The following is a 54,841-nucleotide window of genomic DNA, read 5'->3' as shown; positions in this document are numbered from 1 at the left end:
CGGTATCGGCGAAGGAAAGCTGATTCATGTCATTCGGTCTTGAGGTAATGGTCAGATCGGCATTGTCTCATATTGGGGACTTAATCGCAGTTTCCCTAAGGTGTTGGCTTGTCACGTGGTAAAAGCTGATGCTCTATCTGGCGCCATTAAAACCATGATTGATGATGACATGGGCAAACACCCAGTGCCGACGATTGGTGGCTGTACATTAATGGCAACATACATGGGCGACAAGATTATGCTTGAAGACGAAAACGGTCGTGTTGCTAACGTGACTATTGCTGACGTTAAACAATCCAACGGTGTGATTCATGTAATTGATACTGTGCTTTTGCCTAAGCAATAAGCGAGTACTAAAGCGCAGATCTAGCCCAAAAACCTGTATTTAACTAATAAGGTCGGCTGGCTAAACGATGAAACCAGTATCTTTACCCCTTTAGATACTGGTTTCATCGTTTCTTAAGGTCAGAACTTCATAACCCGTGTCTGTGACTAAGATGGTGTGCTCCCATTGAGCGGAGAGTTTTTTATCAGCCGTCACAACCGTCCAGCCGTCTTTTTTTGTCTTGGTCTTGGCTTTCCCTTGGTTGATCATGGGTTCGATGGTGAAAGTCATGCCTTCTTTCAGTGTCATTCCTGTTCCGGTTTTGCCGTAATGCAGAACTTGTGGTTCTTCATGCATTTCTCGACCAATGCCATGACCACAGTATTCTTTTACAACAGAGTAACCTTTGCTTTCTGCTAGGGTTTGGATCGCTGCGCCAATATCCCCTAAGGTAGCACCAGGTTTTACTTTTTTGATCCCAGCCCACATTGCCTCGTAGGTAGTTTTTACTAAGCGTTTGGCAATAGGGTTTGCGTCGCTCATGACATACATTTTGCTGGAATCGGCGATAAAGCCGTTTTTCTCAAGTGTGATATCTAGATTGACGATATCTTTTGCTTTGAGTTTATGGCTGTCGTTAGGAACGCCATGACAAACTACCTCGTTTATTGAAGAGTTCAAGGAGAAGCCGTAATCGTATTGCCCTAGGCTTGCGGGTCTTGCGTTCAGTTCATTACGAATAAAGTCTTCTACTTTATCGTTGATTTCTAAAGTCGATACACCTTCTTTGACGAAGTCATCGAGCATATGAAATACGCTGGCCAGTAACTTGCCAGACTCACGCATGAATTCGATTTCTGTTGGCGTTTTAATATGAACTTGCATGCTACTTCACCGCTTTGAGTGGTGTTTCAGCATTTGCACTGGCCAGTTCGTTGGCAATCAACTCGGAAAAGGTGAGGCTGGGGTTGAGTTCGGCTAAGCGCCCCATTTTCATCCAGAATTCGGCTTGTGCATTGATAGAGCGCGACATGACATGGCAACTTTTGCGAATGTCGTCGTGAAGTTCGTCGGAGATTTTAATAATACCCATGAGATTTGATCCATATATAAAATGTATATGGATCATATATTCACGGTTTGGTTTTTTCAAGCGCTATTTATTGATTAGCTTTTAGTAAGGCTGGCTTGTCAGAAATCTGAATGAGACGGCATAGGGTTAGTTTAAAAGCTCATTTGAATAGCCGTACGATGACATTCTTCTAACTCCGGTTTCTGTAACCAGAACTTGCTCTTCTAACTTAACACCTTCTTCACCGTATTCACGGCCAATGTAGGATTCAACACATAGTGTCATGCCGGGTTGAATAATGCCGTCATAACCCACTTCATCCCAGTCCATATTGTGGGAAATGATAGGCCATTCCCCCGTCATCCCGCAGCCATGCACTACGGCCAGATAACGGTTTTTTTGGTATTCTTTTGGGATTTTCCACGCTTTTTGTGAGTACTCTTTAAAACTCATTCCTGGTTTCATTAGCGCAATATTGGTTTCTAGTTCTTCACTAGATAGCTGATATAGCGCCTTTTGAGTCGGTGTGGCTTCTTTGCCTGGAATGACGAAGGTGCGCGAAAAGTCAGTGTAGTAGCCAAAAATACCAACTGTATCGGTATCAAAAGCCACCAGTTCACCTGCATTCATGATTTTATCTGAGCACTCTTGGAACCATGGATTAGTGCGGTCACCAGAGGCAAATAATCGAGTTTCTGCATACTCGCCACCTGTCGCGAGTACTTCTTTGTTAAATACGGCCCATGCTTCGTTTTCTGTAATGCCTGGCTTAAGGTAACCCTCGAGAACAGACATGGCTCTCTCTGTTAAAGTCACCGAACGAGCGATAAGTGTAAGCTCATCCAAGCTTTTAATAGACTTAGCTACTTCAATAGGGCGAGAAGCATCTATTACGTCAAATCCCGCTTTAATCGTATCAGCTAATAATTCTGTTGGTGCTGATTCAATACCAATACGTCCGAAGTTTTGTGTAGATCGGCTCAGAATATCTTTCAGAGAAGTAATAAAGCTTTGTACATGGCGATGAGAATGATCTCCGCTGTGTAGTGGCATGATAGGACTGGCTGGATGCACCTCATCCAGTGTCACGACACCTTCTGTTAAATGGGCGCATGAGCGATACTCAAACAAAGCCACTGGGCCTTCTGCGGGCACAATTAAGTAACGAGCAGGGTTGCGTTGAGAATACACCTGCATGTTACGAACACCACAAGCGTAGCGAATATTAATTGGTTCAAATAGCACCACGGCATCAAGTTTGAAGTTAATTATTTGTTCTCTTAGTCGATTTAGTCGGTACATAGCGACACGGTCTTCTAAGTCTTTATCGATTACTTGATTGAAAAAATCGAAAGTTGAGTAGCTCATTTTTGAGATATGCCTTTTGAATTGTAATGGTTTTAAAGTATTAAAAGTTTTGCACTTGACTGAATTTAGCCAGCTAAACCGTCTTCCCTTGTTTCTTGCTCTGCCTTGATGTGAGCCTCAGTTACCCGCCCATAAACGTCTTTCGTACGTTTGATTTTGCCGATCATGCCTGGTTTCTCGGCATAGCCAAACAGGGCGCATAATCTAGTGCCTTTGCATGATGCAACACGGTGCATAGAGAAGCGGCCTTTAAACATTTGTAGGTCGCCTGTGTTCAGTGTTAGTGATTTCACTTTAGTAAGATCACCATCGAGAATGTTTTGCACTTCTGGGTAGTTTTCGTTACCTGGCTGACGAAGCCCAGGAGAATACTGAAATTCGCCGCCTTCTTCTGGGCGACGAGTCATCAAGCTGACAATGAATTCATTCGTATCATAATGCCAAGGCAATGATGTATTTTCTGGCATTGCATTAATCACTAGGCCCGCGATGGGATCTGCATATTCATAAATCTTGTCTTTACCCAAACATTCAGCAATAAACTCTTGGAAAATAGTATTCTGATAAAGTTGTTTAATGATCATTTCTTCTGGTAGAAGATCTTTTGCAACAAAACCATTGCTAAACTGTTGGTATCGGTTAACCGGATGGCTTTCGCCTAATTCTGGATTGCCTTCAGTGGCATAAGGCGTCACTTTATTTTCGTGATAGTGGGCTAAATGGGAGACATCTTCACTCTGCTTTCTAATTAACTCGATTTTATCTTCACGAATGAAGTTGGGTAAGTGAGCACAGCCATCACTTTCAAGCTGTTGCTGGCAAGCAAGTACCGCTTGTTTATAGGCCGCCGACTCTTTGTCATTTAGCGGGTAGTCAGACATATTTATCATCTGGACAAGGCTGTCTAATTCATGTTGCGTATTTTGATCTTGATTGTTTGTAGGGTTCATAATAAAAAATCCTTTAATTTCATATAGGTGTCATTTTATTAAGGAAAGAACTTGTTCGTACCTTCCTTCATGTCTTCGCTTTATTTTTCCCAGTCTTAGAAAAACACAAACGTAATAAGAAAATTTGCGCACATATCGCAATAATCATTCCCAAGAAACCACCGATGGTTGATACCAATTTCAGACCATCCAAACCGCTATTGATTGTCATAATGCAGGCCAATAGAGCAATGATTCCGCCCCATACTAATTTAATAAATAGTGGTGATTTTGGTTCCTCACCCTGTTCATTAGAGGACTCAACACATGTTCCAGCTATGGCATCAATAGCCGAATCTGATGCAGTTACATAAGACACGAAGGACATAATTAGGAAAAATGCAATGAAGAAAATAGAACCAGGGAGATCTTGCATTAGCTCCCAAATTATTGCACCTGGACCTTTTTGGTTTAGCGTATCAGATAAGACATTATTGGCTGTTAGCTCAAGGTAAATAGAGTAGCCTCCAAAAATAGAACACCAGAACAGTACAAAAATGGAAGGCATTGCCACATTGAAAATTAGGAACTCTTTGACAGTGTAGCCGCGTGAGATTTTACCAAGAAAAATTGCGACTATTGGTGCCCATGCATACCAAGCTGCCCAGAAAAAGACAGTCCAATCTTTTGGCCAAGAATCTTCTACAACAACACCTGTATCTAGGCTCCAGCTCACAAAGTTTGAAAGGTACATGGAAAGGCTGTCGAGCCCTGCATGAGCGATGAAGCTAGTAGGGCCAAAAACTAAAACGAGCAGTGAGAAAACGATAAATGCTTTCGCATTCCAGCTGGATAAGAAGGCAATTCCTTTGTGTAGGCCGGATGCAGCAGACAAAGCGGAAGCCACCATCACTAAGGCGGCAATCAGAGCGAGTGCTGTGGTGCCTATGTTAGTGTCAAAAAGCGCGTTGATCCCACCTTCAAGCATTAAAATACTAGACCCTAAAGATGTGATCATCCCTGCGACTAACGCAATGAGAGCAAAGGCGTCAATCAACTGTTTTGTTGTTGTTTTTAATTCAACATTACTGCCAACAAACATGGCTGAAGAAATGCTGAAGTCGCGTTTAAAATTATAATAAGCAAGTGCGAATGCTAATGCAGGGATGCTATAGAGAGCGTATGTGGTTAGCGACCAATGCATAAATACGGCGGCCAAACCAAAGACGGCAGACTCTCTTGAAAGTGGTTCTACCCCTAAAAATTTAGGGGGGTAAGTCATATCGATAATAGGTTCGGATGAGGCAAAAAAGAGTAACCCTATAGCAACAGAACTACATAACGTAATCGAAGCCCATTGCCACTTTGTCAAAAGTGGTTTTGCTTCTTTTCCTCCGATTCTCATATCGCCTATTGGAGAGAAGAAAACCACGAAGCAAGTTATGACCAATGAAAAAGCGGAAAGAAGGTACATCCAGCCAAAGTTATCTAACAACCAATGATGTATTACTGAGGTTATTGCTAGGAAGTTTTCATTGTCAAAAAGCGCTAAGTAACTTAGAACTCCTAAAATAGTAAGTGAGGGGTAAAATGTATAAGGCCTAATTCGTAAGTTTCTGTTCATCTCAATCGTCTCTGCTATTTAGTGTGTCCTATTAGCCTAAATAATATTTAGAGGAAAAAAAATAAAGTTGTGATTGAATAAGTCATCATTTTTTTATATTTAAATTGGCTGAGTTTTTTGTAATGGTATAAAATGTATTAATTTTCAATTACTTATGTTTAATTTTGTTTTCGAGGTAAAGTTTTTTTCATGATTTTTTTTGCTTTTTTATGTCGTGATTAGATTGTATATATTTTAAAATAAGGTTTTTATGGAGAGAATAAGTGTGTCATAACAGTCTTGATGCTAAAGAAAACATCATGAAAAAGTATGGTGCACTGTTTTATTTTCATCATTTTATTGAGATTTTTTATGCTAGATATAAAACACTATGAGCTGATATGTGCGATTGATGAGCACAGTTCGTTAAAAGATGCAGCCTCGGCGCTTGGGTTGACGCAACCGGCAGCTACTTATCGTTTACAGGAAATAGAAAAGCGATTAACAGTAAATATTTATGATAAAAGAGGGAGAAAACTCGTACTTTTGCCATCAGGCGAGAGACTGTTGAAAGCCGCTAAGTTGTTGTTACCTTTTGTCCGTAAAGTAGAAACAGAAGCGGTAATGTTGGGACGGTCAGATAGCTATATTAGGTGGGGTGTTAGTGCCTACGACACCTTTGACACCATTCTACAATACCTTCCTGAGACCTCTTTTGATAAGTTGGATATCAACAGATACAGCACATCCAATCTTGTGAATGCGCTTTTCGAAAGAGAAGTGGATTTTATTATCGATACGACTCCAGTCAATACGAAAGACTTTCATTGCGAAAAAATCTTTGATGATGAGCTGTTGCTTACGATTAATCATAAGCATCCTCTAAATACTACTAAACATTTCAGTATCGAAAAAATTGCAGAATACCCATACCTTACCTACAGTCGAGCCCATCAGCCGGATATGGAGTTTGACATAATCTTCAGACCAAATAATTGCAGTCCTAAGACTATCAGGGAAGCAGACTCTGTTTCATTAATATTAAAAATTCTATCTATGAATCAACAATATGTAACGTTTTTATCCGCTTGGGCAGCTAAAAACTCAGCTTTCGAAAATATCACAACCTTAAAAAATGCAGCTTATTCAGCCCCTTGTACTTGGTACATTATTTATCATCAGTCAGTAGAGAACCGACCTGAAATAAGAGAGGTTATCAGCGCATTACAAACGATTGCTGAGATTAGATAGCCAAGCCTTCGAGACAACAAAATCGCCCCCCTTTTTATAAGATAAGAGGGAGCAATTTTTGGTAATTGAGTTTTTTATCTAATTTTAAAACAAGTCTCGGATTAGCTTAATACCAGCTTCTTGACCACCTTTGTTGTATGCATCCAATAATGCTGAACCAAGAATAGCGATGTCAGCTTTGCCAATCAGTTGCTCTATCTGAGCGCGTTCACGCAGGCCAAAACCGACGCCCATTGGTGCGCTGGCGTGTTGTTTTATTTGCGCCAAATACTCATCAAGTGAGGTCTGCTTGGCTTTTCCTTCATGGACAGAATGGCCTGTAACACCAGAGCGCGCCACGCAATATAAGAAACCGCTGGCTTGACTGGCTAACATGGCTAAGCGATCTGGTGGCGTCACTGGTGTCACCAACCAAACTGGATCGATACCGCTGGTTTTACAAGCCGCTTGATAGGTCGCTGCTTGTTCAATCGGCAAGTCTGGAAGGATCAAGCCTAGAATATTTTCTTCAGCCGCACGCTTGGCGAGTTTGTCTAAACCAAAGCGATACATTGGGTTTAGATAGCTCATTAACACGATGCGGCTGTCAGGGAAGTTTTTCGCGAGCTTGCCTAGTTGAGATAAGCAGGTTTCTACATTTAAATCTTGCTCTAATGCTTTATGACAAGCCGCAACGATACTTGGGCCATCGGCGACAGGGTCGGAAAAAGGAAATTGCACCTCGATAAAATCGACGCCTTCCTGCATTAACCTTTCCATCCAGCTCAAGCTTTCTTCTACACTTGGGTAGCCATAAACTACATGGGTCATGGACAAAATCGGCTTTTGCTGGCGTTTTTCTGCAATAAAGGTGGCTAACTGGCTCATGCGTTTTGCTCCTCATTGTCGGCGTGATTAGTTGGATAAGCCGCAAGGTAATCGGTTAAAAACTGTGGGAAGGTTTCGTCCTGCACGGCTTTCGCTACGTTAAAGATGTCTTTGTCGCCACGACCAGAAAGGTTGATGACGATCTTTGAATCTTTCGGCAAGTTTGGCGCGTCTTTAAAGGCACCCGCTAAAGCATGGGAAGATTCTAGCGCAGGGATTATGCCTTCTTTTTTCAGTAATAAGGTGCAAGCGGCAATCACGTCATCGTCCATGGCATAGGTCATGTTAATGCGACCCGTTTCGGCCAAATGGGCAATGATAGGCGAAACGCCAACATAGTCTAAGCCAGCTGCAATAGAGTGGGTTTCTTGTAGTTGTCCTGCATCATCTTGCAGGAACATAGTTGCAAAGCCTTGGGCGATACCTGGCTGTCCAAGATTATGAGATAAGCGAATAGAGTGTTCGCCAAGCTCTAAACCTTTGCCGCCAGCTTCAACGCCGACCATTTCCACTTCTTTGTCATCAAGGAAAGGTAGGAATAAACCGCAAGCGTTCGAACCACCACCAACACAAGCGTATAAGCGATCTGGAAATTGACCGAATTGTGCAACGCTTTGTTCTCGTACTTCATTGCCAATAACAGATTGAAAGTAGGCCACCATTTCAGGAAAAGGCGCGCAACCACAAGAGGTGCCGATTAGGTAGTGGCTTTCTTCGTGGCTAGAAGACCAGTCACGAAGGGCCTCGTCTAAGGCATCACGTAAAGTTTGTGCGCCAGTGGTAACAGGCACAACGGTTGCGCCAAGCTGTTTCATCCAGAATACGTTCGGGTATTGGCGTTCAATGTCTTTCGCGCCCATGTAAATGGTACATTCCAGTCCTAAACGCGCTGCAACAAGCGCCGTAGCAATACCATGCTGACCCGCACCTGTTTCGGCAATAACGCGCTTTTTGCCCATACGTTTGACCAATAACCCTTGGCCAATTACGTTGTTCATCTTGTGTGCGCCACTGTGATTTAAGTCTTCGCGCTTCAGATAAATTTGTGCGCCACCAAAGTGTTCGGTCAAGTTCGCACAAAACGTAAGAGGAGTAGGGCGGCCAGAAAACTGCTGCCATTGTTGGTTTAGCTCAGCGAGAAACTCAGGATCGTTTTTGGCTTCTTCGAACGCATGTAAAATTTGCTGTTGGCTCGAATAAAGAATTTCAGGAATATAGCTACCGCCGTATTGCCCGTAGAAACCGTTCTCGCTTTGCATGACTTGCTCCTAAAATTGCTATTTTTTCTCTATTAAATTAACTATACCGTTTAGTTAATTTAATGCAGCATTGATTAGTCGTCAAGTGTATTTTTTTGGCTAAGTTGTGCTTTTACATTTTTGATGGAATTTCTGCGCTTTATTGATTGTTCTGAGTGATTGGTAAGTAACGGGTTAATGTTCAATTTACTGCTACAATTTGAGTAAGCTAATTTCTTTGTAGTAGGACTTTTATGATTAAACCTGACATCCCAAAAAATGAAGCTGAACGATTGCATGCATTAAGAGCGTTGCGAATTCTTGATACCTCTCACGAAGAACGATTTGATCGCATCACTCGGATGGCTAAGCGAATGTTTAGTGTATCTATCTCGTTGATTAGTCTGATAGATGAAAGCCGTCAATGGTTTAAATCACGACAAGGGCTTGAGGCGAGTGAAACACAGCGAGATGTTTCGTTTTGTGGCCATGCTATTCATCAGGATGGTTTGTTTATCATTACCGATGCGTCAATTGACGAACGATTTTTTGATAACCCGCTTGTTACCGATGCGCCGAATATTCGTTTTTATGCAGGCTACCCTTTGAAACTTCGTCAAGGAATTAATATCGGTACTTTGTGTATCATAGATAGCAAGCCAAGGGTATTTGATGAAGAAGATCAGTTATTACTGAAAGACTTAGGCACGATCATTGAGCAGGAAATTCAATCGATTCAGCTTGCGACCTTGGACGAACTGACACTGATATCTAATCGACGTGGCTTTATGACTATGGTCAACCAGATGCTTAAAGCGTGTCAGCGCGATAAAAAAACAATGTTTTTTGTCGTCTTTGATCTTAATAAATTTAAAGCGATAAATGATGATTATGGTCATCATGAAGGTGATTTTGTTTTGGCTAAGTTTGCTCAGATAATGCTTGAGTCATTTAGTGAATATGATGTGATTGGGCGCTTAGGTGGGGATGAATTTGTTGCTATGTTGAGTGACCGTACGGCCGAAGAGATTGCTGTGTTTTTAGAGCGCTTTGCGGTGTGTGTAGATGAAGTGAATGACAGTTTGAAAAAGCCTTATAGGATTCAATACAGTGCAGGTGTTACCCATTTCCCGCATGACACTGACAAATCGATTGAAGAGATGATTCAATGTGCCGATGCTGCTATGTATCAGCAGAAGAAAAAAAGGTAGCGTCCCTTTCATAATCTTAATTTGCTATTATCTACCAATGTCGCTTTTTCAAATATAGAAAGCAACGTTACATCAATGGGTTAGAATTCCATTAGATAAAATAACACTTGTTAAGAGGCAGTAATGGCAAGAGGAAGACCCAGTAAGAAAGCCCACATAGTAGAGGCAGCGGGTGGTTTATTTACGAAGCAAGGTTATCAAAGTACCAGTATTGATCAGGTGGTAGTAACAGCTGGTGTGTCTAAGCCGACTGTTTACAGTAATTTTCCAACTAAGCTGGTGCTGTGGGAAATGGTGTTAATCTCATTAACAGAGCAAGCGCAAGATGAGATGCAAAAAACGTTGATGCATCTGCAATCGAAAAAAGGGCTATCGCTAATTGCTGGCTGGATCTTGCTTTGGGAAGCCTGGGTTAATAAAGCGGAACGCCTTGCTGTGTACCGTATTTTGCTTGGTGAACAACATAAGATGCTTCCATCGACATTTGTTTTGTTTGCTGACTTTGAAGCTGTTTTAGAATCTATTTTGTCAGCGTGGATTGCTGAGTTTTCAGTATCGCCAATGAATTTTTTTACGTTGAAAGCGGTTAGTAAAGAGGCTCTTTTAACGCCGGCACTGATGAAACAAGCAGTGATGACTAAGACAGATCTAGAAAGTCAGCTTGATGCTCTGTTAGTTGATTCAAGCAGTACAAAAAAAGCCAAATAGAAAAACTATTTGGCTTTTTATTCGAACTCAACTAGGTCGAGTTTTGTTGTTAAGCAACAACGCTTTCTTCTTCCGTTACTTCTTCAACACGGCCTTTTTCAGCCCAATACATGATGCATATTGCTAGTGATCCCATGATCACAAAGCCGCCTGAAATGGGCATTAGAGTATTGTTGTACATTTGACCTATGATGGTGCCAATTCCCATCGACATGATTGCCGATACCGAGCCAATAACCGCAGAGGCAATGCCTGCTACGTGACCCATTGGTTCCATTGCAAGGGAGTTGACGTTACCGAACAACAAGCCAAAGCAGAAGAACAAAACCGACGCATATACCAAGAACATCCATAAGCTGATCGTTACAAAAGCATGTAGGGCAAAGAATGCAATCGAGGCGATAACAACGACGCAAATAGCACGAAAGGCAATGTATTTGGCTCCGTGTTTTTCCACGATGCGTGAATTAATTAGTGAAGAAAAGCCAAGTACCAAAGCCAACAAACCAAAGTAAAGTGCGAATAAATTCCCCGTCTTAAATTGCACCTGAAAAATTTGTTGTGAAGAATTCAAGTAGCCAATGAAACTACCGAAAAATAATCCCATGCAAATTGTATAGCTCGCGGTTATGCGGTTTGTGACAACTTCTTTAAACCCTTCTACGAAGCCTTTCTTGGAAAACGGAATTCGATTGGGCTTTGGCAGGGTTTCTTTTAAACGAAAGCCAATCCAAACCATTAAAACAGCAGCATAAGCCAAATAGAGTTCAAAAATACCACGCCAGTCTGAAACAAACATGATGGCTTGACCAAGTGTTGGTGCAATGGCGGGAACCAAAACAAAAATCATCATCACCAACGACATGATGCGAGCCATTTGAGCGCCGTGATACAAATCACGTACTAACGAGATGGCTGAGATATAAGGTCCAGCAACGCCCAAGCCTTGGATAAAGCGACCTAACATGAGCATTTCTAGGCTGTCCGCCTTATAGCAAACCACAGTGCCGACTAAGTAGATCGTAAAGCCACAAAATAAAATAGGACGACGACCTAGAGAATCGGACAAAGGCCCACAGATTAACTGCCCCATTGCTAAACCTAAAAATAACATGCTGATCAGTAGTTGTGGCTGATTCGCGGTAACGGCACCGAGTTCCTTACCTATTATCCCAAGCGCTGGCAGCAAAGCATCAATTGATATTGCTGTTATCGACATTAATAGAGCAACTAAAAGTGTGAACTCCTTCGATCCCATACCGGAAGAAGAAGTATCGTTGTGAGCATTTTCCATATGTTATCCAAAGAAAAAAGGTTGTTTGAAGGGGAGAGCGATGTCGTCCCCTAATAATAGCTGAGTATTATACTCAGGCTTTATAACATCCAGTTTGTCAATATGTGTATAAAATAAGGATTTAGTCTAGGGTGCTTTAGTCTTTGTGCTGTTGTTGTTTTCCCCATAAGATAAGAAAGGAGTTATGTTTTGTTGTATGGGGAACGGGTTATGCATAACAGCGAAAAAGAAAAAATAGAGCTTGAACATCAAGCAGCTAAGCTGTTTATGCGCTGTTATGAGCGTAACACAGGGAAGCATATTCGCCATATATGGCACAATGATCCGATTCGACCTGATGTATCTTGCATGTTGGAAGGCGAGCGATTGGATTTAGAAATTGCGCACTTATATGGCTCTGAAGAAGAGGCAATGGAATTCCTTGGGCGAGATCTTACGCCAATAACCCGCGATGTGTTGCGTGCATTAAAACAAGAGCCAGCGGATGGGCGGCTACTGAGGTCGCTCAATAAGATTTTAGAGAATAAATCGGGTAAGCAATACGATTCGGAACGAGTCTGGTTGGTGATCCGTAATACCCACCCTGCATGGAGCCAAACCGACATCAAGGCGCTGGAGCATATGATTACTATTCCTGTGCCTCATGCGTTCGAGAAGGTTTGGATTCTCGGTGACATAGAGGGAAAAAGTGGTATTGTCCGCCTTTATCCATAAGCTTCGGTAGTCTTTAGGTGCTAGCGAGGTTGCTTATTCTGCGTTTATCTTTTTTCTTTTGATCTTTTGTTTGCTAATTCATCAAGACGTGTCTTTTCTGAATTGTATTTTTTTAGAGCAATCAGTCCAAAAATTAACGCAGCGCAAAAGAAAATAATAGCAAAGGCGCCAAGCGCGACAGTGGCAAGTGAATTCATAAAATTTGTGCTCAATAAAACATTTGTAATGATTATATAAAAAAATGACCACTTTTACAGGAATGTAAAGTGGTCATTTTTTGTTCCGCTTAGGTGAGTGTTGGATTGCTCTAGCGCTGGTGAACGCATTTTCCTGCGGAGTAGGTTGCTTGAATGGCTCGGTCGTCACCAATGGTCATGAAGACGAATAAACTTTCTTCGATGCCTTTGGATAGCGCTAAGCGCGATTTTAGTAACGGCGTGCCTTTTTTGTCTAGAATGACGAAATCCGCTTCGCTACCAACCGCTAAGTTGCCAATTTTATCTTCTAGTCTAAGTGCTCTAGCGCCGCCTAAAGTAGATAAATACAGAGATTTAATCGGGCTAAGGTTCTCGTTTTGCAACTGAATAACCTTGTAGGCTTCGTTCATGGTTTGCAGCATAGAGAAACTTGTACCGCCGCCTACGTCAGTGCCAAGGCCAACGTTGACCTTATGTTCTTCCGCTTTATTGAGTTTGAATAAACCGCTACCGATAAATAGGTTGGACGTTGGGCAAAAGGCAATTGCAGAGCCTGTTTCGTGCAATCTATTATATTCACTGTCGCAAAGGTGGATACCATGAGCAAATACCGAGCGCTCGCTTAGCAGTTTATGTTGGTCATAAACGTCTAAGTAGTTTGTGCTGTTTGGAAACAGTTCTTGAACCCAAGTGCACTCGTCTTTGTTTTCAGATAAGTGAGTATGTAAGTAAACATCATTGTATTCGCTTAATAACTTGCCAGCTAATTGCAACTGTTCGTCTGAACTGGTTGGTGCAAAGCGCGGCGTTATAGCGTAATGCAAACGGCCTTTGTTGTGCCAAGTGTCGATAAGCTCTTTGCTTTCACGGTAGCTGCTCTGTGGCGTATCTGTTAGATAATCTGGTGCGTTGCGATCCATCATGACCTTACCACAAATCATTCGTAAGTTATGGACTTCACTGGCTTCGAAGAAAGCGTCGACAGACACTTTATGGACCGTTCCAAACACTAAAGCGGTGGTTGTGCCGTTGCGTAAAAGCTCCTTCAGAAAGCGGTCTGCAACATCGCGAGCATGAGCTTTGTCGCTGAATTTGCCTTCTTCTGGGAAGGTGTAGGTATTTAGCCAGGTTAATAGTTGTTCACCGTAAGAGCCGATCATATCGGTTTGTGGGTAATGAATGTGTGTATCAATAAAGCCCGGTGTGATGATGGCATCTGGATGGTGTTCAATGGCAGTGTTGTCTGGGAGTGTAGCAAGTAAATCTGCCGCATGTCCTAAAGCATGGATTTTATCGTCTTGAATGACTAATAAGCCATCTTCAAAGTATTCGTAAGCAGCATCGACACCCACGTCTTTTGGGTCAGCAATGCAGTGAATGATGGCGGAGCGCCACGCTTTCAAATGGCTCATATATCTCTCTTAAGTGTTTTCAAAAGGATTTAAATTATAAAGTTTGACCGAATGGTTATACTTTAGCAGGTCTTTTTTGTACTTTCATTAAACCTTAGATGTTGATTTTAGAAACCAGCCCATTGTTAACCGACTTAGTACTACTAAAATAACGCCGAGTGCATTGGCATAGAAGTCCATCCATTCAGCATAACGATTCACATACGGCTGAATCAGCTCAATGGTACCGCCAGATAATATGATAAACACAGAGAATAAAATAAAACGCTTATTGGGTCCAAAAGCACATAGCAACGCCCAGCCACCAAAGCCAAGGATATGGTGGAGTTTGTCTGTACCGGGGGCGGAGGGAAGTTGATCGACAGGTGTTAGGGTGGCAAAGCAAATAACCAGTGCCCCCAAAACAAAACCGGCAGCTTGTGCTGCCGGTGAGGTGAGCCTTTTAATCATCGTAAGATGCGTGCTCGAATGTTTTTGCCTTTGATTTTTTTGTTCTCGAATTCTTTTACTACGTTTTTTGCGACTTCATTGTCGACCGATACGTAAGCATGAAAATCAAAAATATCGATTTTACCGACTTGTGATTTATCCAATCCAAGACCTGCGGTTAGAGCGCCAAGGATGTCACCTGGACGAAGCTTATTTTTACGACCAGCATCAAAAGATATCGTAGTCTTTTGTGGAATCAAGCGGTAATGAAGATCGATCTCTCCAAGCTCAATGAAATTCGCTGTGGTGTTGAAGCGGGTTTCAATATCACGCACTTTGTAATCGTCTTTTGAAGTGACAAGGTTGACTGCATTGCCAGCGGCTCCTGCACGGCCTGTTCGACCAATGCGGTGAGTGTGAACATCGGTATCACGAGTAGTGTCATAATTAACCACGAGGTCAATTTCTTTGACATCAATACCACGAGCCGCCACATCAGTCGCCACTAATACACAGCTACTTTGGTTGCTGAAACGAACCAGCACTTGATCGCGCTGTCTTTGTTCAAGGTCGCCATGAATGGCTTGAGCGGCTACTTTGTGGTCGGCTAACCAATCCGCAACCACTTGGCATTCCGCTTTGGTGTTACAGAAGACAATGGCTTGGCGGGGCTCAAAATGTTGCAGCGCTGCTAATAAGGTTTCGCATTTGTCTTTATTTTCGCTACGAACAAAAAACTGTTCTATATTTGGTTTAAGGTCTTCTTGAACTTCGACCTTTATGCTGACAGGGTTGTTTTGAAATTCAGCACTAATCGCTTCGATGCCATCGCCGTAAGTTGCCGAGAATAAAAGTGTTTGACGGTTGCTTGGGGTTAGTTCAACGACTTCACGAATGCTGTCTACGAATCCCATGTCTAACATGCGATCTGCTTCGTCTAACACTAGGGTGTTAAGGGCATTCAATTTTAGTGTGCCTTTGCGAAGGTGCTCCATCAAACGCCCTGGAGTGCCTACAACGATATGAGCGCCATGTTCCAATGAGCCGATTTGCGGGCCAAATGGCATGCCTCCACATAGGCTTAGAACTTTTATGTTGTCTTGAAAACGAGCGACTTTTCGAATTTCTTTTGACACTTGATCTGCCAACTCGCGAGTTGGGCACATAACAAGAGCTTGAACACCAAAAAAACGAGGATTAATTTTTAGTAAAAGGCCAATTGCGAAGGCTAACGTTTTACCACTGCCTGTTTGAGCTTGCGCTAGGATATCTTTACCATCAATGATCGCAGGCAAACTCTGCTCTTGAATGGGTGTGAATTCGGTAAAACCCATGTCTGAAAGCAGGGATGTTAGCTTAGTTGGAAAAAGGGTGTTTAAGGTGTGATTAAATTGGGTCACAAAAGGCCTGTCTATTAGGAAAAATAATAAACAAATAATACCAGAAAATGCAGCTAAATACTTTGCTTCGCTAATTATTCCGTGTTGGTGATATTATTTTTAGGTAAAGTAAGCGCTTATAAAGCGGATGCGGTATTAAAGGGTATTTTGTTTACGGGCTACTGGCGAGTCAATAATGGCTGATTCAAGGGATAAAGTGAAAATTAAAAATCTGCATTACATTGTTTTTATTACTGTTTTTTTGTCAGGCATACTCGTAAGTGTTGTGCCTTGGAAAGTGAGCCCGATATGGGTATTTGGCTTATTAGCACTCGGCTCATCTTTGTACGCTAAAAAACTCTTATCTGCTTATTCCTCAGCTCTAGCCTACGCCAACAAGCGTATTGAAATAGACGAACTAACGGGTCTGCTAAGTCGTTATCAGATACAGCAAAAGCTCAATGAGCTACTCGTTTTTTGTCAGCAAAAAGATAAAAAATTGGCGGCGATGATTCTGGACTTAGATCATTTTAAGACCATTAACGATGCGTTTGGTCACGAAATAGGCGATAAGTTACTGGTTCAGGTGTCAGAGCGTTTGACGTCTATTGTTCCTGGAAATACTGTGGTTGGGTATTTGGGAGGAGATACGTTTTTAGTCTTGTTAGTGCAAGGCGATGATCAAGAGATGCCCCAACTTAATCTACTATCTAAGGATATTATTCATAAAATAAGTCAAAGCTACTTTGTAGAAGGTTTAACGCTGGATATAGGTTGCTCCATTGGTGTGGCTCTGTACCCAGAATTTGGTTTAGACGCTGTTACATTGATAAAAAATGCTGATATGGCAGTGTATCAAGCGAAAAATTCTGGCCGAGCTACTTATCACTTTTATGATGGCGAAATGGGGCGGCGATTTGCTCGTAATGTGCGTATAGAGACACGATTGCGCCAAGGGTTACAGAAAGAAAATTTAGAGCTACATTTTCAGCCTAAGGTAGATTTAGTTACTGAGTCTTGTGTCGGTATGGAGGCTTTGTTGCGTTGGGAAGATGAAGAGCTTGGTGTTGTTTCCCCAGCTGAATTTATTCCTATTGCAGAGCAGAGTGGCATTATTTTACCTTTAGGTGACTGGGTGTTCGAACAAGCGTTTCGACATATTGTTGAGTGGCAAAGGCAGGGCGTTGCCGTTCCTCCTATTGCTATTAATTGTTCGGCTGCGCAATTAAAACGAGTCGATTTTTTGCCTAAATTATTGGCCTTGCTAGATAAATATAAAGTGGACCCCACACTGCTTGAAATTGAAGTGACAGAATCGATTCTTATTGAAGACCCAGAAGGCTGTGCAGAGCTTCTGCGACACCTTAGTCGTCTTGGTATGGCATTAGCAATAGATGACTTTGGTACAGGCTATTCTAGTTTAAGCTACCTGAAAAACCTCCCGTTTGATTCAGTCAAAATAGATCAGGTATTTATTCGTGACATTATGAATGATGAAAGCAATGCCGCTTTAACGAACGGGATTATTCGATTAAGCCATAGTTTAGGCTTGAAAGTTATTGCAGAAGGAATTACTGATGTTGAGCAGCTGGCACTGTTACGAGAGTACGGTTGCGACATTGGGCAAGGTTATTTATTCAGTAAAGCCTTAGGCGCTAAAAACATGGGAAGTGACCCTATTATGATCGCGTTTAATGAATAGGGCTGTGACCACGAATCAACCTATAAAAGCCCCGTAGCGGCCTGATCTAGAGTGATCCGTTACGGGCGACTTTGTTCTTTATCGCTTCCCAAAATTGATTTAGGTTGGGGTTTTGGTTGAACCTAGATCGATACAGGCGTATTTCGAGCGGAATATTCCAATTCTCTTCTCCTGCCAAAGCCACTTTGCCATAGTTTAATGTATCTAGCATGAGACGTTTGGGGATCCAGCCGACACCATAGCCTTCTTTAACCATGGCTTTAATACTCACCGAGTGATAGTTCTCCGATAGTGTTTGTAGCTGAGGGATTTCACGTTGGCGTTGCAGATGATGGTGAATAACAGGCTGCAAGAATGAATTTTCATAATAGCCAATATAGGGCAAAGGTTTACGCTTGGCGCCCGGCAGCGTGAATTTTGGTTCGCCACTGGCATCGGTTGCACTACATGGAATGAGGGTTTCTTGGGCGATAACAATATGATCATACTGTTCGTCATCAAGCGCTCTGATGAAGTTGATGGCAGGGTGCCAATAACACAGCATAATGTCGCATTGCTGATCCATTAAAGAGTTTACGAAATCAATGCCAAGCCAAGAGCTGGACTTCATATTAATGTCGAGCTCCATATCGATTTGTTGGCAAAAAGGTTCTATTACTTCTTTATAAAAACTAAGGAACAAGGTTTGCGTAGTGACAAAACGTATTTGAGACTCTTCTTGCTTACGAATTTCTTGGCAACGCTCTTTCGTATCTCTTAATTGCCTTGTGATGAGCTCTGCACTCTGCAGAAAGACTTCGCCTGCTGGTGTCAATGATAACGGCAAAGTATTACGGTCGATCAAAGTAACGCGCATCTCTTCTTCAAGCAGTTTAATGCGTCGACTGAATGTCGGTTGGGTAACGTTTTGTTCATCTGCCGCGCGTGAAAAGTGACGAGTTTTCGCAAGTGCGATAAAGTCTTCAAGCCATCTTATTTCCATGGAGCCTCCTGACGACCAGAAGACATAAAACGCAGTGTAAATAGGAGAATCATAGTCGACCCTCTTCAATAGCATGGCAAGCCACACTACTGCCATCACTTTGTAATGTCATGCTAGGGGAAGATTCATAGCAGCGCTGATTCGCATAGGGGCAGCGAGCCTGAAAAACACATCCTATTGGTTTCTCTGTTGGTGTTGGTACTTCGCCAATTAAACGAATAGGTTGAGCTGTATTACTATCCAGTCTTGGAATGGCGGATAGCAGTGCCTGAGTGTAAGGGTGTTTTGGCGAGCTAAATAGGGTTTTAGTTGGAGATAACTCACAAATTCTTCCTAGATACATGACAGCGACTCGGGTCGCAAAATGCTCGACAACGGCTAAATCATGGGTAATAAAAAGATAGCTGAGGTTGTGTTCCTCTTGTTTATCCATCATCAAATTGAGCACTTGTGCTTGTACTGATACATCTAGTGCAGAAAGCGGTTCGTCCGCAACAATGAAATCCGGTTCAACCGATAGAGCGCGAGCCAAGCTGATTCGCTGACGTTGTCCACCAGAAAACTCATGAGGGTAGCGGTCAGAGCTTGAAGCAGAGATACCAACAGATTCCAAAAGCTCATCGATTTTTTCATCCACGCTCGATTGTGATAATTGTGGATTGTGAAATGAAATAGGTTCGCTGAGTGTCTGATACACCGTCATTCTAGGGTTTAAGGACGCATAAGGGTTCTGAAAAACCATTTGCATACGACGTCTAAAAAACATGCGTTGACGATTGTTTAGCTGATCAATGCGCTGATCTAGGTAATGGATTTCACCAGCACTGGGAGACGTTAGTCCCATAATGACGCGAGCTAGTGTTGATTTACCACACCCAGTCTCACCAACAACACATAAGGTTTCACCTTGGTTAATAGTCAGGTTTACACCGTTGAGCGCATGAACACTTTCTTTATGCCTCGCTAATTTGCCTTGGCGAAGGCGCCATTGCCCGAGCCAACTTTCATTTGTTGAAAAGGCTTTTTCTAAGCCACTGATTTGAATAAGAGGTGTTGGCATTACAAGGCCTCCTTATCGGTATCAGTAAATTCATTCAACATGTCTTCTATAATAAAGCAGGCCACACTGGACACGCCGCTGTAGATAAACTGTGGCTGTTCTTGTTTGCATTTTTGAGTTGCATAAGGGCAGCGAGGATGAAATGCACAGCCCGAAGGGCGCTCCGCCAATGATGGCATGCTGCCTTGTATCTGATTAAGGCGCTGGCCAGGAATGGTCATCTGAGGAAGCGCATTCAACAAGCCTTGGGTGTAAGGGTGTTGCGGATCGTTGATTATTTCCAGGGTAGGTCCTTCTTCCACTATGTGACCGGCATACATGACTAAGGTGCGTTCAGCGACTTTTGAAACCACGCCAAGGTCATGACTAATCAGAACCAGAGCGACTCCGTTGTCTTGGCAAATGGTTAAAAGCAGTTGTAGTATTTCTGCTTGAATGGTGACATCCAGAGCCGTAGTTGGCTCATCAGCAATGATGATGTCGGGGTTCAGCAATAAGACAGAAGCAATTATAACTCGCTGTCTCATGCCGCCAGATAATTCATGGGGGTATTGATCAAAACGTTTTTCGGGTGATGCTATTTGGACATTATGAAGCTTTTCAATAGCAATGTTACGTGCGTCTTTGTAAGAAATGTTGGTGTGGCTGCGAATAGTTTCAACTAGCTGATTGCCTATAGTAAGCACCGGGTTCAGCGTCATCATAGGATCTTGAAATATCATCGCGATGCGTTTGCCACGAACTTCCTGTAACTGTCGCAGATTCATTGTCGTCAGTTCTTTGTTTTCTAGTTTGATCGAGCCAGATTCTATGTAACCTGGCTTGCTAATCAAATTGACGATGGAAAATCCGAGGATTGACTTACCGGCTCCTGATTCTCCAACAATGGCGATTCTTTCGCCGCGATTGAGTGTGAAACTGACGTCAATAAGGGCAGCGAGTTCTCGCTTCTTCATATGAAAATTGACGTTTAGATTGCTGACGCTGAGTAAATTCATATTAGTCTTTGTACGCCCTTGGATTTAAATGATCGCGCAACCAGTCCCCTAGAAGATTCATGGCCAATATCAAAATAATGAGCGTGATACTTGGGATGACGCATATCCACCATGAGCCGGCGAACATATAGGCAAAACCCTCTGAAATAAGTGAGCCCAGCGACGGTTCAGTCGCAGGCATACCTAATCCTAAAAAGGACAGGGCAGCTTCAGCTACAATGGCGTTGGCAATTTGTACCGTGAAAATCACCAAAATAGGTGACAAAGTGTTGGGCAAAATATGTCTGAACATGATGCGTTTCGAGCTTATTCCCATGACCCTTGCAGCATCCACATACTCTTGCTGTTTTTCGGCTAGTACCGAGGCGCGAATAGTTCTGGCAAATAGAGGCCACTCTGTTAAACCAATAACAAGAATAAGAATGATCATAGCCAGCTGTTGATATCGGGCCATGCCGAACAAAGACTGGAAAATGGCTAAAAAGACAATGGCTACCATCATATTTGAAAAAGACAGCTGAATATCTGCACAGCGCATGAGAAAGTTATCTATACGGCCACCTAAATAGCCAGCAACTAGGCCAATGCAGATGCCAAGTGTTACCTGAATCAGAACAGCACAAATGCCTATAGTTAGTGACAGCCGTGTACCGTATAAAATCACGGACAGTAAATCTCGGCCTTGGGCATCAGTGCCTAATAAAAACTGACTATTTCCACTGATCCAGCTTGGAGGAATCTCAGAGTTCATAAGATCCATAAAGGCGGGATCTGAAACGTCATAGGGGGCGACTAAAGGTGCTAGTAAGGCAATAAGGCAATAGAAAACAAAGATAATAAGCGCTAGCATCGCAAGCTTGTCGCCTACAACACCTGATAAAATATGATTCCAACGACTGCCCGGAATAGGGTGAATGAGGTCTTTCTTGATGGGCTTCATAGACCATGACTCGCTAAGCGTACTGTTGGATTGAATAACCCATAAATCAAATCAACAAAGGTATTTGTGATAACGAAAATGCCTCCTACCACAATTAAATACGCAGAAACTAATGGTGTATCAACTCGACTGACAGCGTCCATGAACAGAAAACCCATGCCGGGCCACTGGAAAATGGTTTCTGTGAGAATAGTATAAGCCACTAAGGTGCCAGCCTGAATGCCGCCAACTGTAATCACGGGGAGCATAGTGTTTTTCAGTGCGTGAATGAAATAAATGCGTCGCGCAGACAAGCCTTTTGACCAAGCAAAACGTATGTATTCAGATTGTAAGACATCCATCATCTCAGCGCGGATTAAGCGAACGAAAATAGGCATTAATGCAATTGACAATGATAGGCTCGGCAGTAGTAGATGACTAAGTCCGTCTTTGTTAAATAGTCCACTTTCCCAAAAACCAAAGAACTCTGTTGTCTGCCCTCTGCCAAAGCTAGGAGCTATATTGAGCTCTATTGAAAAAATATAAACCATCAGAATAGCAACAATGAAGATAGGTACCGAAAGACCAATGGAGCTGATCAGCATGAGTAATCTTGAGAGAATGTGTTTGGGTTTAATCGCAGCGAGCACCCCACATGGCGTGGCAATTAATATCACAATTAATATTGCACAAAAAGCCAGTTCTAAAGTGGCTGGTAGTTTTTCCAAAATCACATCAAGCGCAGGTTCTTTGTAGTAATAAGATGTGCCGAGGTCGCCATGTACTGCACCCTTTGCAAAACGCCAATATTGAACGAGAAAACCATCATTTAGGCCCAGTTCGTTACGTAACTGATTGCGTTCTTCTGGTGATACTGTCATTCCCACCATTTGCTGTACTGGATCGCCTAGTTTGTCCTGAATAGAGAAACTAATCACACTGATAATGATCATGACAAAGCAAGCTTGTAGTAAGCGGCGGAGTAAAAAAATCAGCATAGGAAGGTTATATGTCCACATTTCATTAAGGCGGTTTTTAGGGGCTGCATACCTTTAATTCGTCTGGTGTACTTTCTATTCTTCAATGAATAGATCTCCTATGTGCGGGTAATTTTGATCATTGACTATGTCATTTATATTAACGTTGCCTTTGGCGGCCCAAGTAAGAGATTGCCAGTAAAGAGGCACGACAGCTGCATCGTCATAAATTTTCCGTTCGATTTGTTGTAAAAGGCGCAGGCGTCTCTCTGGATTCATTTCTCTGTTTGCTTGGCGGATATCCGCATCGATTTCAGGCCTACAATATTCACTGGCATTATAAGCGCCCATGCCTGTATTGGCATCTGGGCAAGCAATAATAAATTCAAATAAATTATTTGAATCCATCGTGTCCGATTGCCAGCCAAGCATCATCATGTCTGCGCTACGATTATCGTATTCCTTAAAGTATTGCGCTTTAGGTAGCGTTTTTAAGTCAACAGTAATGCCTATTCTAGATAGCATGGCGCTAATGGCTTGGGCGACCTTCTCATCGCTCATGTAGCGGTTGTTTGGTGCCATCATGCTAATACGGAAGCCTTTTTCGTAGCCGGCTTCTTTCATTAGCTTTAATGCTCTGTCTACATTGTACTCTGGTTCTAAGTCGTTGATGTAGCCTAGAAACCTGTCTGAACTTAACTGGCCTGCAGGTGTCGCGTAACCTTTTAATATTTTATCAACAATTAGGGCCTGATTTATGGCTAAGTTGATGGCTTTTCTTACTCTGACATCTTGAAATTCTTTACGTCTATTTTGGTTCATGTGCAGCAATAGTATGCGAGTGCTTGGTAGGGTGACGAGTTGAATGCCTGAGACTTTTTTTGCGCGTTCGATATCAATTGGGGAAACAGGAAAGATAAAATCCACATCCCCAGAAAGCAGTGCGGCAAGTCGAGTGGAATCTGCTCGAATAGGAGTCAGAATCACCTTGTCGGCATTGCCTACTGAGTTTTTATCCCAGTAATTGGGGTTGCGAGTTAGCTCCATGCTACTGCCTAGTTTTCTTTCTGCTAGTATGTAAGGTCCTGTCCCTGATACGTGGCGAGAAGCAAAGGTCTCACCGTACTTAATGATTTGATCTTGCCCTTGATAAAAGGCTTTATCCATTGGAAAAACATAGGTCATTATGTTGAGCAATAATGGATTGGTATAAATGGTGTGTACATCAATGGTGTATTCATCAACCATTATGACTTTGTCTATTGTGTCGAACATGGCTCGAAAATCAGGTGACTTTTTTAAACGCTCTATGGTGTACACAACATCTTTTGCTGAGAAGGTGTTGCCAGTTCTGAATGCAACATTCTTTCTTAAGAAAAAACGTACTGTATGGCTGTCAATGCGTTCCCATTTGGTGGCGAGGCGAGGTTCAAATTGACCATTTTTGTTCCATCTTAGTAATGGGTCAAAAACAAGATGAGAAAACTGTAGCGTACTTTCTGATAATTGTTCATGAGGATCTAATGAAACAGGATCAGTGTCATTGGCTATTTTTAGCGTTGTTGCCACTGCTTTGTTGTATAAAAGTAAAGCCAAACAACAGGCTATAATAACCTTTATCTTCATTGTTCTTGATCTCGTATGTAGGCTGAATTTTCGAGTGTGGTGTTTTGTATCTAACAGCTCTTGGCTTGATATGATGTAAATCCTAGAGAGATGTTAAATCTTGACCATAAAGATGACAATTGGTCATTTTTGCAAAAAAAAGCGCAAAAAGACAGCAAGACTGCTATTCGATGGCGTTTTTAGATAATAATGTCACATAAGCTTTGACTCAGACATCCATAACTTGCAGGCCACCATGAATTATTTTGCCCATCTTCATATCGCTTCTATTACCCATACATCTTGGGTGGGTAATTTGCTTGGGGATTTCCCTGTCGATGTGGAGAGCCTTGATACTGATCTGTGGATTGGGTGGCGTCTACATCAAAAGGTGGATGTGATGGTGGATAAACATGAGGCTAGTGTGTCCTTTCGCTCTATACCAAGAAAAGGGCGTCGACGCTTTGCAGGGATAGTTCAAGATATTGTGATGGATTATTGGCTAATACAATACTGGGAGCGCTTTAGCGTCATACCGCTAAATACATTTTGCCATCAGGCATTATTAGGATTAGTCCAGGATAAGGAGCGCTGCCCTGAGCGTTTACAAAGCATGATTCGTTCATTGGAAAACGAAAATTGGTTAGCAAATTTAGGAACTGTTGAAGGGGTAGAAAAAGCAATATGCTCTATTATGCGACGTTGGCGACATGGCGAGTATTTGGCCGATTTCGTAGAGGACCTAGACGAGATCATCAAGCAGGCGGAAGCGCCTTTCTTGCGTCTGTACCCTGATTTATTAAAGTTTGTAGATGAGGAAATGAAAAAAGCCGAGGCCACACACAGCCTCGGCTAATGGGCTTTTAGACAATCGAATAGAAAGTCAGCCCGATCGAGAGAACAACCAGACTATGCGTTAAGCTAGGTGCAGATTCCTTGCTTTACTTAATCTGGAATGGACGAGTATAAATTGTTGGCACAGTAACGCCTTGATCTGAGTCAGGCTTAAGGCGTCCATCGTATTAAAATAGTCATAACAAGGTAATGCTTTTTCTTAGTAGAGTATTTTCTCTATCTTGTTCGAACTTATGGTAGAATTCGCCACCGAAAAAAGCGTGGTCGAAATGGGAGAGTTAGGTTGAGCGTTCAGTGGTATCCAGGGCACATGAATAAAGCGCGTCGAGAAATCGAAGAGGTTATGACGCAAGTTGATATCGTTATTGAAGTGTTGGATGCCCGTATTCCTGATTCCAGCCAAAATCCCATGTTGAATACATTGCGAGGTGACGTGCCTGTTTTGCGTCTACTTAATAAAAAAGACTTAGCTGACAAGTCTCGACTAGACTTATGGTTAGAGCATTGGCGCGGTAGCGAAACCGTTTTAGCACACCCTTTCTCGACATTAGATAAAGCAGATGTTGGTCGAATTAGCCAATGGGTTAGTCAGATGGTGCCCCATAGAGGCAGCGCTGAAAAGCCGATTAGAGCGATGATTGCTGGTATTCCAAACGTAGGGAAGTCTAGTTTAATGAATGCTCTACTAGGGCGAAGAGTCGCAAAAGTAGGTGATGAGCCAGCAGTAACAAAGGCTCAACAAAAACTGAAAGTGACGAACGGTTTTCAAATATTAGATACACCTGGCATTTTATGGCCAAAAATTGAAAACCCAGATGCGAGTTATCGCTTAGCCGTAACGGGGGCTGTTAGAGATACAGCGATTGATTACGAAGATGTGGCATTAGTCGGTTTGAAGTTCTTTATTGCCGATTATTTAGATGCTCTTATGACTCGCTATAAATTAAAAGATATATCAACAGATCCATATGACGTCTTAAGGGTGATTGGTTCCAAGCGAGGCGCTTTGCGATCTGGCGGTAAAGTCGATATGCACAAGGCGGCAGAAGTTTTTTTAAATGATGTAAGGACTGGTGCGATTGGTCCTTACGTGATGGAAACACCAGAAATGATTGCGCATGAAGAGCGTTTGGTGGAAGAGGCTAAAGCGAAGAAAGAAGCAGAAAGGCAGGCAAGGTTGGCCGCGGCGGTTCCGCAGCGACAACAGGCGAGCAATCGAGCTTATCGCAATAATCAAACACAGCAAACGGACGACCAAGCCCAGTCTACTAAGCATGATGAGAATACAAATGACAAGCAGTGAGGTTCACGGTCATGGATTATGAAATTGCCTTTGATCAGGACGAAAATGTTTATCGCATTTACACCGGATATGAATTCGCCGCAATTGGTGAGTGGGTTTCTGAGTATGTACGTGATGTCGAAAGCATTCAACGCGTATTAATTGCTGCTCGTTTGGCAGAAACAGAAAAGGAAACAACCGAATTTAAGCATGGCCCTTTCGAGGTTATTGTCAGTGAAGAGGGGGTGTCTGTATCGCGACAGATTGATCTTGACTCAGCCGAAGAAGAAATTAAGGCGATGTTTGACTCGCAAGACAGTTTCTATCAAACATCGACGGATGGTATTCAAGCTGAGTGTGGTTTAGAAGATCTCATCAATATGATTGAGAATTGGCACCAAGTGTTGAATTAATTCTTAAGTGTCAGGGTAGTTGTTCCTAGTGCTAGCTAGGTTTACACTAGCGTTGTTTATTTTTTACGTTTTTTTAGGGAGCCGATATGCTCATCGAATTGGAAAAAGCCCGCACTCGAAATAATGTTGTTCGCATTTTTCGTGAAGAATTGGACGGACCAGATAGTTGGACGGACGGTTTTGTTGTGGATGCCAACGAAGAAATGGTTTTGCTCCAATTAGTGGATGACAGTGTTCGTCTTAATGGTTATCAAGTCCTCTTTTTGGAGGATATTAGCGACTTTGCACATCCAGCTCCCTTTAATGACTTTCAGAAAAAAGTATTGTCACTTCGTGGTGAAGAAGTTGTTGACCCAGAAGTTGATCTAGATGATCTAGCGGTCATGTTGATTGATATTAGTGAAGAGTTTGGACTTGTAACACTTCACCGTGAAGAAATAGAGCCTGATAGCTGCGAAATCGGTCGTGTTGTTCGTGCTGATTCCGTTACTTATGAGCTTGAAGAAATTGGTTCTGATGCGCGTTGGTTCGACGAAACATTTGAATATGACTTATATGATATTACACGTATTGAATTTGGCGGCGCATATGAAGAAGCTCTATTGATGGCTAATGATGATATGGGTGATGATTCTTATGAATTGTCAGATGAATACCCAGATGATGGTATTGTTGATGACGAATAAAAAACAAATATAGAGTTTGTTATTTATAAAAGCATAAATAAAGAAGCGCCTCACGGCGTTTTTTTATTTATAAAAGATCATTTTCTTAATGAAGCCTTATGGTGGCTTTGTCGTGTTATATTTAGTGAATGGTGCATTTTTAACGTTGAATAACACGGTTTAAAAAAGATGGAATATAAAAGAGGATCTTTTTAATGTCTCGATGGCTGACTTTTCTTTGTCTAATTGTACTGGTATCGGGTTGTGCTGCTTATGCGACACACCAATTTGATACTGTATTTGGTGAACAAGATTCAAAGCATCGTGTTGTTGATGTTAATGAAGAAGACAAAGTTTTTTATAATGAGCAAGTTCGACCTATTCTCGATAGTCGTTGTGTCTCTTGTCATGCTTGTTATGACGCGCCTTGCCAGTTGAAACTAACAGCACCTGCTGGTCTTGAGCGAGGAGGTTCGAAAGAGTTGGTTTACGATGGTACTCGCTTACTAGCATCGTCTCCTACGCGTTTATTTATTGATGCGAATAGCACTGATGAATGGCGATCAAAAGGTTTTCATCCTGTTTTAAATGAAAGAGACCAATCTCCTGCAGCGAACTTACAAGGTAGCTTGTTGTATAGGGCAATTGCTTTACGCGCCAAGCAAGGCTCATTTACTCAGCCTATATTGTCCGATGATTATGACTTCTCCTTGGCTCGTGATCAGCAGTGTGTCAGTGTTGAAGAGTATCAGCAATTTGAGCAAGACTACCCAAATTGGGGGATGCCGTATGGTCTCCCAGCATTGAGTCCCAGCGAGTATGATGTGCTATCCCGTTGGTTAGCCACGGGTGGGAAAATGCCAGAAGCGGCGTCTGCTCCAGCAAATCTTAAAAAGAAAGTTGCGCTATGGGAATCGCGCTTAAACGGGGATGATCTAAAGACTCAATTAGTCTCCCGTTATATTTACGAGCACCTTTATTTATACAGTTTGTATCTTGATGACGGTGAAGCCTTCCGTTTTCAATTGGTCCGTTCTAAAACTCCACCTGGAGAAGCAATTGATAGAATCGCGACCCGACGCCCTTATGATGATCCCGGTGTAGAGCACGTCTACTACCGACTTTGGTTAGACCAAGAAGTAAAAGTGCAAAAAAACCATATTCCTATGCAGTTGGATGAGGAGCGCTATGCTCGCTGGCAATCGTATTTTTATTCCGATGATTATGAAGTGACCAAAGATCCAGGTTATAAGCCTGAAATTGCAGCGAATCCGTTTAAGACATTTCAAGAGATACCCACACGTGCGCGTTATCGCTTTTTATTGGATCATTCACAAAAAACGATTATGTCGTTTATAAAAGGCCCTGTTTGTCGTGGGCAAGTGGCAGTTAATGTAATTAATGATCAATTTTGGGTGTATTTTATTGATCCGGAAGTGGTGTATGGCAAAGGCTCGACGGATTACTTAGAAGACCAAGTGCAGAGCTTAGATTTACCTGCTTCAAGCAATAGCTTGCCTATAGCGTCATGGGTTAGGTTTTCTGAGCAACAGAAGTCTTATTTATCGGCCAAAGCTGCTTTGATTGAAAGTTCAGGGTTCAATAATACTCCTTTGGATCTAGGCCTCATTTGGGATGGCGAAGGTGTTAACAAAAACGCAGCCTTGACTATTTTTCGTCACTTTGACAATGCTTCCGTTGTCAAAGGTATGGTAGGGCAGCAACCGAAAACCGCTTGGGTGATTGATTATCCATTATTAGAGCGAATCCATTATCTTCTCGTAGCGGGATTTGATGTGTATGGCAATGTGGGTCATCAGTTAGTGACACGCTTGTATATGGACTTCTTGAGGATGGAAGGGGAAATGAATTTTTTGCTTTTTCTCCCTAAAGAAAATCGAGAAACCGTTCGAAAATATTGGTATCGAGATGTAAATCAAATCATCAAGGATTACATATTCAGTGACTATATTAAGGTCGATCGACAGTCCGAAGTTCAGTACGCAACGGATGATCATCAATCTGAACTCTATGAAAAGCTGCGTGACAAATTATCGAGTGTTCTAGATCGTAGTCATGACTTAGAACAAAGTAAATTGACATCAGATCAGCTTAAGGCTTTATATGAGTTGCAAGCTGTACGCGGTGGTGGTTTGGTCCATCTGCCTAATGTCTCGACGATATTGGTGACGCAGCAAGGTGTTCCACTTGAAGTGCTTAGTCTTATACACAATAAAGCACATGCCAATATTTCAAGTTTATTAGATGAAGAAGATACTCGATTACCTGAAGAAGACGGTGTGACCTTAGTGAAAGGTGTGTTGGGTGATTATCCGAATGTCTTGATGCAGGTAGAAGAGGCTGAACTAATTGATTGGGCCAAACAAGTAGGAAATCTTCAAACGACAGAAGATTATTCGAATTTACTGGATACGTTTGGTATTCGTAGAACGCACCCTAACTTTTGGTTTGTCAGTGATGCTATTGCTAACTTGAATAAGCAAGATCGCCCAAGGGAAAGTGGTATTTTAGATTATAATCGTCTAGAAAATCGCTAAGTTGTCTTGTTAACGAGTCGTTGTAAGGCACTTCTGCATTTTCTGCATGATTGTGTACTTGTACTAATAGAGAAGCGCCTTAAATAGTAGGTATATTCTCTATTAGGTAAGTATTATGGTTCCGTTTTCTATATTGGACTTAGCACCAGTGGCTGATGGTCACACTGTTGCTGAGTCGTTGGCGATGAGTCGTAGAATGGCGATTGCCGCTGAAAATCATGATTATGCTCGTTTTTGGCTTGCAGAACATCATGGGATGGCTGGCGTGGCGAGTTCTGCCACATCGGTTGTATTGTCCTATTTGGGGGCTGCAACATCAAAAATTCGAATCGGTTCGGGTGGTGTGATGTTACCGAACCATTCGCCATTAGTAATTGCAGAGCAGTTTGGTACTTTGGCCGAGTTATACCCAGATCGTATTGATTTGGGCTTGGGGCGAGCTCCTGGAACGGACATGCAAACAGCCAGAGCCTTGCGTCGTAATATGGATGCATCCGTCGATAGTTATCCCGATGATGTATTGGAGTTGCAGCGCTTATTAGGAAGTGGTGAGCAAGGTGTCTTGGCGGTACCTGGGCAAAATACCCATGTGCCTCTATGGATGCTAGGCTCTAGTCTGTATAGTGCGCAAGTTGCGGCCGAATTTGGTTTGCCGTATTCCTTTGCCTCTCACTTTGCCCCAGATCAGTTAATTCAAGCGCTAACAGTATATCGTCGTAACTTTAAGCCGTCAGAGCAACTCGCTAAGCCGCATACTATGGCTGGTGTGATGGCTGTCATCGCTGATACCGATGAAGAAGCAAAATACTTATTTACCTCAGCTCAGCAGCAGTTTGTTAATTTGCGTCGCAGCCGTAATCTTCCTTTTTCCAAACCAGTGGAAACAATGGATGGTATTTGGTCACCTAGTGAGAAGTACATGGTCGAACATATGTTGCAATATGCAATGGTGGGTTCGAAGGCGTCAGTTGCTTTTCAGTTGTCTAGTTTCTTAGAGAAAACAAACGTTGATGAGTTGATTGTTTCTATGCCAATTCATGGTTCCGAAGCAAGGTTGACATCTTTACGTCTGATGGCGGAAGTTCGGGATAGTTTGTAGCGCAAGGGCTATATTTTAGGTGAAGTAAACAGCCACTAAAGAAGCTTCTTTAGTGGCTGTTTTTTTATTTTCTGTAAGGTGAAGGGTCGCCGTTTATCGGCTGTGTTTTAAAGCGTCGGTGAGACCAAAAATATTGTTCTTTTTTATTGTTTATTTGGGCTTCGACTAATTTGTTAATAGTTGTTGCGTCAGCAACCTCGTCACCGGATGGATAGTCTTCAAGTTCTGTAAGCGAAAGAAAGTATCCATTTTCTGTACGGCCGTAATCGTATAGCAATATAGCGGCTTTAGTGTTTTGGGCAAGGCGGCTGATTTGTGAAATAGTGGCGCATTGGCGTCCATAGAATGGAGCAAATACTGAATTTTTTCTACCGTAGTCTTGGTCGATAGCATACCAAACGGCTTTGTTTTCTTTAAGAGATTTTATGACTGCACGCACATTTTTACGCTCAATCGTTTTGGTGAAAATGGCCTCGCGTTGACGCTCCATCACCCAGTTTACAACAGGATTACGTTGTAGTTTATAGATAGGGTGTACATCTATGTAGCGAGCCATATGGGTGCCGCAAAGATCAATCGAAGAAAAATGCGCACCAATGATAATACAGCCTTTGCCTTTATTTAATGCTTTTTCAATCACATCTTGGTTGTTAAACATGACTTTTTCTTCTGTTTTGCTTCTGTCTTGAAACCAAGATACAAACATTTCAAAAACACCTATACCCATGCTCTTGAAATGTGCCTTAGCTAATTGAGTCCGTTCTTCTTCAGACATATCAGGAAAGCAAATTTTTAAATTCACATGGCAAATGTTTTTACGGTTTGTACTTAAGGCATAGTGTATCGTGCCTAGTGTGTTGCCTAGGAATTTTTGGCCACACCAAGGTAAATAGCTGAGTAAATAAGCGACGCCCATCGCGCCCCAACTTAACCAGTGTTTTGGTCCCAAAAAGTTTGTGATGCTTTTGTCTAATGTTGTCGTTTTTTTAGCCATGGTATCCCTCCAAAAAAGCCTGCCATTGCTTTTCTGATACACGAAAATTTGTATGTTTGCTGGATTCTTTGTCGAGTGAGCGTTTTAGGCGTTCAACATTGGATTCCATCCAGCTGGAGTGAGGCGCTTTTTGCTCACACTTATCGAAGTCAATAATCCAAACTTTCTGCTGCTCATCTATCATAATATTGTGGCAGTTAAGGTCAGAATGATAGATGCCATTTTGATGAAAACGTTTTACTACTCGCCCAATGTCGTTCCAATTAATTTGAGCCTGTTGATCACTTTTTATTATGTCGAATAAATCTTTAGCGCCTTGTATTGTTTCAGTTAGTAGTAAGGCTTGATAAAAACCAGCCGATACCGAATATATACCTGCAATTGGGCGTGGTACAGGAAGGTCTAAGTTGCGCATGGTTTCTAGAAGGGTGAGTTCTAGCCATGGTCTGGTGCGGTCTCTGCCTGTAAATAAAAAACGATCTTTGTTAATTTTGGCGATCAAGCCGCCACGCCGATAGCGGCGCAGAACAAATTTGCCAAATTGACTATTGATAAACCAAACGGCGCCACGTCCATTGCCTGTGCCTGCGAGTTCACCTTCTAACTGCCAAAATGAAGAATCAAACCATGTCTTGGATAATGGGAGCTCTGGATCGCTTTTTAGTAACACTGTATTGGGCGATATTTTGATAGCTTGTGGCATGTTACTCGCTTTGTCATGATCTCTGTGGGTTATGTCTACAAAGTTAGACACATTCAAGGGCGACTATTCTATAATACTTGCTGAATTTAAGCAGCCCTAGAGGACGAGATGCAGCAAGAGAATATTCAACATTTGGCGATAGTGCGCTTATCCGCTTTGGGGGATGTATGTCACGCTATGGCAGTGGTTCAGTCTATTATGAAACGCTATCCCTCCATGCGAGTGACTTGGGTTACTTCTCCTTTAGAGGCTAAGCTTGTTCGTTTGCTTGATGGTGTGGATGTTGTTGAGTATGACAAAAAAAGCGGCTTCTCTGGTTTGTTAGCGTTACGTTCTCGGTTAAAAAGCCAGACCTTTGATGTGCTGCTACATTTACAATGGTCAATTCGAGCGAGTTTGGTATCAAGAATGATTCGAGCGAAAAGGCGCATTGGCTTTGCTCTGACACATTCTCGTGAAAGGCAGCATTGGTTTGTGAATGAGTATGCCCCAGAGCCTAAAGGCGAGCATGTATTGGATTCTTTTTTATCTATTGCGAGTGTGCTCGGTGTTGATGAGCCTTCTTTGCCTTGCGAGCTTTCTTTGCCTGCTGAAACATTTGGATTGCCAGCTAGGTATGTAGTGATTAACCCATCCGCGTCTAAAGCAGAGCGTAATTGGACGATAGATGGATACCAAGCGATATTGACGTGCTTATTAAGTAAAGGCATATGCCCTGTGATAACGGGTGGACCATCCCAAGATGAAATGGATTTTTCCAACAGTATCATGGCTGATCGCGCAGAAAGCGTAGTCAATCTGGTTGGGAAAACGCCCTTGGATATGATGTTGTCGGTGTTAAGAAATGCAACTTTGGTTATCTCTCCAGACACTGGGCCTGCACACATGGCGACACTGGTGGGAACGCCTGTTTTGGGGTTATATGCGCACTCCGATCCTCGGCGTACTGGGCCTTACCGCGATTTGGATAAGGTGATCAGTGTTTATGATGAACTGGTAGAAAAAGAATATCAGAAGCCAGCAGCAGAATTGCCTTGGTCAACACGCGTGCATGACCCTAAGGCCATGCAGCATATTAAAGTAGAGTCTGTTTTAGCGAAGTTAAAAACGCTTATTTAATCAGAGATTGCTCTGCTAACTTAAGGTCTAATGTCGCCTTTAATAGCTTGTATAGCTGAATAGAGGCATCAATTTCTTCTTTTCGGTTGGTTAAGCTTTCTATATTTAGACCCAAAGGAACGCCAAGTGGTAAGGCGATTTCAATAATCTGTTCTAAAGCGTTTCGGCATATCTTAATAGATTCATCTAATGGTGCTTCGGCATCTAAAATACGATGTTTTGTTGCTTCAGGTACCGAAATACCTAGCCACTCCATGAATTCTAATGTTTTCGCGCTGCCGCAAGGTGTGAAGGTTAGAATGATGCGTTTTGGTGCTTCACCCTTTTCTTTGCAGGTTCTTGCGTAACGGCTGATGAGGTCCGCTGTCGCTTGGTGATTATATACGGCTTGCGAAATGAAAAATTCACAACCAGCTTCAGTTTTTTTGCTTAAACGTAAATGTTCATCGCCTTTTTTAGCGTGGCGTTCAGCGATTGTGACACCACCCAAGTTAAAAGAGTGTTCAGATGCTTTTAAGGTTTCATAAGCCTGTGGCAGTGGCAATTTAATATCGCCACTGGAAGAAGGTGAGCCGACCAATACTAGATCTCGAATCCCATATTGCTCCCACGCTTCAGAAAGCCAACCCGAAAACTCTTCTGAGCTACGAGATGAGACAGATTTGTAAGTGATGACAGGTTTGCCAGACTGTTGGTGAAGGCGTTTAGACCAAGCTCGTGGGTCATGTGTTTCCATAAAAGGAAAAGGGCGTGGCTTATCAATACGGCTAGTTTCGTCTTGAATGTCGTAGACAACCAAACCATCAATGTCGATATTATCAAGACGTTCAAGCAATTTTTGACTAACTTGTGCGAGTTGCTCTTCTTCAAGCGAAGATTTTGGTGGCGTTGTGCCGATAAAGTAGATGCCGCGAGTAGGGTCTTGAAACTTTGTTGCCAATTCCGATTTCATAATGTCACACTCTAAATAAGCGAGGCAGATAATAACGTTCTGCTCTTCGGTATGTTTGTTCGTTGGATCTATTCTAACAGTGAAATGAATTCAAGGCTTTCTTATAAAGTTGAATTATATTGTAGTTTAAGTGAAGGCGGTTAATCTTCTGGTGATCTAATGAGTTTGCTGAGTTGCTGATATGGCAAAGGAGGCGTCATGCTAAATAAAGAATTAAAGGGGTTATCTGAGGTAAAAACGTCTGGATTGCCACCAGTGCACACTTGGTCCCCACCTTTTTGTGGTGACATGAATATGGTGATCAAGGCGAACGGTGAGTGGTTTCATGAAGGTGGGAAGATCAATCGTCCAGCGATGGTAACCATGTTCAGCCGTATATTATGGTTTGAGGCGGGTGAATACTTCTTGGTAACACCGGTGGAAAAGGTGCGGATTAAAGTTGAGGATGCGCCTTTTTTGGTGACTGGTTGGCAGTGGATAGAGACACAAGCGGGTCGCGCTATTGAATTTATCACGCAAACAGACGATGTCCTTATATTGGGCGTCGATTGTGATATTTGGTTGGGTTTCTTTCAAAAAGAAGAACGGCCTTATGTTTCTATGCGCTATGGAATGAAGGCATTGGTTAACCGAAATGTGTTTTATGGCGTAGTGGAGTGTTTGGAACATGTTAATACAGCAGAAGGCTCTGGAATGGGGGTGATAAGTGCAGGTAAAAGCTATCTTTTAATGAAAGATGAATGACGAATTTCTTTGCGTCTAGGTTATAATGTAGGGATTAAGCGTGACACTTTGTTTGCGTCGTATTTGAGTTTTGAAGGGGTATTTTTTTGTTATTCGAAGAATTTGGTTTTGATAATCGTATTTTAACGTCCATCGGTCATTTGGGATTTGATAAGGCAACCGAAATTCAATCTCGTGCCATCCCAGAGGCAATGGCTGGTCGTGACTTATTAGCGTCCTCAAAAACGGGTTCAGGAAAAACACTCGCTTACCTTTTACCTGCGCTGCATCGAGTTTATAAAAAGAAAGCTTTGTCCAAGCGTGATCCTCGAGTGGTTATTTTGGTGCCGACGCGTGAGTTGGCAAAGCAAGTGTATGGGCAGCTACGACTTTTATTGGCGTCTAGTCGTTTCACCTCTATTCTTATTCAAGGTGGCGAAAACTTTAATGATCAGCATAAGTTATTACAAAAAGATCCACACTTTATTGTGGCGACACCAGGGCGTTTGGTTGATCACCTGAAGCAGCGAAATGTGTTTTTGGAAGGTCTGGAGCTTCTTATCTTGGATGAAGCTGACCGAATGTTGGATTTAGGCTTTGCAGAAGCTATGAGAGCCATCAATGCTGCAGCGAATCACCGTCAGCGCCAGACATTATTCTTTTCCGCGACACTTGATAATACGGAAGTCAGTACTATTGCGAGTGAATTATTGCGAGAGCCATCTCGAGTGGCTGTGGGACAGGGATTTGATGAGCATACTGACATATCGCAGCACGTTTTACTTTGCGACCATCTTGATCACAAAGAAGCATTGTTAAAGCATCTTTTGACAGGGCAAACGATTAAGCAGGCGATTGTCTTTACTGCAACGAAAAATGATACGGTTCGCTTGTCTGATATGGTCGCGGAATGGGGCTTGACGACTCAGGCGCTCAACGGGAACTTATCTCAAAGTGCTCGTAATAAAACCATGGAAAGCTTTGCTAAAGGCCAGTTTGAAGTGTTGGTAAGTACTGACGTTGCTTCTCGAGGGTTGGATATTGCTAGTGTGTCACATGTTTTTAACTTCGATTTGCCAAAACAAGCCGAAGAATTTGTCCATAGAACAGGACGAACTGGACGTGCAGGATTTAAAGGGGATGCATACTCGTTAGTTGGCCCTAAAGATTGGGTGAACTTTAAAGCAATCGAGACTTTCTTACAGAAAACGTTTACGACAGAAGTAATTGAAGGGTTAGAAGGTAAGTTTAAAGGTTTGTTGCCTCCTAAGCCTGCTCGTTCTGTAAGTAAAAAACCTAAAGCCCAAGCGTCAACTAAACCGTCCAAAAAGGTCACTAAGAAAGCGCCAGCGAAAGCGCGTTTTCATGATAACCAGCAAGATGGTTTTGAGGCGTTTAAACTGCCAACTAAACGAGCTGATTCACAGCCTGATTTTGGTGATGAAGACGAGTAACTCGTTGCTGTCAGATGACTTTTTACACAGAAAAGATTTTTTAATTGACAGGTGAGCCATATTCACGCTATTGATTAATCTTTCTTATCTATTGGAGATGAGCTTATTAATCGTTTGCCCCCATTGAACTCATTGAAGTGTTTTGAGTCCGCTGCTCGACATGGCAGTTTCAATAAAGCAGCCAAAGAACTGTCTGTGACACCTTCAGCAATTAGCCATCAAATTAAAGGCCTAGAAAGCTTTCTAGGCCTTGAGTTGTTTCGACGCACTAAGCGAAAAGTAGTGTTAACGGAGGCAGGGGAGTCATACTTAAAGCCCATCAAAAGTATTTTTGAACAATTGGAAAATGCCACATCAGAGCTGAAAAGTAAGCAAAAATCAGGCTCGCTGCGGTTGGCTGTTGCTCCTGCGTTTCTTACTCGTTGGTTAATGCCAAGAATGGAACGCTTTCAGCAGAGATACCCAGATATTGAAATTGAGATAAGTTCTTCGACAGGCTTGATTGATTTTTCGGCGAATGATATCGATATGGCTGTGTATTTTGGCGCAGGAGACTGGGAAGGGGTTGAAGCACATTACTTGCGTCCTGCTCGTCTTGCTCCTGTATGTAACCCGCGATTAATAAAACCAGAACAGCCAATAAATAAGCCTGAAGACATGCGTTTTTATCCGCTTCTTCATGTTACAAAAAGAAAGGATGAATGGCACGACTGGCTGCAACAACATGATCTTGATCCTAAATTATTTCGTCGAGGTTTAATGTTCTCTAGCGGGTCTTTAACGGCTGGTGCTGCAGCGCAAGGTTTGGGGATTTCTTTAACAGATCCTGAGTTAATCATGCCTGAAATAGAGGCTGGCACGTTAAAAGTTCTATTCAATCAGCATTTAATTACGAACCGTTCGTTTTATTTGGTGTATGAAAAACGTCGCTCAGTGACATCGGCAATGTTGGCTTTTAAAGAGTGGATTATTGAAGAGATGGCGGGCAATCAGCACTCTTGAGCCGTAGGCGATCAACAGCAAAGTTTTTTAAATAAAGATGAGAGTTTATATATGAGCACAGCGTTAACGGTGAACAGTTATTTTAATGATCAAGTTAAGTCCATTGCGTTGGACAATGCTGAAGGAACGTCAACAGTTGGTGTAATGGCTATTGGTGACTACGAGTTTGGGACAAGTCAGCGTGAGTACATGACTGTTGTATCAGGTGCTTTGACCGTTAAACTACCTGCGCAAAGTGACTGGAAAGTGTTTACCAAAGGCGATACTTTTATCGTAGAAGCGAATCAAAGTTTTCAAGTTAAAGTAGAAGAAACAACAGCATACCTTTGCCGTTACGAATAATTTATTTTTTGTTTATGAACAAAAAAAGGGGCTGATTTTAATAATCAGCCCCTTTTTTATGGTGATTCAGATGTATTATTTAACCGCCGACCACGTTAACAAGTAAGGTTACCTTGTCACCCGGTTGAACGTATTTTTGGCTGCTAACTTTAGGGTTCCAGTCTCTAATGTCGTTAATGGAAACCTTGAATTTATTTGCTACTACAGCCAATGACTCGCCAGATCGAATGGTATAAACCACTTTCTTCATCACGCTACGAGTACTCTTTTCAGAGGCTTTTGGTTCCAACCAAACGACAAGTTTTTTGCCTGGTATTAGTGGATCGCCAAGTCCCATGTTGTTCCATCGAGCCAGTGTTTTGCTGTCTATTCCGTATTTGTTAGAAATTAGCCATAAACTATCACCAGAGTTAACCGTGTAGTTTATTTTGATTCTGTTGCGGTTTGGTGCTCGGGACTGCTTTGCTAGCAGTCTCTGATGAGAGCTTAGGGTGTAGCTTTCTATATCGTTCCCAGCAACGGGGATCATGAGCTCTTGGCCAACACGGATCATCGTAGAAGAGATCTTGTTGACGTTTTGCAGAACGTTAACCGTGGTATTGTGTTGCTTCGCAACCAGCAATAAATTGTCGCCTGCTTTTACTGTATAGCGAACCCAAGTAACACGTTCTTTACTTGGTATTTCTGCCAGCTTAGTTCTAAATAGTTTGGCCTTGGAAATAGGCATCAACAAACGATGAGGTCCATCAGGAGATGTAGCCCATTGATTGAATCCAGGATTAAGTAAATAAACTTCATCGATACTTATTTCAGCCATGTCTGCCGCTTGTGCTAAGTCAAGTTGACCGCCGATATTGACGATATCAAAGTAAGGCTTATTCGGGATGAAATACGTTGAATAGTTGTATTTTTCCGGGTTTTTGATGATTTTTGCTAATGCGATTAGTTTTGGAACATAGGCGCGTGTTTCTTTTGGTAAATCCAGAGACCAGAAGTCAGTGGGTTTACCTGCTTTCTTATTCTTTCTAATTGCTCTTGATACTGTACCTTCACCTGAGTTATAAGACGCAAGAGCGTGTAGCCAGTTTCCGTCAAACATTTTATGCAAGCGTGTTAGGTAAGCGATAGCAGCTTGAGTTGAACCAATAATGTCTCTTCGGCCATCGTACCACCAAGTTTGATCAAGTCCGTACATTTGGCCTGTCGAAGGAATAAATTGCCAAGGTCCAGAGGCACGGCCATGACTGTATCCAAAAGGATCGAAGCCACTTTCAACAATGGGTAATAATGCAATTTCAGTTGGGATGCCTGCTTTTTCTAGCTCTTCGACAATGTAGTATAAATAACGTTCGCCACGTTTTGATACTCTGTCAAGGTAAGAGGGGTGAGAGCTAAACCAGCGAAGTTGTGAAGATAGGCGAGGGCGATCTATATCTAGATCCAGACCGTATCCAGCACGTACTCTATCCCAAATGTCTGTAGGGGCTTTCGGTTTCGCCGCAATAGCTGGTTCATCCTGTTCAACTACTTGTTCTTCTTCTACGCTATCAACGGGAGGGACGGTATCAATAAAGCCTAATTGTTCAGTGTCAGCTTCTAGAATATCTGTATCTTCTGTTGCTTCTATAGATTCGTTAGATGCATTGCTTTGTTCTAGTTTTGAGGTGGTTTGGCATGCACTGAGAACTAGGCTGGCAAGACAAATCCAGAAAATTTTATAGGTCATTTAAGTCACAATTTTGGATAAAGTTTGCTCATTTTAAAGACGTTGCGATAGAGGTCAACTAAAACTATCTTTGGCGCGTCTTACTTGGCTAAATGCAGCGACTAAATCTGCGGCTGGATTCTCGTTAAGTTGTTGTGCTGCCTGATTTTTTAATGCCGTAATATGGGTCCTTAAAAAAGGGTTAGTTTTTTTCTCTAAACTTAATGTAGTAGGCAAAGTTACTTCATTATTGGAACGTTGCTTTTGACTGCTAGTGTTACTTTGTATTAGGTCTGGGTTTTCAGGTTCAAGTGAAAGAGCGAAGCGATAGTTTGCCAGTGTGTATTCGTGAGTAGCATAGATTATTGTGTTGTCTGGAAGGCTTGAAATCTTTTTCATAGCCTTTAGCATTTGTTCTGGAGTACCTTCCATTATACGTCCACAACCTCCTCTGAATAAGGTATCTCCGCTAAACAGCAGAGGTGTTTGGTTGTCTGAAAAGTAACAGAGATGGTCTAGGGTGTGTCCAGGAGTGCTTATGACTTGAAAGTTAGCTGAAAACACAGCGATTATATCGCCTTCAGTTACTGGGTGTGTAACCAACTCTGTTAGGTGACTCGGTCCATGTACAGGGCAATTTGAATGTTTTCTTAACTCAGCCACTCCTCCAGTATGATCTTTATGGTGGTGAGTAATCAAAATGCCCGCTAGGCTCATGTTATGCTTGCTGCAATAAGTTAGAACCACTCCAGCGTCTCCTGGGTCTACAGCCCAGATTCGCGAGCTATCTTTATCTTGGATGATCCAGATATAATTGTCCTGAAAAGCAGGGAGCGGGAAGATGGTCATAGGTTGTCAACTTTATCAAGGTTGTTATATTTCATATGGCGTGCTTAAAAATAAATACATCGTCATGCCGTTATAAATAGAGAATTCATTGTATGTTGGATGATCAATCAAGACAATTTTTTCAGAAATGGTATAAAAGTAACTTAGGTGAAAGCTTATTGAAGCTTGAGCAGGAGCAGCTCGATTCCGAGCTTGATTCAGCGGTGGGCTACTATCTAGTCACTCAGTCACCACTTAAAGATTTACCATTGAAAAACCACCGGCTGCGAGAAAGTATTATGATTGCTCCTGCGCTAGAGTTTGGGGCGCCTAATAATACAGTGGTGGCTAGGGCAAGCGAATTGCCCCTTGAGCCTGATGGTGTTGATGTTCATATATTTCATCATTCGCTAGATATTTCAGCTACTCCTCATGATGATTTGCGAGAAGCGGCAAGAACCTTATTGCCCAGTGGAAAGCTCATTATTATTGGATTTAATCCTTGGGGGTTATGGGGGATACGTCGGGTTTTTAGTAAAAAAATTAGAGCGCCTTGGTGTGGACAATTTATTCGACATCGGCGTTTAGAAGACTGGTTGAAAGTGGCTGGTTTAACATTAGAATCAACACGTTTTATTTATTATGAACCGCCCTTACAGAGTAGCAAATGGCGGTCTCGCTTTACTTGGATTGATAAGCTTTTAAGGCCGTTAAAATTACCTTTTAGTGGTGTGTATGTTATGACAGCAACCAAGCAAGTTAGGCGTTTTATTCCATTAAAACCTCGTTGGTCTGGTGCTCGTGTTCGAGTGCCTCCATTAACAAAGCCAACCGCAAAAGAGATGAAGTAGTGAAAAAAGTTGTAATGTATACAGACGGTGCCTGTAAAGGAAACCCAGGTATTGGTGGTTGGGGAGCATGGCTAACCTTTGGTGAGCATGAAAAGCGTTTATGCGGTGGTGAACACGATACAACCAATAATCGTATGGAGCTGATGGGGGCGATAGAGGGGCTTCGAGCATTAAAAGAAGTATGTACGGTAACGCTTTATACGGACTCCTCTTATGTGCAAAAAGGCATTACTGAATGGCTAGCTGGCTGGAAACGTAAAGGTTGGATGACGGCCTCCAAACAGCCAGTTAAAAATAAAGACCTGTGGCAAGCTCTTGATGAGCAATGCCAATACCATGATGTCACATGGAAATGGGTGAAAGGCCATGCGGGCATTGAAGGCAATGAAATTGCCGATCAGTTAGCGAATCAGGGAATTGACGAATTAAGGGCCGCATCATGAGACAGGTTGTTCTTGATACAGAAACAACAGGTATAGATCCTCGACAAGGTCATCGTATTATCGAGATTGGTTGTGTCGAGATGGTTGGTCGTAAGTTAACTAATCGACACTTTCATGTTTACATCAACCCCGATCGTGAAGTTGAAGAAGAGGCATTTAGGGTTCATGGTATTAGTAATGAATTTCTAGCGGACAAGCCTCGCTTTCATGAAGTGGCTCAAGAATTTTTTGATTTTATAAAGGGTGCTGAACTGATTATCCATAACGCGCCGTTTGATATTGGCTTTATGGATCATGAGTTTGCTCGGGTAGGTGGCTTTCCCAAAACTGCTGAGGTGTGTGGTGTTTTTGATAGCTTGGTTTATGCCCGCAAAAAGCACCCAGGTCAAAAGAACAACCTAGATATTTTATGTAGACGCTATGGTATAGATAACTCACACCGTGAATTACACGGAGCTCTTCTAGACTCCGAAATACTTGCTGATGTCTACTTGTTGATGACAGGTGGCCAAACCAGTTTGGGGTTGGCGAATAACTCTGACTCCGATTCTAAAGAAGAAGGGGGGATTGAAGAAATTCGTCGACTGTCTGCGGATCGCCCAGCACTGAAAGTGATCAGAGCAAGCGAAGATGAGTTAAAAGTTCATGAAGAGCGTTTAGATCTGATTGATAATAAATCTGGTCAGTCTTTATGGCGCATAAAGCATTAGTTTCATAACGCTGCTGAATTTATAAAGCTATCTATCTTTGGATAGGGCAGAGTTACAAAAAACCCTCTTTGTGATGAAGAGGGTTTTTTTATGCGTTAACGCTCATGAGCATAGAAGTAGGTATTTAGGCTGCATCACAACAAGTAGGTAACACACAGTCCGCCAACAATGCTAAGAACGATAGTATAAGGCAGTGCCATCCATACCATTTTTCCGTAGGACAAACGTAGTAATGGTGCGATAGCTGAAGTTAACAAGAACAAGAATGCAGCTTGACCATTTGGGGTTGCTACGCTTGGTAGGTTGGTGCCCGTGTTCACTGCAATGGCTAGAGTATCGAAGTGCTCGCGAGTAATAGTACCTGCATCTAGTGCTGCTTTAATTTCATTAATATAGACGGTAGCAACAAAGACGTTGTCACTAATCGCTGATAATAATCCGTTAGCAATAAACAGCATTAGAGGTTGTCGCTCCGTTGGCAGATTCAGCACAATATCAATTACAGGTTGAAATAAATGCTGAGCATGTATTACGGACACAACTGTGAAAAACACGACTAAAAGCGCGGTGAAAGGCAAGGACTCTTCAAATGCATGGCCGATGCGATGTTCTTCAATGATGCCATTGAATGAGGTTAGCAGAACAATGACCATCAAACCGACTAAGCCAACTTCGGCTACATGGAATGCAAGGGACAGCATTAAAACAATAGCAACGATGCCTTGTACAATAAGTTGTGCCTTGATTTTGTTAGTATGCTTTTGACTTTCTTCTTTTTCAAAGTTATTCAAAATGTCACGGACCGTGTCAGGCAACTGGGCGCCATAGTCAAACCAAGCAGTTTTTTCTAATACGATTACCGTTAATAAGCCACAGATTAGAACAGGTATCGAGACGGGGGCCACGTTTAGAAAGAATTCACCAAAATTCCACCCGGCTACTTTAGCAATAAGTAGGTTCTGTGGTTCGCCAACCAATGTGGCAACCCCTCCAAGCGCAGTACCAACTGCTCCGTGCATTAATAAGTCGCGTAAAAACGAGCGAAATTCATTTAGGTCTTCTGCGTTAACAGGCAGGATTGAATCGTCTTTTCCGTGGTCGTGATTTTTATTAGAGCTTTGGCCAGAAGCGGCTTTGTGATAGACGGAATAAAAACCGACGCCAACACTAATAAGAACAGCGGTGACGGTTAATGCATCTAAAAAGGCAGAGAGTAAGGCGGCAGAAAAGCTAAATATCAGCGAAATGACGATTTTCGATTTCACTTTTACTAGCAGCTTATTAAAGATAAACAGTAGCATATCTTTCATAAAATAAATGCCCGCTACCATGAACATCAGAAGTAAAATAACTTCAATGTTATTAGAAACCTCAGAGTATACGCCTTCCGGTGAGGTTAGGCCGAGTACTACGGCTTCGATTGCGAGTAACCCGCCTGGCTGTAATGGGTAGCATTTCAGTGCCATAGCGAGAGTGAAGATGAATTCAATAATTAATAGCCAGCCTGCAACGAATGGTCCTAGTACGACTAAAACGATTGGGTTGATAATCAAGAAGGCTAATATTATTTGTTTATACCAGAGTGGCGAGGCGCCGAGGAAGTTCCTTCCAAACGATTGGGATAACGAAGGTGTCATTGATTGCTCCTTTATAGAAAGGCACTTAAATGTGCAAAAAAACTAACAGGATTTTTTTACTTTTTTGGTGTAATCAAAAGAATCTTGTTAGCTTTCTTATACTGGGCTTGACTAGGGCGATTGTTCAAAGTGTGCAGATAATAAGGCATATGCAAAACAGTATCTATAGCGTTATATCATTGAAAGAGATTGTTATTTATAAAAATACCCCCAATATGCCAAGAACTTATGAATATTTAGAGGAAGTAAATGTTGGAATTTTTTGCGGATTACGCTGGTTTTTTGTTGAAACTAGTTAGTGTGGCTTTAGTTATTGGCTTTTTGTTGACAATGATGTCTGGTGGGAAGCGTAAGTCTCAACCGGGAAGTTTGTCTGTTACTAAGCTGAACGAACATTATGATGCAATGAAGGTCGAGTTGGATCGTCAGTTGTTAGATAAAAAAGCCCTTAAAAGCTTAGAAAAAGAAAAAAAGAAAAAAGAAAAACTGGAAAAGAAAGAGCAAAAGAAAGAGCCTGCTGTCGCGGAGAGTGCCGATAAAAAGCGTTTGTATGTGTTGGACTTTGATGGCGACATAAAAGCGTCTGCTGTTGAATCTTTGCGAGAAGAAATTACGGCGGTACTAAGTGTGGCTAAGCCGCAAGATGAGGTGGTTGTTCGTCTTGAAAGCGGTGGCGGTGTGGTTCATGGCTATGGCTTAGCAGCATCCCAGTTACAGCGTGTTCGTGAAGCCAGTATCCCACTGACTATTTGTGTTGATAAAGTGGCAGCGAGTGGCGGCTATATGATGGCGTGTGTTGCCGATAAAATTATTGCAGCCCCTTTCGCTATTTTAGGGTCTATTGGTGTGGTAGCACAAATTCCTAATGTTCATCGCTTGCTGGATAAAAGTCTGATCGATGTCGAGCTTCATACTGCAGGTCGATACAAACGCACTTTAACTATGTTGGGTGAGAATACAGACGAAGGCCGTGAAAAGTTTAAGCAAGACTTGGAAGATACTCATGGCTTATTTAAGCGTTTTGTCTCTGGCCAGCGCCCTCAATTGGATATTGAAGACATTGCAACGGGCGATACTTGGTATGGTTCAGAAGCATTGGAAAATAAATTGGTTGATGTGGTCATGACGAGTGATGCGTACCTGGTGTCTCATTATCATGAGACTGAAGTCGTGCATGTTGTTTATAAGCAACCAAAGGGAATGGCCGAGCGTTTAGGTTTGTCCTTCTTCTCTGTTGTGGAGCAGAAGGCGGTATCTTGGTTTAGCCGTTTGGCTCAGTCGCGTGGGTATTAAGTTTTTGATGTATTTGTCTTAATTGATGCGTTTTAAAAAAGGCTGGCACTTAAGTGAGCCAGCCTTTTTTATGCGTTATTCTTGAGTTGATATTGTGCGTCTAGCAAGCTCATTAGTGCTTTTAAGGTCGTTGTAGTTCAGGCTTTCTCCAGTTTCTGGATTGATAGTTTGCAGTGCAATTTTCTCAATAGCATCTTCTAGTTCAATAGGTTCAAAATACAGCAGAGTGCCTATGGTAGGGTGGTCTAGATAATTTACTTTTTTACTGGCTGTCTTATTGCTTTGATTTAAGGTTAGTATCAATGCTGGCTCGAATTCTTTGAATTTGGGCTTGGTCATTCTTTCACTGTCTGTATTGGTGAAAAGGCTCGCATTGTCTGATTCATGATTGATGCCTAATTCGTTTGGATCAGGAAGAGTGAAGCTATCAAAAAGGTAATGTTGGTAGTGGATGTTGGATTCTAGGTAGCGGCCTAATTTAATAGAGATGCTTCCCGTTAGCTCAGGGTAGTTGTCTTTTGTCTGTTGGCTATGGAAGTTCTTGTAAATGGTGTCGCCAGGGCGTTTGAAAATTAGAGTCCATGTTTCGTTGGCTAAGATTTTTGTATGACGGCCAATTTTATCTTCTATCTTACCAAAAGGAGCTTTTCCTAGTTCTTGGTTCGTGCTGTTTGGCGCAGCGACTTCCTCATCAGTTAGTCTTAATAGTTTGGCGCTAGACAGGACGTTTTTGTAGTCAACTTGCTCGGTTGATTGGCCTTCTGGCCATAAGAAAGTGACCAAATAACCTTGATATGCTCTGGCAGTGTCTGGGTCTATTTTGCCATCATCTGCAAACAGTTGAGTGTTCATTAGCGTAAGTGAAAGCGCTATAGCAATTAAAGATTTCAATGTAATAATTCCAATGTCATAGTGGTTTGTTGAAAGCGCTCTTCTGCGCTATTCATTGGGGCCAGAAACTTTAATGTATCTGATCCTACTAATTTGTAAATATCAGGTTTAGTTTGAATCAGTCGAATGAGCTTCATCGGGTCGACTGGTGTTTTGCTGCTGAAGAAAATTTTACCTTCTTTTGCGTTGGCTTCAATTTTATTAATGCCCAAACTTTCTGCTTTGAGTTTCAGATCTGTTTGTCTGAATAGATTTTTGGTTGCGTCAGGCAATAGACCAAAACGATCTATCATTTCAACTTGTAGGTCTTTTAGTTCTTCAGCGCTTTTTGCGCTAGCGATGCGTTTATACAAAATCAGCCGTGAGTGTACATCGCCTAGATAATCTTCAGGAATAAGCGCTGGTACTCTTAGGTTAATATCCGTTTGAGCTGGGGAGGTAATATCAATATCTGGCGATTCACCATTCTTCAATGATTTTACTGCGCGATCTAGCATATCCATGAATAATGAGAAACCAACATGCTCAATATGGCCACTTTGTCCGTCACCTAGTAATTCACCGGTACCGCGTATCTCCAAATCGTGTGTTGCAAGCGTAAAGCCAGCGCCTAATGTGTCTGCTAGAGTGATGGCTTCAAGGCGTTTTTCTGCGTCGCCTGTTACTTTTCGATCATTTGGCGTTAGCAAGTATGCGTAAGCTTGGTGATGAGATCGACCAACTCGACCACGTAGCTGGTGCAGTTGGGCAAGACCGAATTTGTCTGCTCGCTCAATAATAATGGTATTAGCATTTGGGATGTCTATGCCGGTTTCGATAATAGTTGAACAGACGAGGATGTTAGCGCGTTTATGGTAGAAGTCTGACATGACTTGTTCCAGCTCTCTTTCGCGCATTTGGCCATGACCAACGATGACGCGAGCTTCTGGAATGAGTTCTTCTAGCTCTTCGGCCGCTTTTTGAATAGTTTGTACTTCGTTATGTAAGTAATACACTTGCCCGCCACGATGCAACTCTCGCAATATGGCTTCTTTAATTTGATGCTCTTCTTTTTGCTTTACGAAAGTTTTAACGGATAAACGTTTGGCTGGTGGCGTGGCAATAATGGATAAATCTCGAATGCCAGACAAAGACATGTTGAGCGTTCGAGGAATAGGTGTTGCAGTAAGTGTCAGTATATCGACCTCTGCTCGTAACGCTTTAAATTGTTCTTTTTGTTTAACTCCGAAACGGTGTTCTTCATCAATGATCACAAGGCCGAGGTTGGCGAACTTGATGTCACTTTGAATTAGCTTGTGAGTGCCGACCACAATATCGGCTTTACCGGACTCTAAACGATCAATTGAGGTGTTAGATTGCTTGCCTGAACGGAAGCGGGACAGTAATTCAATTTCCACAGGCCAATCAGCAAAGCGATCACAGAAGTTTTCGTAATGTTGTTGTGCTAATAGTGTTGTTGGTACAAGTACAGCGACTTGTTTGCCATCTTGAGCTGCTAGGAAGGCGGCTCGCATGGCAACTTCTGTTTTACCAAAGCCTACGTCACCACAAACCAATCGATCCATTGGTTTTTTGGATGACATGTCTTTCATTACAGCATCGATGGCCATCTGTTGATCTGGTGTTTCTTCAAATGGAAAACCCGCAGCAAACAGTTCATATTGGTCGTCGGGTTTGGCGAAAGCGTAACCCACACGGGCTTCACGCTGAGCGTATATTTCTAATAGTTCTGCTGCGGTATCGCGGGCTTTTTCAGCGGCTTTTTGTTTGGCGACGCTCCATTTGTCTGTGCCTAGCTTATGTAATGGAGCTGTGTCTTCGTCAGCACCTGTGTAGCGAGAAATAAGCTGTAAAGAGGAAACAGGCACATACAGTTTTGCATCATTGGCGTAGCCAAGGGTTAATAGTTCTGTTTCTTGTCCGTCTATTTCTAGATTGGTTAGCCCCAAATAGCGTCCTACGCCATGATCTATATGCACAACAGGGGCGTTTAGCCTCAATTCAGTGAGGTTGCGAATGATAGCGTCCTCACTGATGTTGTTCTGTTTGTTGCGTCGTCGATGTTGAGAAACTCGTTCGCCTAAAATTTCGCTTTCTGGGATAAGTATTAGTTCATCGCTGATGCTAAAGCCGCGGCCAATGTTGCCTTCGGTGATGGCTAAAGATTTTGTCGATTTGGTGAAAGCGTTCCAGTTTTCGACGTGTTTAGGTTTGATGCTGTGTTTTTTGAGTAAATCAAGCAGAGCTTCGCGACGCCCCGCTGATTCGGCAACAATCAGTACCCGAGCAGATGTGTTGGCAAGAAACTGTTGCAGTGTGCCAAGTGGTTGAGCTGCTTTCGAGTCAATTTTTACATTACCAATTGCTTTATAAGTAGGATGTTCGCCTTCAGCAGAAAAGATAATGTTAGTGTACTGATTTAGCTGAGAGAAAAGTTCTTCTTCTTTTAAGCAAATTTCTTCGGGTTTTAAAATAGGTCGTTCGATATTGTAGTTAAGCGACTCATGGCGGCTGCGAAAATCGAGCAGGATGCTGGCAAATTGCTCGTTAAAAGTGTCAGACCTCACCAAAAACGTGTTGTCAGGCAAATAGTCAAAGACGCTGGCTGTTTGCTCAAAGAATAACGGCAAATAGTATTCTATACCGGCGGGGATAATTCCGCTGGAAATATCTTGGTAAATCGGGCTAGAAAGAGGGTTCGTCTCAAAGCGTTCTCTAAATGCTTGGCGAAATTGTTGAATGCCTTGTGGTGTTGTTGGGAACTCCTTTGCCGGAAGCATTTTAATTTCTGCAATTTTGCTGATGCTTCGTTGAGTTTCCGGATCAAACCATCGAATGGATTCGATCTCATTATCGAACCAATCAATTCGAATAGGGTTTTCTGCCCCCATTGGATACACATCCATAAGCGCACCACGGATAGCGTACTCTCCGTGTTCGTGAACATTCTCTACATTTAGGTAGCCTGCATTAGTCAATTTTCTAGAAAGTTGTTCAAGAGGAAGTTCTTGGCCTTCGGCTAAATGAAAACGCTGTGCGTCAATGTGTTGCTTAGGGCAGAGGCGAGTTAAGCAGGAAGCAATAGTAGTAAGAATGATTGGATTCTTGGTTTCTGTTAGCCTGGCCAATGTCTCAAGACGCTGAGAAATGATGTCTTGGTGAGGAGAGAAGGCATCATAAGGTAGTGTTTCCCAATCACTGAATCTTAATATGTCTTTATTTTGATGATTAAGAAACTGAATTTCATCTTCGAGTTCATTTAATTCGGCCACGGTATTGGCCATAAAAAGAATGGGCTGTTTGTATTGAGAGGCGATTGCAAGCAGCTGTAGAGCTTTGCGACTGCCATCTAGTCCATGTATGGTATTTTTAAAGCCTGGTTTCGAGGTGATTGAGACAGTTTCTGACATGTTGGGCTTATTGTTCTCTAGTGGCGGACAGTGTTAAGGAAACGGAATCGGCAAAACGCAAAGCGTGGGGTTTTGCTACTTCAACTTTTGCAAAGGTGACATGGCTTGATTCCATGCACAGTGCTAATAGGTCTGCTGTGAGTTTTTCAAGCAAAAGAAAGCGATTGTTCTCTGTATGGGCTATCATTTCTTTACAAATGGTTCGGTAATTCACTGCGTTTTCAACGTTATCTGTGTCGTAGGCTTGAGAAGCTGGGTATTGAATCCAAGCGTTAATCACGACATCTTGCTTGTTTTGCTTTTCAGATTCATTGAAGCCTATGTAGGTTCGTAAGCGTAAGTTCTTAATATGAATTTGAGCTTCTGGCTTTATCATAGCTTTTCTTCCATCTCATGGCCTACTAAATAGTTAGGCGGTATTGTGTCGTTTTCGACCTTGTATGGCAACTCGCTTAAAGTACGCTGAGAAGTAATTTTTAGATTGATTTGTCTGAGTTTTTACAGAAGCTACTATTTAAGTTGTTATAGTGGTCTTTGATTTAGTAATAAAACAACAAAAAAAGGATTTTTTCAGGCTGCAAGTCAGTAAATAAGGATAAAGTGGTGCTTTTTAATAAAAGTTGATGCTTAAAGACGACGTCCTGAGCTGGTCAATGGCGGGAATGATCATTATAATACGTCGGTTTTTTGGTGAAGTGAGTTTGCGTTTTACAATTACCTGAAAGTAATTGTTCGCTTGTGCATGGTTTCCCGGAGGGGGGTACAAGCAATTCGCATTGCGCTTTTTGTGTTCAATTTATTGTTGGGCAGAACATATGTATAAAATTACAAAAGGCCTAGATCTACCGATCTCTGGTGCTCCCAATCAAGTGATTGAGGCGGTTACTGCTGCTAAAACGGTCGCTGTGATCGGTCCTGACTACCATGGCATGAAGCCTACCATGCTAGTCAAGGAAGGGGATAAGGTTAAGAAAGGTCAGGTTATCTTTACAGATAAGAAAACAGAAGGCGTAAAGTATACGGCTCCTGCTTCTGGAACGATAACTGCTATTAATCGTGGTGAAAGACGTGTTTTACAATCTGTCGTAATTAGTGTCGAAGGTGATGAGTCTGAAACCTTCGCATCGTATTCCGGATCAGAATTGAAATCTCTCGAACGCAGTAAAGTTGTTGAAAATCTGGTTGAGTCTGGGTTATGGACAGCATTCCGTACGCGTCCATTCTCAAAAGTACCTGAAATTGCTTCAATCCCTCATTCTATCTTCGTTACGGCAATGGATACTAATCCATTAGCGGCCTCTCCTGAGGTTGTGTTGGCGGATCTAGCAGAAGAGTTTGCAGACGGTCTTACTGTCTTGGCTCGTTTGACTGAAGGTAAGGTGTTTGTTTGTAAGGCGCCAGGCGCAAAGATTCCAACAACGTCTGATGTGACTGTTGAGGAATTTGCTGGTGTACATCCAGCGGGTCTTGCTGGCACACACATTCATTTCCTTGATCCTGTCAGTGATAAGAAAACAGTTTGGTCTATTAATTACCAAGATGTTGTTGCTATCGGCAAGCTTTTTGTATCAGGTGAACTGAGCGTTGAGCGTGTTGTTTCTATCGCTGGGCCTCAAGTTAAAAAACCTCGTTTAGTGCGCACTCAAGTTGGTGCAAGCTTAGATGGCTTATTGGCTGGCGAAGTTGCAGATGGCGAAAACCGAGTGATTTCTGGTTCTGTTTTTTCTGGTCGTAATGCTGCGGGTCCATTTGCTTTCTTGGGGCGCTACCACAACCAAGTGTCTGTATTGCTTGAAGGTCGTGAGCGTCAAATGATGCATTATCTTCGTGCCGGTGTGGAAAAGCACTCTATTATGAATGTGTTTTTGTCCAAGCTTACCGGTAAAAAATCATTCGATATGTCAACAACTACTAATGGTAGTGATCGTACTATGTTGCCGCTTGGTAATTTTGAGCGTGTTATGCCGCTTGATATTTTGGCGACACAGTTGTTACGTGCGTTGGTCGTGAATGATACGGAGCAAGCTCAAAAGCTTGGTGCGCTTGAGTTGGATGATGAAGATTTGGCTTTGTGTACTTACAGTTGCTCAGGTAAGTTCGAATATGGTCCGATCCTTCGTGATTGCCTAACTCTAATAGAGAAAGAGGGTTAATTCATGGGGCTTAGAAAAGTACTCGATAAAATAGAGCCTGAGTTTCATTCAGGTGGTAAATATGAAAAATGGTATGCACTGTTTGAAGCAGTAGATACAATTTTTTATCGTCCAAGTTCTGTTACTAAAAATGGCTCCCATGTTCGTGATGCGGTTGATATGAAGCGTATTATGATCTTGGTGTGGATGTGTACATTCCCTGCTATGTTTTTTGGCATGTACAATATTGGTTGGCAAGCAAATACGGCGATGGACGCAATGGGCGTTACAGCAGCCGATTCTTGGCGCCATTCCATTATTGGTAGCCTTACTAGTTACGATGCTTCAAGTATTTGGGACAATATGATCTATGGCGCAATGTACTTTTTGCCTGTTTATCTTGTCACATTTGTTGTTGGTGGTTTTTGGGAGGTTTTGTTTGCTTCCGTGCGTAAGCATGAAGTGAATGAGGGTTTCTTTGTTACCTCTATCCTGTTTGCACTTTCTTTGCCAGCGACTGTGCCTTTATGGCAAGTAGCCTTGGGTATCAGTTTTGGTGTTGTGCTTGCGAAAGAAGTGTTTGGTGGTACAGGTAAAAACTTCCTTAACCCGGCATTAGCTGGTCGTGCTTTCTTATTCTTTGCTTACCCAGCATCTATGTCTGGTGATGCGGTTTGGACTGCAATTGATGGCTTCTCTGGTGCAACGGCACTTAGTCAGCTTGCTGCTGGTGGCGTATCTGGTTTGACGGTTGCTTGGTCTGATGCTTTCTTTGGCTTTATTCAAGGTTCAATGGGCGAAACTTCTACTCTTGCTATCTTAATTGGTGGTGGTGCGTTGTTAGTGATGAGAATTGCTGCGTGGCGTATTGTTGCTGGTGTTATGCTGGGTATGATTTTAACCTCTGCTTTGTTTAATGTTATTGGTTCTGACACTAACCCTATGTTCTCAACTCCATGGTACTGGCATCTAGTTTTGGGTGGTTTTGCTTTCGGTATGATGTACATGGCGACAGACCCAGTGTCAGCATCTATGACGAATCGTGGTAAGTGGTTCTATGGTGCCTTGATTGGTCTAATGGTTGTTCTTATTCGTGTTGTGAACCCTGCATACCCAGAAGGTATGATGTTGGCGATTCTTTTTGCGAATTTGTTTGCACCATTTATTGATCACTTTGTTGTTCAGGCAAACATTAAACGGAGGATTGCACGCAATGGCTAGCAGTAACGATAGTATTAAAAAGACCATTATAGTTGCTTTATCTTTGTGTTTGGTTTGTTCTATTTTTGTTGCAGCTGCAGCGGTAGGTCTTAAACCTATCCAGAACACCAACAAAGATTTAGACCGAAAACGTAATATCTTGTCTGCTGCTAGCATGTTAGAAGCTGGCAAGTCTGTAGATGAAATTTTCGAATCGGTTGAGACTCGCATCGTTAATTTGCAAACGAATAAATTTGCAACACAGGAAGAGCTTCAGTCTGCAGGGATCAATGTGGCAACATTTGATCAGCAAGCTGCCGCTAAAGATCCTAGTTTATCGGTTTCACTGAAAGGTAATGATCCGGCAGGTATTAAGCGCCGTTCAAACTTTTCTGCAGTGTATCTTGTGAAAACTGGCGATAAGATTGATCGAATCATTCTTCCGGTACATGGTTATGGCTTATGGTCAACTATGTATGGCTTTATGGCTTTAAAGAATGACTTCAATACAGTGATAGGTTTTGGTTTTTATGACCAAGCTGAAACACCTGGATTGGGTGGTGAGGTTGATAATCCTAACTGGAAAGCCTTGTGGAAAGGCAAGAAAGTCTATGATGACCAAGGTGAAGCGGTTATTCAGCTTGCCAAAGGTGGCGTAGATAGCTCTGATCCTAAAGCCATGTACAAAGTAGATGGTCTATCTGGTGCGACATTGACAAGTCGTGGGGTTACTCATCTTGTTCAGTACTGGTTGGGTGATGAAGGTTTTGGACCTTTCTTGTCTCAGCTGCGTAGCGAAGGAGTTCAATAATGTCTGATGTGAAAAAAGTCCTCTTTGGGCCGATTCTTGCCAATAACCCGATTGCGTTGCAAATATTAGGTATTTGTTCCGCATTGGCGGTGACAAGTAGCTTGAGTGTTAGTTTGGTTATGGCGATTGCTTTGACCTTGGTAACGGCATTTTCTGGCTTCTTTATCGCGATTATTCGTAATCACATACCTAACAGTATTCGTATCATTGTACAGATGATCATTATTGCCTCTTTGGTTATTGTGGTTGATCAGGTGCTAAAAGCATTTGCTTATGAGATTAGTAAGCAGCTTTCTGTTTTTGTTGGCTTGATTATTACAAACTGTATCGTTATGGGACGCGCAGAAGCGTTTGCGATGAAGAATGGTCCTGTAATGAGCTTTGTTGACGGTATTGGTAATGGTTTAGGTTATAGCGCTATGTTGATCATAGTTGCTTTCTTCCGTGAGTTGTTAGGTGCTGGCAAGCTTTTTGGTGTCGAAATTCTCGCTACTGTACAGAACGGTGGCTGGTACCAGCCTAATGGTTT

Annotated in this window: 52 protein-coding genes (1 of these 52 only partly in view); 25 read left to right on the top strand and 27 right to left on the bottom strand. The window is 42.4% G+C overall.

Features of this window, described 5'->3' with window-relative positions; translation table 11 throughout:
• Positions 1 to 100: 100 nt before the first annotated feature.
• On the top strand, positions 101 to 346 hold the full coding sequence (locus DFP77_RS03630; RefSeq protein WP_258861056.1) for a fasciclin domain-containing protein: 246 nt from the start codon (positions 101 to 103) through the stop codon (positions 344 to 346).
• 90 nt (positions 347 to 436) lie between these two features.
• Here the strand turns inward: DFP77_RS03630 and map are convergent, their stop codons facing one another.
• The 5 genes from map to DFP77_RS03605 form a co-directional block, all read right to left on the bottom strand.
• Positions 437 to 1,210: a type I methionyl aminopeptidase gene (gene map, locus DFP77_RS03625; protein ID WP_114410931.1), complete on the bottom strand. Its 774-nt coding sequence runs from the start codon at positions 1,208 to 1,210 to the stop codon at positions 437 to 439.
• A gap of 1 nt (position 1,211) precedes the next feature.
• Positions 1,212 to 1,418 (bottom strand): ParD-like family protein, encoded by a 207-nt coding sequence (locus DFP77_RS03620; protein ID WP_114410930.1) that lies wholly within the window; start codon positions 1,416 to 1,418, stop codon positions 1,212 to 1,214.
• Between the two features lie 126 nt (positions 1,419 to 1,544).
• Entirely contained in the window at positions 1,545 to 2,765 is a 1,221-nt protein-coding gene (locus tag DFP77_RS03615; RefSeq protein ID WP_114410929.1) for a M24 family metallopeptidase, read from the bottom strand.
• A gap of 65 nt (positions 2,766 to 2,830) precedes the next feature.
• Complete coding sequence (locus DFP77_RS03610; protein ID WP_114410928.1) at positions 2,831 to 3,715, bottom strand: HalD/BesD family halogenase; 885 nt, start codon at positions 3,713 to 3,715, stop codon at positions 2,831 to 2,833.
• A gap of 67 nt (positions 3,716 to 3,782) precedes the next feature.
• Positions 3,783 to 5,318, bottom strand: a complete 1,536-nt coding sequence (locus DFP77_RS03605; protein WP_114410927.1) for a BCCT family transporter — start codon at positions 5,316 to 5,318, stop codon at positions 3,783 to 3,785.
• A gap of 351 nt (positions 5,319 to 5,669) precedes the next feature.
• On the opposite strand from DFP77_RS03605, the gene DFP77_RS03600 reads away from it, so the two are divergent.
• A complete protein-coding gene (locus DFP77_RS03600; RefSeq protein WP_181858491.1) occupies positions 5,670 to 6,548 on the top strand; it encodes a LysR family transcriptional regulator in 879 nt (292 codons plus the stop codon).
• An 84-nt stretch (positions 6,549 to 6,632) separates the two neighbouring features.
• Here DFP77_RS03600 and trpA read toward each other — a convergent pair whose 3' ends face one another.
• Both trpA and trpB read right to left on the bottom strand, forming a co-directional pair.
• Positions 6,633 to 7,415: a tryptophan synthase subunit alpha gene (trpA, locus tag DFP77_RS03595; RefSeq protein WP_114410925.1), complete on the bottom strand. Its 783-nt coding sequence runs from the start codon at positions 7,413 to 7,415 to the stop codon at positions 6,633 to 6,635.
• Positions 7,412 to 8,674: a tryptophan synthase subunit beta gene (gene trpB, locus DFP77_RS03590; RefSeq protein WP_114410924.1), complete on the bottom strand. Its 1,263-nt coding sequence runs from the start codon at positions 8,672 to 8,674 to the stop codon at positions 7,412 to 7,414. Before trpB ends, trpA begins: the two co-directional genes overlap by 4 nt.
• A gap of 233 nt (positions 8,675 to 8,907) precedes the next feature.
• Between trpB and DFP77_RS03585 the strand changes: the two genes are divergently transcribed.
• Together DFP77_RS03585 and DFP77_RS03580 are read left to right on the top strand one after the other, a co-directional pair.
• Entirely contained in the window at positions 8,908 to 9,864 is a 957-nt protein-coding gene (locus DFP77_RS03585) for a GGDEF domain-containing protein (protein WP_114410923.1), read from the top strand.
• 123 nt (positions 9,865 to 9,987) lie between these two features.
• Positions 9,988 to 10,572, top strand: coding sequence for a TetR/AcrR family transcriptional regulator (locus DFP77_RS03580; protein ID WP_114410922.1), 585 nt, complete (start codon positions 9,988 to 9,990; stop codon positions 10,570 to 10,572).
• A gap of 49 nt (positions 10,573 to 10,621) precedes the next feature.
• Here the strand turns inward: DFP77_RS03580 and DFP77_RS03575 are convergent, their stop codons facing one another.
• Positions 10,622 to 11,866: a multidrug effflux MFS transporter gene (locus DFP77_RS03575; protein ID WP_114410921.1), complete on the bottom strand. Its 1,245-nt coding sequence runs from the start codon at positions 11,864 to 11,866 to the stop codon at positions 10,622 to 10,624.
• Between the two features lie 210 nt (positions 11,867 to 12,076).
• Between DFP77_RS03575 and DFP77_RS03570 the strand changes: the two genes are divergently transcribed.
• Positions 12,077 to 12,580 carry a hypothetical protein gene (locus tag DFP77_RS03570; protein WP_114410920.1) on the top strand — a complete coding sequence of 168 codons (504 nt, stop codon included), beginning with the start codon at positions 12,077 to 12,079 and terminating at the stop codon, positions 12,578 to 12,580.
• A 44-nt stretch (positions 12,581 to 12,624) separates the two neighbouring features.
• On the opposite strand, the gene DFP77_RS19520 is transcribed toward DFP77_RS03570, so the two are convergent.
• From DFP77_RS19520 to dbpA, 4 genes are all read right to left on the bottom strand, one after another.
• Positions 12,625 to 12,777: a hypothetical protein gene (locus DFP77_RS19520; RefSeq protein ID WP_181858490.1), complete on the bottom strand. Its 153-nt coding sequence runs from the start codon at positions 12,775 to 12,777 to the stop codon at positions 12,625 to 12,627.
• 110 nt (positions 12,778 to 12,887) lie between these two features.
• Entirely contained in the window at positions 12,888 to 14,189 is a 1,302-nt protein-coding gene (gene guaD / locus DFP77_RS03565) for a guanine deaminase (RefSeq protein WP_114410919.1), read from the bottom strand.
• 87 nt (positions 14,190 to 14,276) lie between these two features.
• On the bottom strand, positions 14,277 to 14,639 hold the full coding sequence (locus tag DFP77_RS03560; RefSeq protein ID WP_114410918.1) for a VanZ family protein: 363 nt from the start codon (positions 14,637 to 14,639) through the stop codon (positions 14,277 to 14,279).
• Positions 14,636 to 16,018 (bottom strand): ATP-dependent RNA helicase DbpA, encoded by a 1,383-nt coding sequence (gene dbpA / locus DFP77_RS03555; RefSeq protein ID WP_114410917.1) that lies wholly within the window; start codon positions 16,016 to 16,018, stop codon positions 14,636 to 14,638. Before dbpA ends, DFP77_RS03560 begins: the two co-directional genes overlap by 4 nt.
• A 196-nt stretch (positions 16,019 to 16,214) precedes the next feature.
• Here dbpA and DFP77_RS03550 point away from each other — a divergent pair, with 196 nt between their 5' ends.
• On the top strand, positions 16,215 to 17,699 hold the full coding sequence (locus DFP77_RS03550) for a putative bifunctional diguanylate cyclase/phosphodiesterase (RefSeq protein WP_181858489.1): 1,485 nt from the start codon (positions 16,215 to 16,217) through the stop codon (positions 17,697 to 17,699).
• A gap of 46 nt (positions 17,700 to 17,745) precedes the next feature.
• On the opposite strand, the gene DFP77_RS03545 is transcribed toward DFP77_RS03550, so the two are convergent.
• The 6 genes from DFP77_RS03545 to DFP77_RS03520 all read right to left on the bottom strand — a co-directional run bounded on the left by DFP77_RS03545 (position 17,746) and on the right by DFP77_RS03520 (position 24,261).
• The gene (locus DFP77_RS03545) at positions 17,746 to 18,681 is read right to left on the bottom strand and encodes a LysR family transcriptional regulator (RefSeq protein WP_114410915.1); all 936 of its coding nucleotides are present in this window, start codon (positions 18,679 to 18,681) and stop codon (positions 17,746 to 17,748) included.
• Positions 18,682 to 18,730: 49 nt separating this feature from the next.
• On the bottom strand, positions 18,731 to 19,741 hold the full coding sequence (locus DFP77_RS03540) for an ABC transporter ATP-binding protein (protein ID WP_114410914.1): 1,011 nt from the start codon (positions 19,739 to 19,741) through the stop codon (positions 18,731 to 18,733).
• On the bottom strand, positions 19,741 to 20,739 hold the full coding sequence (locus tag DFP77_RS03535; protein WP_114410913.1) for an ABC transporter ATP-binding protein: 999 nt from the start codon (positions 20,737 to 20,739) through the stop codon (positions 19,741 to 19,743). The genes DFP77_RS03540 and DFP77_RS03535 overlap by 1 nt, the downstream gene beginning before the upstream one ends.
• Position 20,740: 1 nt before the next feature.
• Positions 20,741 to 21,679, bottom strand: coding sequence for an ABC transporter permease (locus DFP77_RS03530; RefSeq protein ID WP_114410912.1), 939 nt, complete (start codon positions 21,677 to 21,679; stop codon positions 20,741 to 20,743).
• Positions 21,676 to 22,656 carry an ABC transporter permease gene (locus DFP77_RS03525; protein WP_114410938.1) on the bottom strand — a complete coding sequence of 327 codons (981 nt, stop codon included), beginning with the start codon at positions 22,654 to 22,656 and terminating at the stop codon, positions 21,676 to 21,678. Before DFP77_RS03525 ends, DFP77_RS03530 begins: the two co-directional genes overlap by 4 nt.
• A gap of 75 nt (positions 22,657 to 22,731) precedes the next feature.
• A complete protein-coding gene (locus tag DFP77_RS03520; RefSeq protein WP_114410911.1) occupies positions 22,732 to 24,261 on the bottom strand; it encodes an ABC transporter substrate-binding protein in 1,530 nt (509 codons plus the stop codon).
• Between the two features lie 235 nt (positions 24,262 to 24,496).
• Between DFP77_RS03520 and DFP77_RS03515 the strand changes: the two genes are divergently transcribed.
• From DFP77_RS03515 to DFP77_RS03490, 6 genes are all read left to right on the top strand, one after another.
• Positions 24,497 to 25,096, top strand: a complete 600-nt coding sequence (locus tag DFP77_RS03515) for an acyl carrier protein phosphodiesterase (RefSeq protein ID WP_114410910.1) — start codon at positions 24,497 to 24,499, stop codon at positions 25,094 to 25,096.
• Between the two features lie 282 nt (positions 25,097 to 25,378).
• A complete protein-coding gene (gene ylqF, locus DFP77_RS03510) occupies positions 25,379 to 26,398 on the top strand; it encodes a ribosome biogenesis GTPase YlqF (protein WP_114410909.1) in 1,020 nt (339 codons plus the stop codon).
• A gap of 11 nt (positions 26,399 to 26,409) precedes the next feature.
• On the top strand, positions 26,410 to 26,790 hold the full coding sequence (locus tag DFP77_RS03505; RefSeq protein WP_114410908.1) for a YacL family protein: 381 nt from the start codon (positions 26,410 to 26,412) through the stop codon (positions 26,788 to 26,790).
• 86 nt (positions 26,791 to 26,876) lie between these two features.
• On the top strand, positions 26,877 to 27,476 hold the full coding sequence (locus DFP77_RS03500) for a hypothetical protein (RefSeq protein WP_114410907.1): 600 nt from the start codon (positions 26,877 to 26,879) through the stop codon (positions 27,474 to 27,476).
• Positions 27,477 to 27,670: 194 nt separating this feature from the next.
• Entirely contained in the window at positions 27,671 to 30,013 is a 2,343-nt protein-coding gene (locus DFP77_RS03495; RefSeq protein ID WP_114410906.1) for a fatty acid cis/trans isomerase, read from the top strand.
• A gap of 115 nt (positions 30,014 to 30,128) precedes the next feature.
• Positions 30,129 to 31,112, top strand: a complete 984-nt coding sequence (locus DFP77_RS03490) for an LLM class flavin-dependent oxidoreductase (RefSeq protein ID WP_114410905.1) — start codon at positions 30,129 to 30,131, stop codon at positions 31,110 to 31,112.
• A gap of 64 nt (positions 31,113 to 31,176) precedes the next feature.
• Here DFP77_RS03490 and DFP77_RS03485 read toward each other — a convergent pair whose 3' ends face one another.
• Together DFP77_RS03485 and DFP77_RS03480 are read right to left on the bottom strand one after the other, a co-directional pair.
• Positions 31,177 to 32,106, bottom strand: coding sequence for an LpxL/LpxP family acyltransferase (locus tag DFP77_RS03485; RefSeq protein ID WP_114410904.1), 930 nt, complete (start codon positions 32,104 to 32,106; stop codon positions 31,177 to 31,179).
• Positions 32,099 to 32,809 (bottom strand): 3-deoxy-D-manno-octulosonic acid kinase, encoded by a 711-nt coding sequence (locus tag DFP77_RS03480; RefSeq protein WP_110573543.1) that lies wholly within the window; start codon positions 32,807 to 32,809, stop codon positions 32,099 to 32,101. Before DFP77_RS03480 ends, DFP77_RS03485 begins: the two co-directional genes overlap by 8 nt.
• 108 nt (positions 32,810 to 32,917) lie before the next feature.
• Between DFP77_RS03480 and DFP77_RS03475 the strand changes: the two genes are divergently transcribed.
• A complete protein-coding gene (locus DFP77_RS03475) occupies positions 32,918 to 33,928 on the top strand; it encodes a glycosyltransferase family 9 protein (protein WP_114410903.1) in 1,011 nt (336 codons plus the stop codon).
• On the opposite strand, the gene DFP77_RS03470 is transcribed toward DFP77_RS03475, so the two are convergent.
• Positions 33,921 to 34,880: a methylenetetrahydrofolate reductase gene (locus DFP77_RS03470; protein ID WP_110573539.1), complete on the bottom strand. Its 960-nt coding sequence runs from the start codon at positions 34,878 to 34,880 to the stop codon at positions 33,921 to 33,923. The two genes, DFP77_RS03475 and DFP77_RS03470, sit on opposite strands and share 8 nt — an antisense overlap.
• 198 nt (positions 34,881 to 35,078) lie before the next feature.
• Here DFP77_RS03470 and DFP77_RS03465 point away from each other — a divergent pair, with 198 nt between their 5' ends.
• The 4 genes from DFP77_RS03465 to ppnP all read left to right on the top strand — a co-directional run bounded on the left by DFP77_RS03465 (position 35,079) and on the right by ppnP (position 38,401).
• Entirely contained in the window at positions 35,079 to 35,624 is a 546-nt protein-coding gene (locus DFP77_RS03465) for a DUF1285 domain-containing protein (protein ID WP_114410902.1), read from the top strand.
• 86 nt (positions 35,625 to 35,710) lie between these two features.
• Positions 35,711 to 37,057 carry a DEAD/DEAH box helicase gene (locus tag DFP77_RS03460; RefSeq protein WP_114410901.1) on the top strand — a complete coding sequence of 449 codons (1,347 nt, stop codon included), beginning with the start codon at positions 35,711 to 35,713 and terminating at the stop codon, positions 37,055 to 37,057.
• A gap of 114 nt (positions 37,058 to 37,171) precedes the next feature.
• Complete coding sequence (gene gcvA, locus DFP77_RS03455; RefSeq protein ID WP_309477154.1) at positions 37,172 to 38,059, top strand: transcriptional regulator GcvA; 888 nt, start codon at positions 37,172 to 37,174, stop codon at positions 38,057 to 38,059.
• A gap of 51 nt (positions 38,060 to 38,110) precedes the next feature.
• Entirely contained in the window at positions 38,111 to 38,401 is a 291-nt protein-coding gene (gene ppnP, locus DFP77_RS03450) for a pyrimidine/purine nucleoside phosphorylase (RefSeq protein WP_114410899.1), read from the top strand.
• A gap of 79 nt (positions 38,402 to 38,480) precedes the next feature.
• On the opposite strand, the gene DFP77_RS03445 is transcribed toward ppnP, so the two are convergent.
• Positions 38,481 to 40,127, bottom strand: coding sequence for a lytic transglycosylase (locus DFP77_RS03445; RefSeq protein WP_114410898.1), 1,647 nt, complete (start codon positions 40,125 to 40,127; stop codon positions 38,481 to 38,483).
• 54 nt (positions 40,128 to 40,181) lie between these two features.
• Entirely contained in the window at positions 40,182 to 40,955 is a 774-nt protein-coding gene (gloB, locus tag DFP77_RS03440; protein ID WP_114410897.1) for a hydroxyacylglutathione hydrolase, read from the bottom strand.
• A 92-nt stretch (positions 40,956 to 41,047) separates the two neighbouring features.
• Here gloB and DFP77_RS03435 point away from each other — a divergent pair, with 92 nt between their 5' ends.
• Genes DFP77_RS03435 through dnaQ form a run of 3 tightly spaced genes read left to right on the top strand, consistent with a single transcriptional unit; the run spans position 41,048 to position 42,938 of the window.
• Positions 41,048 to 41,785, top strand: coding sequence for a class I SAM-dependent methyltransferase (locus tag DFP77_RS03435; RefSeq protein ID WP_114410896.1), 738 nt, complete (start codon positions 41,048 to 41,050; stop codon positions 41,783 to 41,785).
• Positions 41,785 to 42,228: a ribonuclease HI gene (gene rnhA / locus DFP77_RS03430; RefSeq protein ID WP_239544222.1), complete on the top strand. Its 444-nt coding sequence runs from the start codon at positions 41,785 to 41,787 to the stop codon at positions 42,226 to 42,228. The genes DFP77_RS03435 and rnhA overlap by 1 nt, the downstream gene beginning before the upstream one ends.
• A complete protein-coding gene (gene dnaQ, locus DFP77_RS03425) occupies positions 42,225 to 42,938 on the top strand; it encodes a DNA polymerase III subunit epsilon (protein ID WP_114410895.1) in 714 nt (237 codons plus the stop codon). Before rnhA ends, dnaQ begins: the two co-directional genes overlap by 4 nt.
• 134 nt (positions 42,939 to 43,072) lie before the next feature.
• On the opposite strand, the gene nhaB is transcribed toward dnaQ, so the two are convergent.
• Positions 43,073 to 44,575, bottom strand: coding sequence for a sodium/proton antiporter NhaB (gene nhaB, locus DFP77_RS03420; protein WP_114410894.1), 1,503 nt, complete (start codon positions 44,573 to 44,575; stop codon positions 43,073 to 43,075).
• Positions 44,576 to 44,824: 249 nt separating this feature from the next.
• Here nhaB and sohB point away from each other — a divergent pair, with 249 nt between their 5' ends.
• The gene (sohB, locus tag DFP77_RS03415) at positions 44,825 to 45,868 is read left to right on the top strand and encodes a protease SohB (protein WP_309477153.1); all 1,044 of its coding nucleotides are present in this window, start codon (positions 44,825 to 44,827) and stop codon (positions 45,866 to 45,868) included.
• A gap of 75 nt (positions 45,869 to 45,943) precedes the next feature.
• Here the strand turns inward: sohB and DFP77_RS03410 are convergent, their stop codons facing one another.
• Genes DFP77_RS03410 through folX form a run of 3 tightly spaced genes read right to left on the bottom strand, consistent with a single transcriptional unit; the run spans position 45,944 to position 50,545 of the window.
• Positions 45,944 to 46,759, bottom strand: coding sequence for a CsiV family protein (locus DFP77_RS03410; RefSeq protein ID WP_114410893.1), 816 nt, complete (start codon positions 46,757 to 46,759; stop codon positions 45,944 to 45,946).
• Positions 46,756 to 50,169, bottom strand: a complete 3,414-nt coding sequence (gene mfd / locus DFP77_RS03405; protein WP_114410892.1) for a transcription-repair coupling factor — start codon at positions 50,167 to 50,169, stop codon at positions 46,756 to 46,758. The genes DFP77_RS03410 and mfd overlap by 4 nt, the downstream gene beginning before the upstream one ends.
• A gap of 7 nt (positions 50,170 to 50,176) precedes the next feature.
• Positions 50,177 to 50,545, bottom strand: a complete 369-nt coding sequence (gene folX / locus DFP77_RS03400) for a dihydroneopterin triphosphate 2'-epimerase (RefSeq protein WP_181858488.1) — start codon at positions 50,543 to 50,545, stop codon at positions 50,177 to 50,179.
• Positions 50,546 to 50,984: 439 nt separating this feature from the next.
• Here folX and DFP77_RS03395 point away from each other — a divergent pair, with 439 nt between their 5' ends.
• The 4 genes in view from DFP77_RS03395 to DFP77_RS03380 are tightly spaced (at most 3 nt apart) and all read left to right on the top strand, a layout consistent with a single transcriptional unit that may run on beyond the window.
• Positions 50,985 to 52,322: a Na(+)-translocating NADH-quinone reductase subunit A gene (locus DFP77_RS03395; protein WP_114410891.1), complete on the top strand. Its 1,338-nt coding sequence runs from the start codon at positions 50,985 to 50,987 to the stop codon at positions 52,320 to 52,322.
• Positions 52,323 to 52,325: 3 nt separating this feature from the next.
• Positions 52,326 to 53,522, top strand: a complete 1,197-nt coding sequence (locus DFP77_RS03390; protein WP_114410890.1) for an NADH:ubiquinone reductase (Na(+)-transporting) subunit B — start codon at positions 52,326 to 52,328, stop codon at positions 53,520 to 53,522.
• Positions 53,515 to 54,312, top strand: a complete 798-nt coding sequence (locus tag DFP77_RS03385) for a Na(+)-translocating NADH-quinone reductase subunit C (protein WP_114410889.1) — start codon at positions 53,515 to 53,517, stop codon at positions 54,310 to 54,312. Before DFP77_RS03390 ends, DFP77_RS03385 begins: the two co-directional genes overlap by 8 nt.
• On the top strand, positions 54,312 to 54,841 hold the 5' portion of the coding sequence (locus tag DFP77_RS03380; protein WP_114410888.1) for an NADH:ubiquinone reductase (Na(+)-transporting) subunit D. It continues 133 nt past the right edge of the window; 530 of the gene's 663 nt are visible here — the first part of the coding sequence; the start codon lies at positions 54,312 to 54,314; the stop codon falls past the right edge of the window. The genes DFP77_RS03385 and DFP77_RS03380 overlap by 1 nt, the downstream gene beginning before the upstream one ends.

Origin of the sequence: Marinomonas foliarum, from assembly GCF_003337275.1 — a bacterium.
Lineage (GTDB): Bacteria > Pseudomonadota > Gammaproteobacteria > Pseudomonadales > Marinomonadaceae > Marinomonas > Marinomonas foliarum.
This window is presented reverse-complemented; position numbering and strand designations above follow the sequence as displayed.

Excerpts from the sequence above, each read along its gene's own strand:
- DFP77_RS03540 (WP_114410914.1), bottom strand. The coding sequence starts at position 19,741 with ATGCCAACACCTCTTATTCAAATCAGTGGCTTAGAAAAAGCCTTTTCA.
- DFP77_RS03570 (WP_114410920.1), top strand. The coding sequence starts at position 12,077 with ATGCATAACAGCGAAAAAGAAAAAATAGAGCTTGAACATCAAGCAGCT.
- DFP77_RS03495 (WP_114410906.1), top strand. The coding sequence starts at position 27,671 with ATGTCTCGATGGCTGACTTTTCTTTGTCTAATTGTACTGGTATCGGGT.
- DFP77_RS03610 (WP_114410928.1), bottom strand. The coding sequence starts at position 3,715 with ATGAACCCTACAAACAATCAAGATCAAAATACGCAACATGAATTAGAC.
- DFP77_RS03605 (WP_114410927.1), bottom strand. The coding sequence starts at position 5,318 with ATGAACAGAAACTTACGAATTAGGCCTTATACATTTTACCCCTCACTT.
- DFP77_RS03545 (WP_114410915.1), bottom strand. The coding sequence starts at position 18,681 with ATGGAAATAAGATGGCTTGAAGACTTTATCGCACTTGCGAAAACTCGT.
- trpB (WP_114410924.1), bottom strand. The coding sequence starts at position 8,674 with ATGCAAAGCGAGAACGGTTTCTACGGGCAATACGGCGGTAGCTATATT.
- DFP77_RS03575 (WP_114410921.1), bottom strand. The coding sequence starts at position 11,866 with ATGGAAAATGCTCACAACGATACTTCTTCTTCCGGTATGGGATCGAAG.
- DFP77_RS03395 (WP_114410891.1), top strand. The coding sequence starts at position 50,985 with ATGTATAAAATTACAAAAGGCCTAGATCTACCGATCTCTGGTGCTCCC.
- DFP77_RS03490 (WP_114410905.1), top strand. The coding sequence starts at position 30,129 with ATGGTTCCGTTTTCTATATTGGACTTAGCACCAGTGGCTGATGGTCAC.
- guaD (WP_114410919.1), bottom strand. The coding sequence starts at position 14,189 with ATGAGCCATTTGAAAGCGTGGCGCTCCGCCATCATTCACTGCATTGCT.
- DFP77_RS03515 (WP_114410910.1), top strand. The coding sequence starts at position 24,497 with ATGAATTATTTTGCCCATCTTCATATCGCTTCTATTACCCATACATCT.
- trpA (WP_114410925.1), bottom strand. The coding sequence starts at position 7,415 with ATGAGCCAGTTAGCCACCTTTATTGCAGAAAAACGCCAGCAAAAGCCG.
- DFP77_RS03530 (WP_114410912.1), bottom strand. The coding sequence starts at position 21,679 with ATGAAGCCCATCAAGAAAGACCTCATTCACCCTATTCCGGGCAGTCGT.
- DFP77_RS03445 (WP_114410898.1), bottom strand. The coding sequence starts at position 40,127 with ATGACCTATAAAATTTTCTGGATTTGTCTTGCCAGCCTAGTTCTCAGT.
- DFP77_RS03385 (WP_114410889.1), top strand. The coding sequence starts at position 53,515 with ATGGCTAGCAGTAACGATAGTATTAAAAAGACCATTATAGTTGCTTTA.
- DFP77_RS03585 (WP_114410923.1), top strand. The coding sequence starts at position 8,908 with ATGATTAAACCTGACATCCCAAAAAATGAAGCTGAACGATTGCATGCA.
- mfd (WP_114410892.1), bottom strand. The coding sequence starts at position 50,169 with ATGTCAGAAACTGTCTCAATCACCTCGAAACCAGGCTTTAAAAATACC.
- DFP77_RS03525 (WP_114410938.1), bottom strand. The coding sequence starts at position 22,656 with ATGCTGATTTTTTTACTCCGCCGCTTACTACAAGCTTGCTTTGTCATG.
- folX (WP_181858488.1), bottom strand. The coding sequence starts at position 50,545 with ATGATAAAGCCAGAAGCTCAAATTCATATTAAGAACTTACGCTTACGA.
- DFP77_RS03470 (WP_110573539.1), bottom strand. The coding sequence starts at position 34,880 with ATGAAATCGGAATTGGCAACAAAGTTTCAAGACCCTACTCGCGGCATC.
- DFP77_RS03500 (WP_114410907.1), top strand. The coding sequence starts at position 26,877 with ATGCTCATCGAATTGGAAAAAGCCCGCACTCGAAATAATGTTGTTCGC.
- DFP77_RS03535 (WP_114410913.1), bottom strand. The coding sequence starts at position 20,739 with ATGAATTTACTCAGCGTCAGCAATCTAAACGTCAATTTTCATATGAAG.
- DFP77_RS03580 (WP_114410922.1), top strand. The coding sequence starts at position 9,988 with ATGGCAAGAGGAAGACCCAGTAAGAAAGCCCACATAGTAGAGGCAGCG.
- DFP77_RS19520 (WP_181858490.1), bottom strand. The coding sequence starts at position 12,777 with ATGAATTCACTTGCCACTGTCGCGCTTGGCGCCTTTGCTATTATTTTC.
- ppnP (WP_114410899.1), top strand. The coding sequence starts at position 38,111 with ATGAGCACAGCGTTAACGGTGAACAGTTATTTTAATGATCAAGTTAAG.
- DFP77_RS03435 (WP_114410896.1), top strand. The coding sequence starts at position 41,048 with ATGTTGGATGATCAATCAAGACAATTTTTTCAGAAATGGTATAAAAGT.
- DFP77_RS03390 (WP_114410890.1), top strand. The coding sequence starts at position 52,326 with ATGGGGCTTAGAAAAGTACTCGATAAAATAGAGCCTGAGTTTCATTCA.
- DFP77_RS03475 (WP_114410903.1), top strand. The coding sequence starts at position 32,918 with ATGCAGCAAGAGAATATTCAACATTTGGCGATAGTGCGCTTATCCGCT.
- map (WP_114410931.1), bottom strand. The coding sequence starts at position 1,210 with ATGCAAGTTCATATTAAAACGCCAACAGAAATCGAATTCATGCGTGAG.
- sohB (WP_309477153.1), top strand. The coding sequence starts at position 44,825 with ATGTTGGAATTTTTTGCGGATTACGCTGGTTTTTTGTTGAAACTAGTT.
- DFP77_RS03520 (WP_114410911.1), bottom strand. The coding sequence starts at position 24,261 with ATGAAGATAAAGGTTATTATAGCCTGTTGTTTGGCTTTACTTTTATAC.
- DFP77_RS03505 (WP_114410908.1), top strand. The coding sequence starts at position 26,410 with ATGGATTATGAAATTGCCTTTGATCAGGACGAAAATGTTTATCGCATT.
- DFP77_RS03615 (WP_114410929.1), bottom strand. The coding sequence starts at position 2,765 with ATGAGCTACTCAACTTTCGATTTTTTCAATCAAGTAATCGATAAAGAC.
- DFP77_RS03600 (WP_181858491.1), top strand. The coding sequence starts at position 5,670 with ATGCTAGATATAAAACACTATGAGCTGATATGTGCGATTGATGAGCAC.
- DFP77_RS03480 (WP_110573543.1), bottom strand. The coding sequence starts at position 32,809 with ATGCCACAAGCTATCAAAATATCGCCCAATACAGTGTTACTAAAAAGC.
- nhaB (WP_114410894.1), bottom strand. The coding sequence starts at position 44,575 with ATGACACCTTCGTTATCCCAATCGTTTGGAAGGAACTTCCTCGGCGCC.
- DFP77_RS03485 (WP_114410904.1), bottom strand. The coding sequence starts at position 32,106 with ATGGCTAAAAAAACGACAACATTAGACAAAAGCATCACAAACTTTTTG.
- DFP77_RS03465 (WP_114410902.1), top strand. The coding sequence starts at position 35,079 with ATGCTAAATAAAGAATTAAAGGGGTTATCTGAGGTAAAAACGTCTGGA.
- gloB (WP_114410897.1), bottom strand. The coding sequence starts at position 40,955 with ATGACCATCTTCCCGCTCCCTGCTTTTCAGGACAATTATATCTGGATC.
- dnaQ (WP_114410895.1), top strand. The coding sequence starts at position 42,225 with ATGAGACAGGTTGTTCTTGATACAGAAACAACAGGTATAGATCCTCGA.
- DFP77_RS03560 (WP_114410918.1), bottom strand. The coding sequence starts at position 14,639 with ATGATTAAAAGGCTCACCTCACCGGCAGCACAAGCTGCCGGTTTTGTT.
- DFP77_RS03620 (WP_114410930.1), bottom strand. The coding sequence starts at position 1,418 with ATGGGTATTATTAAAATCTCCGACGAACTTCACGACGACATTCGCAAA.